Source organism: Achromobacter sp., from assembly GCF_057314935.1.
Genome location: NZ_DBHKZA010000016.1, coordinates 16,985 through 73,367 on the forward strand (window position 1 = coordinate 16,985; position 56,383 = coordinate 73,367).

Here is a 56,383-nt window from a genome sequence, read left to right on the forward strand (position 1 = left end):
CATACGTTCCAGTTACAGATACCGCTGGAACCACTCCACCATCCGCTTCCACCCGTCCTTCGCGGCGTCGGGCTTGTAGCTGGCGCGGTAGTCGGCCATGAAAGCGTGGTCGGCGTCCGGGTACACCACGAATTCCGACTGCTTGGCCGCGGCGTTGCCGTTGGCCAGCTTGGTCTTCATCGTCTCGATGTCAGCCACCGGGATGCTGGCGTCCTTGGCGCCGTACAGCCCCAGCACCGGGCCATGCAGCTCGTTGACCACGTTATAGGCGAAGCGCTTGATCAGCGGGCCGTGGCCGACGCTGAGCTTGCCATACCAGGCGACGGCGGCGCGCACGTTGGGGTTGTGCGCGGCGTACATCCACGTCAGGCGCCCGCCCCAGCAAAAGCCCGTCACCGCCACGCGGCGGGCGTCGCCGCCGTGCTGCGCGGCCCAGGCCACGCTGGCATCCAGGTCCGCGAACACCTGCTCGTCCGGCACCTTGCTGACCAGTTCGGCAATGAGCTTGGGGATGTCGGTATAGACCGACGCATCGCCCTGGCGCTCGTAGAGGTTGGCGGCCACCGCCAGGTAGCCGGCCTTGGCGACCCGGCGGCAGATGTCCTTGATGTGCTCGTGCACGCCGAAGATCTCTTGCACGACCAGCACGATGGGCAGGTCGCGGCGGCCTTCAGGCGCGGCGTAATAGGCGGCGATGGTGCCATCAGCCACGGGCAGTTGGAAATCCCCGTGGACCAGGCCCTGGGTGTCCGTATGGATGACGGTGGGAGCGACGTTGCCGGCGGCGGCGGAAAAACTCATGGAGTACTCCTGTGTAGGGATCAACGACACCGGGCCTCCCGTTACCGTACGCGTCCCTAGTGCGTGTGGGAATGCTCCGCATGGGGCGCGCCGCGAGCGGCGTCGGTTCCATGCTCATGCCCGTGCATCAGCGTCGTCACGCTATAGATCAGCGCCACGCCCACGCCCACCAGCAGCAATTGCGGGACGGCGTCCGAAAGGGACACCCGTTCGTGCATCTGCGGCATCAGGTCGGCAACCGAGATATACAGGAAGCTGCTGGCGGCGATCACCAGCACATAGGGCACCCAGCCCTGCGCCTGCTGAAGCACGAAGTACCCTATTATGCCGCCCACGGCTGAACACAAGCTGGTGAACAGGATCAGCGAAAAGGCACGGCGGCGCGCCAGCCCCGCATTGAGCAGCACGACGAAGTCGCTCAGCTTGTGCGGCACTTCGTGCACGATGATGGATGCGGCCGTCAGGACGCCCAGCACCGGATCGGTCAGGAACGCGGCTGCGACCAGCACGCCGTCGCACAGGTTGTGCAGCGAACTGCCGATCAGGATCAGCACCCCGCCACGCCCCGCTTCGTGGTGGTCATGGCCCTTGTGATGGTGGTGGCCGTCGCCCTCGTGGTGATGGCTGTGGCGCAGCAACGCGATTTTCTCCAGCACGAAGAAGCCGATCAACGACGCCAGCATCAGGCCGAACAGCGCATGGGCGTCGCCCACCGCCCCCTCGAAGGCCTCGGGCAGCAAGTGCAAGAGCGCCACCGACAGCAGCACGCCCACCGACAGGCTGACCATGTGATGCAGGTATTGGGCAAACACCTTGTAGGCCAGCCAACTGGCGACAAGGACGGCGATAAGGCCACCGGTGACGGTGGCAAGCAGGACCCAGAGCAGCAACATTTGGGGGACGCAATATAGGCGGGGGAAGCGCAACATTATATTGTTGCAATCCCAAAATCGGAAATGGGCCGCCCGAAGGCGGCCCACCGGTCTTGCGGGCGGCCAGGCGCGCGCTTAGTGCGCCTGTTCCCAGTTCTTGCCCATCCCCACCTCGGCAACCAGGGGCACGCGCAACTCGGCTACGTTGCACATCAGCCGTGGCAGCGCTTCCTTGACCAGCTCGATCTCGGCGTCCGGCGCTTCCAGCACCAGTTCGTCGTGCACCTGCATGATCATGCGGGTTTGCAGCTTTTCGGCTTCCAGCCAATCCTGCACGGCCACCATGGCCATCTTGATCAGGTCGGCGGCGGTACCCTGCATGGGCGCGTTGATGGCCGCCCGTTCCGCCCCCTGCCGGCGCGGACCCGAGGCCCCACGGATCTCCGGCAGTTGCAGGCGGCGCCCGAACACGGTTTCCACGTAGCCCTGCTCGCGCGCCAGCCGGCGGGTGTTTTCCATGTACATCGCCACGCCGGGATAGCGGGCGAAATAGCGGTCGATATACGCTTGCGCCGCATCGCGCGTGATGCCCAGGTTGGACGCCAGGCCAAACACGCCCATGCCGTAGATCAGGCCGAAGTTGATGGCCTTGGCCGCGCGGCGCTGCTCGCTCGACACGTCCGCCAGCGGCACGCCGAACACTTCCGAGGCCGTGGCGCGGTGGATGTCCTCGCCCGCGGCGAACGCGCGCTGCAGGTTGGCGTCGTCGGAGACGTGCGCCATGATGCGCAGCTCGATCTGCGAATAGTCGGCCGACAGCAGCAAGCCCTGTTCGGCGATGAAGGCTTCGCGCACGCGGCGGCCGGCCTCGGTGCGCACCGGGATGTTCTGCAGGTTGGGATCGGACGACGCCAGGCGGCCCGTGATCACCGCGGCTTGCGCGTAGCGCGTGTGCACGCGCCCGGTGTCCGGGTTGATCATGCGGGGCAGCTTGTCGGTGTAGGTCGACTTCAGCTTGGACAGGCCCCGGTATTCCAGCAGCACCTGCGGCAACGGGTAGTCCTGCGCCAGCTTGGTCAGCACGTCTTCGTCCGTCGACGGCGCGCCGCCCGCGGTCTTGCGCACCACCGGCAGCTGCATGCGGTCGAACAGGATCTCGCCCAACTGCTTGGGGGAATTCAGGTTGAAAGGCTGGCCGGCAAGCTCATAGGCCTTTTGCTCCAGGCGCAGCATTTCCTGGCCCAGCTTGTGGCTTTGGCGGCCAAGCTCGGCCGCATCGACCTTCACGCCATTGCGCTCGATCGTGGTCAGCACCGCCGACACCTGGATCTCCAGCTGGTAGACGCGGTTCAGCCCTTCGTCGGCCGCCACCATCGGGCGCAGGACCTGATGCAGCTGCAACGTGAAATCAGCGTCTTCGGCGGCGTAGTGGCCGGCCTTGTCGACGGCCACTTCATCAAAGCCGATCTGCTTGGCGCCCTTGCCGCACAGGTCCTCGTAGGACACGCCGCTGCGGCCCAGATAACGCTGGGCCAGATCGTTCAGGCCCACGCCGCGATGGGACTCCAGCACGTACGCTTCGAGCATCGTGTCTTCGGCGATGCCTGCCAGCTTGATGCCTTCGTTGGCGAACACATGGGCGTCGTACTTGGCGTGATGCAGCAGCTTGGCGCGCGAGGCGTCCTCAAGCCACGGCTTCAGGCGCGCCAGCACCTCGGCCTTGGGCAATTGCGTCGCGCCATCGGGACCGCGATGCGCCACGGGGATGTAGCAGGCCACGCCCGGCTCCACCGCCAGGGACAAGCCGACAAGCTTGGCCTGCATCTGGTCGAGCGACGTGGTCTCGGTGTCCAGCGCCACCAGGGACGCGTTTTGCAGTTTGTCGAACCAGGCGTCGAATTCGGCCCAGTCGGCGATGATGCGGTAGTCCAATTCGGTGGGCGCCGCGGGCGCCTCGACCGCAATGCGCGCGTCGCCGGCAGGCACACGCTCGGCGTCGCCCGTCAGGTCCCGCAACCAGGTGCGGAAACCGTAACGTTCGTACAGTTCGGTCAGCGTGGCGTCGTCGCGTTCGCGCGGCGTCAGGTCGTCCACGCTTTCGACGTGGCCGGTCAGGTCGCAGTCGTACTTCACCGTCAGCAGCTGGCGCGTCAACGGGAAATTCGGGATGGCTTCGCGCAGGTTGCTGCCGGCCACGCCCTTGATACCGTCGGCGCCTTCGACCAGCTTGTCGATGGAACCGAATTCCGTCAGCCACTTGACCGCGGTCTTGGGGCCGACCTTGGTCACGCCCGGCACGTTGTCCACCGTGTCGCCCACCAGCATCAGGTAGTCGACGATGCGGTCGGGCGGCACGCCGAACTTGTTGACCACGCCGGGCTCGTCCAGTACTTCGCCAGTCATGGTGTTGACGAGCGTGACGTGGCTGTTGACCAGTTGCGCCAGGTCCTTGTCGCCGGTGGAGACGATGGTGTGCACGTCGTGCTCGGCCGCGCGCTTGGCCAGCGTGCCGATCACGTCGTCCGCTTCCACGCCCTCGATGGCCAGCACCGGCCAGCCCAGCGCGCGCACGGCGCGGTGGATGGGTTCGATCTGCGCCGCCAGGTCCTCCGGCATGGGAGGACGGTGCGACTTGTACTCGGGATACAAATCGTCCCGGAAGGTCTTGCCGCGTGCATCGAAAATACATGCGGCATACTCTGCCTTGTGGTCAGATACAAGCTTGCGCAACATGTTCACCACGCCGTAGAGCGCACCCGTAGGTTCGCCTTGCGCATTGCGCAAATCAGGCATAGCGTGGAAAGCGCGGTACAAGTAACTTGAACCGTCGACCAGTAATAAGGTTTTTTTCATGGTTACAAAGGCAGATATGGCAATAACTGCGGAAACACCCGCCAACAAACAAATTCCGCTGATTATGTCAGAGATACGGACGGCGGCAGACAAGCTCGCGAACATCGGGCCCGCAGTCAGCGTCTTCGGCAGTGCACGAGTCAGTCGCAATTCCCCCCATTATGAAACCACCATCGCCATCTCGGCCGCCCTCGCCGGCGCCGGGTTCGCGGTCATCGCCGGGGGCGGCCCCGGCATCATGGAGGCAGCCAACAAAGGCGCTTTCGAGGCGGGCGGCACCAGCATCGGGCTGAACATCAGCCTGCCGCACGAAGCGCACAACAACGAATACCAGACCATCAGCCTGTCGTTCGAATATTTCTTTTCGCGCAAGGCCACGTTCTTCATGCACAGCTTCGCCTACGTGGCGATGCCTGGCGGCTTCGGCACGCTGGATGAGCTCTTCGAAGCGTTGACGCTGATCCAGACGGGCAAGGTCCCGCCCGCGCCCATCGTCCTGGTGGGTAGCGAATACTGGTCGGGCCTGGTCGAATGGCTGGGCGGCCAGGTGCTGGCCAACGGCATGATCGGCGCGCACGACCTGGACCTCTTCATCATCGAAGACGATCCCGTCAAGGTGGTCCGCCGGGTGGTCGAGTTCCACGAAAAGGTCAACTCGGACGCGCAATACGCGCCGTCCCTGCCGGCCTGAACGCACTTCTCCACCCCATGAAAAATGCCCCCGAGGGGGCATTTTTCACTTCCGCATGAACGCCGGCACGACCTCGGCCGGGATGGGACACGCGTAAGGCTGGCCGCGGCGCGCGTCCAGCAGTTCTTCCTTGGCCCGGGCCAGCGCGTCGGGCTGCGTGTACAGATCGGCGGCGGTCGCCGCAATGATCTTGGCCGCGTGCACCATGCCCTTGTGCGCCATGGACAGCTTGCCCTGCGCCACCATCTGCCAGGAATGAAAAGGCGTGCCGTAGGCGTAGCAGGCGCCCCAGCACTGCGCCGTGGGCGTCACCCAGCTGACATCGCCGACGTCCGTGGAACCATAGGTGATCTCGGTCTTGGCCGGATCAAACGGCGCCACGCCGGAGAACAGCGGAGTGGGGTTGCGCAGCACCGCGCCCAGGTTCTTGCCCGCGTTATCGATGTCGTCTTCCGTGATGGAATCCCACATCCGCCGCGCGGTCTGCTCTTCGCCCGGCGTGTAGGCGGGCCCTTGCAGCGCCTGCATGTTGGCGTACATCACCTCGTTCAGCACGCGGTTCGGCATGTAGTTCGAACACGCCTTGTCGAACACGATGTCCAGCTCGCACCCCGTCATCAACGCCGCGCCTCGCGCCACGTTCTTCACGCGCTCGTACAGTTCCGATGCCTGCGAATTGACCGGCGCGCGCACCAGGTACAGGACTTCGGCGCGGGCCTGCACCACGTTCGGCGAAATGCCGCCGCTATTGGTCACGGCGTAATGCACGCGCGCATCCGGCACCATGTGCTCGCGCAGATAGTTCACGCCCACATTCATCAGTTCCACCGCGTCCAGCGCGCTGCGGCCAAGGTGAGGCGAATTCGCCGCGTGCGCGGCAATCCCGCGGAAGCGGAAATAGGCCTGGATATTGGCCAGCGACGACTGGTGAAAGATCCCTGTATGCGAGGCAGGATGCCAGGTCAGAGCCGCATCCAGATCGTCGAACAGGCCCGCGCGCGCCATGAAGGTTTTGCCCGATCCGCCCTCTTCTGCCGGACAGCCGTAGAAGCGGATCGTGCCCGGCAACTGGTTGGCTTCCAGGAATTCCTTGACCGCCACCGCGGCGAAATGCGCGGCCGTGCCCAGCAGGTGGTGGCCGCAACCGTGGCCGTTGCCGTTGGGCGTCTCGGGCGACGGCTGGCAGGCGAACGCACCGCTTTCCTGGCTCAGGCCGGACAGCGCGTCGTACTCGCCCAGAATACCGATGACCGGGCCGCCCTGGCCCGCTTCGGCCACGAACGCGGTAGGGATGCCGGCGGCATCCCGCGTAATGCGAAAGCCCGATTCCTCCAGCATCGCGATGTGCAGTTCGGCCGATTTGTGCTCGGCGTAACGCAGCTCGGCCAGGCTCCAGATGCGGTCGCTCAGGTCGGCGTAACGGTCGGTGCGCGCGTCGATGAACGGCGCAAGTTTGTCGATGGCACCCATTGCTTCTCCAGTGAAAGGGCTGATCCTGTCTCTTTGAAAAAAGCCTGTCATTCGTCGAGCTTGATCCCGGCAGTTTCAATGATTTTGCGGTTCGCGGCCAGCGTCTGCGAGATGCGCTGCGCGAACGCTTGCGGCGTGCCGCCCTCCGGCTGCGCGCCCAGCGTCGCCAGCCGCTGCACCAGCGCGGGGTCGGCCAGCGCACGGCCTACGGCCTGGTTCAACGTCTGCACCACGGCGTCCGGCGTGCCGGTGGGCGCGACCAGCCCGAACCAGGTCTGGCCCAGCGCATTCAACTGCGGGTAGCCCAATTCCGCCAGCGTCGGCAATTCCGGCATGCCCGCCAACCGGCCAGGTGCCGACACCGCGATGGCGCGCAGCTTGCCAGCCTTGATCAGCGATTGCGCCGATGCATACTGGTCCTGCTGCACCTGCACCTCGCCACCGACCGCGGCGGTCAGCGCCGGCCCCATGCCCCGGTAGGGCACGTGCAGCACGTCGACCTTCAGGTCGGCGTTCATCGCGGCCAGATTCAGGTGGCCCAGCGAACCGACGCCGGGCGACCCGAAGGAATACTTGCCCGGGTGCGCACGCAGCTCAGCCAGGAACTGCGGAAAATCCTGCGCCGGAAAGGCCGGGTTGACCATCCATACCACCGGCACCGTCGCAACCGACGCCACGGGCGTCAGTTGCCGGGCGGGGTCTACCCGCTGCGTGCCGTACAGCAAGGGATTGACGGCCATGGTGCTGACCGTCGCCATGCCCAGGGTGTAGCCGTCCGGTTCGGCGCGTGCCACGGCCTCGGTGCCGATCAGCCCGCCCGCCCCGGCGCGGTTCTCCACGACCACGCTCTGGCCCAATTCCTTGCGCAGGCCGTCGGCCACCGCACGCGCCAGCACGTCCGTGGATCCGCCGGGCGCGAACGGCACGATCAGCCGCACCGGCTGCGAGGGATACGCGCCCTGGGCGCTGGCGAAAACAGGCGCGCTGAGGGCGACAGCGCAAACTACGGCATGCAGCAAACGGGACTTCATGAACCAGCCACTCCTAGGGACGCAAGCGAAGAACGGAATCGCTGCATTGTGGCCAGGGCATATCCTTATTTCAAATACATTAATGCGTTGATATATTCATATTTTGAATATCTAAACCGTCATGGACGTCGCGCCCGCCACCCTGCTTTCCCGCCTGCTCGCCAAAGGCCGGCTGCGCCATCTGCAACTGCTGGCCAGCATCGCCGACCTCGGCAGCATCCAGCAGGCCGCCAGCCACATCGGCTTGAGCCAGCCCGCCGCTACCCATGCCCTGGCCGACATCGAAGACCTGCTGGGCGTGCGGCTGTTCGAACGCCATGCCCGCGGCATGCGCACCACCCGCAGCGGCCAGTTGATGGCCGAGTGCGCGCGAGGCATGCTAACGACCCTGCGCGCCTCCACCGACTCCGTGGCCGCCTTGCGCGAGGGGGCCGCCGGCAGCCTGCGCCTGGGGGCGATTCCGGCGGCCAGCGGCGGCCTGCTGGCCGAACGCCTGCCCGCGTTCATGACGGCGCATCCCGACCTGCATGTGGAAGTGGTGGAAGGCAGCCGGGAACACCTGCTGCCGCTGGCGGCCAGCGGCAGCCTCGACATGCTGTTGTGCCGCCGGCCGGATGCCGTGCCGGCCGGGCTGGAGTTCGTGCCCCTGCAACAGGATGCCGCCGTGATCGTCGCGACGGCCGGGCACCCCTTGCTGATGCCCGGATGCGTCCCCACGCTGGAACAGGTCGCCTCGCAGCTATGGATCGAACCTCGCCCCGAACTCGCCATCCATGCCGTGTTCACGGCGTTCTTCGAGCGCGCCGGCGTGGTCCCCCGCCGTTGCCGGCTGGCCAGCGCCGCGCCGCCCATGCCGTTGCTGATCGCCGTCATGCACGCGCAGCAGGCCCTGGCGATGGTGCCGCTGACGTTGGCCAACTGGTATCTCCAGCACGGCCATTTCCAGCGCGTGGCGATCGAATCGCCGGGATCGTTCGCGCCGATCGGCGCCATTGTCCGCGCCCAAGGCCCCGGCCGCGATTTCCTGGATTGGCTCTGCCGCTGACGCGCAAATCAGCGCATCGTCTTGATGATGGCCTCGCGCGCCAGTCCCATGAATTCGCTTTCGCCGGCCCTCGCTGGCAACAAGCGGAATTCCACCGCCGGCAAGGCCGGCAGTCCGGGGGCGTGCAGGCGCGCAATGCCCGGCGCCAGCGCCGATTCGTTCAGGCAGGCCACGCCCAAGCCGGCTGAAATGGCCAGCTGCAAACCCGCCACGCCGGAGGCTACATGCGCCACCGCATAGGGCACGCCCCGGCGCGACAACAACCGCTCGACGTACTGGCGCAACGCGCACGTCTCCGGCAACACCAGCAGCGGCAAGGACTCGCCCGCTTGTGGACCCGCCCCTTCCGCCGCCATCCATAGCAAGGGCTCGCGCCGCAGCAGGGCGCCCTGCGCCCGGGCACGCGGCGCGCCGCGCTCCTGGATCGACATCGATATGCCGACGTCGATCTCGCCCCGCTCATAAGCGGCCTCGATGGCGCCGCTCTTCATGATCGTGACGTGCAGGCGCACCTGCGGATACTGCTCGTTCAGGCGCCGCAGCATCCGCGCCACGTCGCCGGGGCGGAAATAGTCCGTGATGCACAAGCGCAATTCGCCTCGCAACGCCACGCCCCGCAAGTCGCGATAGGCCTCGTCGCTCAGCGCCAGGATGGCGCGCGCGTGCGCCAACAGGCGTTCGCCGGCGGGCGTTGCGGCGACGCCCGCCTTGCCCCGAACCAGCAAAGGCTGCCCCGCGCGGTCTTCCAGTTTGCGCATCTGCTCGCTGACCGACGATTGGGACAAAAACACCTTGGGCGCGGCCGCCGTCAGGCTGCCGGAATCCAGCACGGCAACCAGCGTGCGCAACTGGTCCAGATCAAATCCCGACATGGCTCATCCAACGGATTAAACGATGGTTGAAATCGTAAATTCCCGCTTTTCCGATGTCAACAAGGTTCCTACACTGGCCTCACACCTACCCAATCAGGAGCCTCTCATGCCTCACATCGTCGTCCATCTCTCCGGCCAGTCCGATGCCGCCATCAACCGCCGCGTCGTCGATTCCGTGGCGGGCCTGACCCAGTCTGTACTGGGCAAGAAGCTTCCCGTGATCGCCATTACGCTGCAGCACATCCCGCATGACTTGTGGTTCATCGGCGGCCACCCGCTGTCCGATCTGGGCAAGAACGCCTTCCACCTGGACATCAGCGTCACCGACGAGACCAACACCAAGGCCGAGAAGGCGCGCTTCATCAAGGAGATCTATGCGTCGTTCCAGGAGATCCTGGGCGAACTGCACGAATGCTCCTACGTCCATGTGATCGACGCGCGGGCGGCGGCCTACGGCTACGGCGGTGCAACGCAGGAATACCGGCACCAGCAAAACGGCGTCTAGGCTTCCCGGCAAAAAAAAAGCCGCACACCCGAAGGTGTGCGGCTTTTTCGCGTACTACCGAAACGCGGGGACGACTAGCCCCCGTTTCGCTTAGACGGCTGCGTCGCGCGCAGCGCGCTTGCGTTCGTTTTCCAGCAGGTAGCGCTTGCGCAGGCGGATCGACTTCGGCGTGATTTCCACGAGTTCGTCGTCATCGATGAATTCCACGGCGTATTCCAGCGACATCTGGATCGGCGGAACCAGGCGCACGGCTTCGTCGGTGCCCGAGGCGCGCACGTTGGTCAGCTGCTTGCCCTTGATCGGGTTCACGACCAGGTCGTTGTCACGGCTGTGGATGCCGATGATCATGCCTTCGTACAGCGCATCGCCCGGGCTCACGAACATGCGGCCGCGGTCCTGCAGCTTCCACAGGGCGTAGGCCACGGCGTCGCCGTTGTCCTGGCTGATCAGCACGCCGTTGCGACGCTCGCCGATCGAACCTTCCTTGACCGGGGCGTATTCATGGAAGATGTGGCTCATCAAGCCCGTGCCGCGCGTCAGCGTCAGGAACTCGTTCTGGAAGCCGATCAGGCCACGGGCCGGGATCAGGTATTCCAGGCGGGTACGGCCACGGCCGTCCGGCTGCATGTCCTGCAGGTCGCCCTTGCGGCGGCCCAGTTCTTCCATCACGCCGCCCTGGTGGGCGTCTTCGACGTCGACCGTCAGCGATTCGAACGGCTCGCACTTCACGCCGTCGATGTCCTTGAACACCACGCGCGGGCGCGACACGGCCAGCTCGTAGCCTTCGCGGCGCATCGTTTCCAGCAGAATCGTCAGGTGCAGTTCACCGCGGCCCGACACTTCGAACACCGTGTCGTCGCCCGTGTCGCGCACACGCAGCGCCACGTTGGACTTCAGCTCGCGGTCCAGGCGGTCGCGCACTTGGCGGCTGGTCACGAACTTGCCTTCGCGGCCGGCCAGCGGCGACGTGTTCACCATGAAGTTCATGGTCAGCGTCGGTTCGTCGATGCGCAGCATCGGCAGGGCTTCCTGCGTGGTCGCGTCGGTGACGGTGCAGCCGATGCCCAGTTCTTCGATACCGTTGATCAGCACGATGTCGCCGGCTTCAGCTTCATCCACCACGATGCGCTCCAGGCCATGGAACTTCAGTACCTGGTTGATGCGGCCGCGGCCGCCCTGGCCTTCCGGACCGAACTTGTAAGCCACTTCCATGCCGGGGCGCATACGGCCACGGTTGATGCGGCCCACGCCGATCTTGCCGACGTAGCTGTTGTAGTCCAGCGAGATGATCTGCATCTGCAACGGACCGTTGGGATCGTCGTCGCGTTGCGGCACGTGCTGCAGGATGGCTTCGAACAGCGGACGCATGTTGCCTTCGCGCACGTCCGGCGTCAGGCCGGCGTAGCCCGACAGGCCCGAGGCGTACACCACCGGGAAGTCCAGCTGCTCTTCGGTCGCGCCCAGCTTGTCGAACAGGTCGAACGTGGCGTTGATGACGAAGTCGGTACGGGCGCCCGGACGGTCGACCTTGTTGACCACGACGATCGGCTTCAGGCCCAGGGCCAGCGCCTTGCGGGTCACGAAAATGGTCTGCGGCATCGGGCCTTCGACGGCGTCCACCAGCAGCAGCACGCCGTCAACCATGGACAGCACGCGTTCGACTTCGCCACCGAAGTCCGCGTGTCCCGGGGTGTCGACGATGTTGATGTGCGTGCCTTCGTATTCAACGGCACAGTTCTTGGCCAGAATCGTGATGCCGCGTTCTTTTTCCAGATCGTTCGAGTCCATGACCCGTTCGGTCAGCGCCTGGTTTTCGCGGAAGGTGCCGGATTGGCGCAGCAGCTGGTCGACCAGGGTTGTTTTACCGTGGTCCACGTGGGCGATGATGGCGACGTTGCGCAAGGCGCGAGTCATAGCGAGTCCTTTAAGGTCAGGGTGGAGGGCAGCAAGCCCTCCGGCAATTCGTTCAGTGCAAGCAATGCCTGCTTGGGGTCTGGCATGGCCTGCAAGGCTTCCAGCTCAACGGCGCGTTCCAGAGAAAATGGCCCGACATGCGTGCGCCGCAGCGCCGTCAGGTGGGCGTAACAGCCCAGCACGCGCCCGATGTCCTGGGCCAGTGTCCGGATGTATGTGCCTTTACTGCAAGCCACATCGATCTCTGCCTGCGTCCCCGACAGGGACAGCAGCTCGATGCGGTGAATCGTGATCTGGCGCGGTGCGCGTTCCAACTCGATGCCGGCACGCGCGTACTCGTACAACGGCTTGCCGTCGCGCTTGAGCGCGGAGTACATCGGCGGGATCTGCTCGATCGTGCCCGAGAAACGTGACAGCGCGTCGCGCAGTGCCTGTTCCTCTACCGCAAACCCCGGTTCGGCGGTCGACACGACATTGCCGGTCAGATCGCCAGAATCGGTTTCACTGCCAAATTGCAGCGTAGCGCGATATGCCTTGTCGGCGTTGAGCATCGCGCCGGAAATCTTGGTCGCGCGTCCCATGCAGCACACCAGCAAGCCGGTGGCGAAGGGGTCCAGCGTGCCCGTGTGGCCGGCTTTCGCCGCATCCATGGCACGCTTGGCGCGTTGTAAAGCGTGGTTGCTCGACAAACCTACGGGTTTGTCGAGCAACAGCACACCGTCGAGCGCAAGCCCGCGTCGTTTAGCCATCGTCGGAATCCGTGTTTAGAGCAGTGACGACAGCCCGATCAGGACTGGTCTTCAGGTTCGTCGGGCACGCCCGAGTGGGGGCCGGGCCGGTTTGCGCGGTCGATCAGGATCGACATTTCGATGCCACGGGCAATCTGCTCGTCGTGGAAGAAACGCAAAGTGGGGACAGTGTGAATGTGCAGCAGCTTGTAGAGCTGCGAGTGCAGCCAACCGGCTTTCTCGTTCAGCAAGGCGGTCGCGGCTTCGGGCTCAGCGCCCAAAACCGTGAACCACACCTTGGCATGCGCGTAGTCGGTCGACAGTTCCACACCAGAGAGCGTGATCAGCCCCGCGCGAGTCATATCGATCTCGCGCTGGATGATCCCGGCCAGATCCTTCTGGATCTGGTCGGCCAACCGCAAATTGCGGCCGGGGATGGCTTTGGACTTGTGACGGCTCATTAGCAATAATGCCTCGCGGACGCTTTACAGCGTACGCGCGATTTCCTTGATTTCAAAGACTTCCAGCTGGTCGCCCACCTGGATGTCGTTGTTGCCGCGCAGCGTAAGACCGCAATCGAAGCCCGACTTGACTTCCTTGACGTCGTCCTTGAAGCGGCGCAGCGATTCCAGATGCCCCGTCCAGTGAACCACGTTGTTGCGCAGCAGGCGTACCTGGGAGTCGCGACGCACGATGCCGTCAAGCACCATACAACCCGCGATGTTGCCGAGGCGCGAGATGCTGTAGACCTCGCGGATCTCGACCAGGCCGATGATTTCTTCTTTCTTCTCGGGCGCCAGCATGCCCGACATGGCTGCCTTCACTTCATCCACGGCGTCATAGATGATGTTGTAGTAGCGCACGTCGATGCCGTTGTTCTCGGCCAGCTTCTTGGCGCTTGCTTCCGCACGCACGTTGAAGCCGATCACGACCGCATTCGAGGCGATGGCCAGGTTGATGTCGGTTTCCGAGATGCCGCCGACAGCCGCGTGCACCACTTGCACACGGACTTCGTCGGTCGACAGCTTGACCAGCGACTGCACCAGCGCTTCCTGCGAACCCTGCACGTCGGTCTTGACGATAAGCGTAAGCGTTTGCGTGCCTTCGCCCAGGTTGTCGAACATCGATTCCAGCTTGGCGGCCTGTTGGCGGGCCAGCTTGACGTCGCGGAACTTGCCTTGGCGGAACAGCGCGATTTCGCGCGCCTTGCGCTCGTCGGACAGCGCCATCAGCTCGTCGCCGGCGGCGGGCACTTCGGTCAGACCCTGGATTTCCACCGGGATCGACGGGCCGGCCGATTGGATCGGCTTGCCGTTCTCGTCCAGCATGGCGCGGACGCGGCCGAAGCTTGCGCCGGCCAGCACCACGTCGCCGCGCTTGAGCGTGCCGCTCTGCACCAGGATCGTCGCGACCGGGCCACGGCCCTTGTCCAGACGGGCTTCGATGACCAGGCCCTTGGCGGCCGCTTCAACCGGTGCCTTCAATTCCAGCACTTCGGCTTGCAGCAGCACGTTTTCGAGCAGATCGTCGATGCCTTCGCCGGTCTTGGCGGACACGCCCACGAACGGCACGTCGCCACCGTATTCTTCCGGCACGACCTGTTCGGCAACCAGTTCCTGCTTGACGCGTTCCGGGTTGGCCGACGGCTTGTCGATCTTGGTCACGGCCACGACCATGGGCACGCCCGCAGCCTTGGCATGGTGGATGGCTTCACGCGTTTGCGGCATCACGCCGTCGTCGGAAGCCACCACCAGGATCACGATGTCGGTCGCCTTGGCGCCGCGGGCACGCATGGCGGTGAACGCCTCGTGGCCCGGGGTGTCAAGGAAGGTCACCATGCCGCGCTCGGTCTGAACGTGGTAGGCACCGATGTGCTGCGTAATGCCGCCGGCTTCGCCCGCGGCAACCTTGGCGCGGCGGATGTAATCCAGCAGCGAGGTCTTGCCGTGGTCGACGTGGCCCATGACGGTCACGACCGGAGCGCGCGGCAGCTGCTCGGCTTCGGAAACCGTGGCGGTTTCGTCCAGGAACGCTTCCGGGTCATCCAGCTTGGCGGCGATCGCCACGTGGCCCAGTTCCTCGACCACGATCATGGCCGTTTCCTGGTCCAGCACCTGGTTGATGGTGACCATCTGGCCCAGCTTCATCAATTGCTTGATGACCTCGGCGGCCTTGACGGACATCTTGTGGGCCAGGTCGGCCACGCTGATGGTTTCCGGCACGTGGACTTCGCGTGCAATGAATTCTTGCGGTGCCGGCTCGTTGCGGCGGTCGTTCTGCTGGTTGCGGCCACCACGGCCGCCGCCCTTGCCACCACCCTTGCCGCCTGCGCGCCAGCCATCACGGCTGGCCGGAGCGGCCGGCTTGTCGGCGGGCTTCTTGCGCGATGCGTCATCAGACCAGGTCGAAGCGACTTCGGCGGTCTTGATGGTCTTTTTCGCGCCGGGAGCGGCGGGCTTGGCGTCCTTCTTGGCACCAGGCGTGGCGCCCGGCTTGCCAGCCGGCTTGTGCAGCGTGCCCGAAATCGGCGCAGCCGCGGGGGCGGCGGGCGCCTCCGGTTCGGGCGCGCGCAGCACCTTGCGGGGACGGTTCAGCATTTCACGCAGCGCGGCGGCTTCAGCCTCGGCGGCACGGCGGGCCTCATCGCGGCCTGCCGACGTGGCGGAGGCGGCAAGCGGCGGGCCGGCGCGGCGGTTGTCGGCACGGTTGCCTACCCGGGCAGCAGGGGCTGCGGGCGTAGGCGCGGCCGGTGCGGGCGCGGCGGATTTGACGGGTTCGGACTTCGCAGCAGGCTGAGCCTGGGCGACAGGCGCGTTGGCCTGGGAGGAAGATGTTTCTGACTTATTAGCTAGCACAACGGGTTCCGGCTTGGCTTCTTCAGCCAGGGGCTCGGTGGATTCAGTCTTAACTTCGGGCTTGGCCTCTTCGGCCACGGGCTCGGCAGGAGCAGGCGCCGGCGTCGGTTCGGGTTCAGGCTGGGCCTGGACTTCGGGGGCTTTCGCCTCGACGGGGGCGGGCACTTCGGCCGCGACGGATTCAACAGGCGCGGGCGCTTCAACCGGCGCGGGCGCTTCTACAGCAACGGGCTCTTCCGCCTGGACGGGGGCCGGAGCCTCCGCTTCGACGGGAGTGGTCTCGCGAGGCTCGACCACGGCAGGAGCCTCGGGTGCAGCCGGCGCGGACACCTGCTGCTCGTCTTCGACGGAGGCTTCATCTTCGGCACGCGCGGACGCGGCCTGTTCCAGGGCGATTTCGGAGGGATCACGCTTGACGAACACGCGCTTCTTGCGCACTTCGACCTGAATCGTGCGCGAACGGCCGGTGGCGTCAGCCTGCCGGATTTCGGACGTCTGGCGGCGCGTCAGGGTGATCTTCTTGCCTTCGGTCGCGCCATGGGCGCGACGCAGCGATTCGAGCAATTTCGCCTTGTCGCTGTCGGTGACGGAATCGTCAACCGATTTGAGGTCAACGCCAGCCGAGCGCAGCTGATCCAGCAGCACATTGGCAGGCATTTTCAGCTCGGTAGCGAACTGGGCGACGGTGTTACTCGACATTAGGCTCTCTCTTCCCTATATGCAGCTATTACAAACAACGTGAACTTGCGGTGGATACATCCAGCACTACCCACCGCAGACCCGTGTCCTTTTGGTTATTCTTCGTCGAACCAATGGGCGCGGGCACGCATGATGAGGTCGCTGGCTTCCTGCTCGGTCAAGCCGGCGATTTCCGCCAGTTCGTCCGTTGCCAGTTCGGCCAGATCATCACGCGTATGCACTTGACGCTCGGCCAGCTTGCCAGCCAGTTCTTGCGTCATGCCTTCGAGTTCAAGCAAATCCTGTGCGGTCTCAAGGCGCTCTTCCTGGGCAATTGCCTCAGTCAGCAGCGCGTTGCGGGCACGGGCGCGCAATTCATTGATGGTGTCTTCGTCAAACGCTTCGATTTCCAGCAGTTCCTGCATGGGCACGTAAGCGATTTCCTCGATACCGGTGAAACCTTCGTCGATCAGGATGTCGGCGACTTCTTCATCGACGTCCAGCTTGCTCATGAACGTGGCGCGCAGGCCCGACCGCTCGACTTCCTGACGGTTCAGGCTTTCTTCCGGCGTCATGATGTTGATCTGCCAGCCGGTCAGTTCGGACGCCAGGCGCACGTTCTGACCCTTGGCGCCGATGGCCTTGGGCAGGTTTTCTTCGTCGACAACAACGTCCATCGCATGCTTGTCTTCATCAACGACGATCGATTCGACGTTGGCCGGCGCCAGAGCGCCAATGACAAACTGCGCGGGGTCTTCCGACCACAGCACGATATCGACCTGCTCGCCGCCCAGCTCGTTGCGAACCGCGGTTACACGCGAACCGCGCATGCCCACACACGTGCCGATGGGGTCGATACGCTTATCGTAAGCCACCACGGCGATCTTCGCACGCACGCCGGCATCGCGGGCGGCTGCCTTGATCTCCAGCAGGCCCTGTTCGATTTCCGGAACTTCGTTCTCGAACAACTGGCGAATGAACTCGGGCGAGGTGCGCGACAGGATCACTTGCTGGCCACGCGCGGCGTGGTCAACACGCAACACGAAAGCGCGGACGCGGTCGGCAACCCGGAGGTTTTCCTTCGGGATCATTTCGGAACGCGGCAGGCGCGCTTCGATCTTGCCCGTCTCGACAATGGCGTCGCCCTTGTCCATGCGCTTGATCGTTCCGGACACGATGGTTTCGCCACGGTCCAGGAAGTCGTTCAGCACCTGTTCGCGTTCGGCGTCACGGATCTTTTGCAGAATGGCCTGCTTGGCCGCCTGCGCGCCGATACGGCCGAATTCGATGGGCTCGAGCGGCTCTTCGATGTATTCGCCTTCCTGGATGCCAGGAACGATTTCCACTGCATCCGACAGCATTTCCTGCTTGTCGGGTTCTTGCAGCCCGGCTTCGTCCGGCACGACCAGCCAACGGCGGAAGCCCTCGTGATCGCCGGTTTCCCTATCGATGGCGACACGAATGTCCGCATCATCCTTGAAGCGCTTTTTCATGGCCGAGGCCAGCGCACTTTCCAGTGCACCGAACACGACGTCGCGCGTGACGTTCTTTTCACGCGCCAAGGCATCGACCAACAGAAGAATTTCGCGACTCATCGCTTTTTGCCCTTGAAATCCAGAACGGGATCCAGTTTTGCACGTTCGATGTCATCGACCGTGAAATTCAAAACCTGGACATCGTTCTTTTTTGCCTCAAATTCGAGACCGAACACGGTCTTGTGCATGCCAGCAGCGGCGTCGGAGGCGGCGGCGTCGGCTTCGGGCACAGTCAGCGTGCCGGAGAAGACCTTACGTCCGTCTAATGCCTCGCGCAGCTTGATTTCGATGCGCTCGCCAGCGAAACGGCGGAACTCGTTCTCGTTGCGCAGCGGGCGGTCAATGCCCGGCGAGCCGACTTCCAGCCGCTTGTAGTCGATGTTCTCGACTTCGAACACCCGCGACAATTGGCGAGACACCTGCTCACAGTCTTCGATGCGCACACCGCCGACCCGATCGATCGTCACGCGCAAAAGGCCCAGGGCGGCACGCTCGACGTCTACGAGTTCGAGGTCCATGCCGGCCAAAGCCTCTTCGGTCAATGCGAATAAATCAGCCATATACTCAAAAAAAATGGGCTGCACGCCCAGCCCACCGATATTGCGCAGAGCCCAGCCGCTTCCCTACTACACGTAAGGAGCAATGCTGGGCAGCGCCCTATATTGCGACCTAATTTGTGGATTGCGCCACGGGTTTCCCCCACACAGTCCCGCCCCAACCCGTCAATCCGGGCCCGACGGCACTTGGCGCAACGCCGATGCCAACTGCTCTTGCCTACCGCCTACTGCGCCCAGCCTACAGGCTGACTTGAAGCGCACACTCATGCGGCACAACGCTGGCTGCTGCCTGCCGTCATCGCTTGCTTGATTGCCTGCATTATTTGCCTGCGCCCTTGCTCGCGCCCTGCTTGCAGCCACGCCAAACGCCATTGCCACACAAAAAGCAATGACGCGAAGCCATGAAAACCATTGATTTTACCAGATAAACCGGAAAAACGCCTGATTCGTCACGGGCTTACGTTTATATGGGACACATCGGACCCGGCGACGCGCCCTGCGCGCCGCCTGACGGCGTTCAGCGGCCCTGACGGCCACGTCCGCCCATCACGCCAAGGCGCGACTCGTGGGCCGAAGCGCCACGCGGCTGCCAGTCATCGCCACGAGGCGAGGACGACGCCGAAGCGCTGCGCGGTGCGCGCGGCTTGCCGCCTGCACCCGGCCCCTTGCTGTTGCCGCCGCCACCTGCGCCGCGGGGCGAACCATCGGCCTTGCTGCCACGGCCGGCGCCTGCCGGCTTGCCGCCACGGCTGTTGCCGCCGCCCGCGCCCGCCGGCTTGTTGCCGCCAGGCTTGCGGCCCGAGGGCTTGCGGCCGCCACCACCCACCGGGGCTTCGGCCACATTGCCCACCGCGGCGTCAGCCGACGCCACACCGCCCGACGGACCATTGGCCGCTGCCGAACGCGGACCACGAGGCTTGCCGCCCGGTTTACCGCCTTGGTTACCCCCCGGCCTGCCGCCCTGCTTTCCACCCGGCCGGCCACCACTCGAGGATGCTGCCGAACGGCCGCCGCCAGGCTTGCCGCCCTTGCGATTGCCGCCCGCGCCTTCGGCCGCCAGCGGATGGCCGTTGGCATAGCCGCCCGCGATCATCAGGCCGGTGCCGAACGGATCCGACGGACACGCGGCCGTTTGGCCCGCGCTGCCCAGGCGGCCGCCTTGCAACTTGCCGCGGCGACCGATGCGCGCGCCGTTCATGCCGTTGCGGTCCATGGTGCCGAAGCCCGGAGGCAGCGCGCTGTCATGCGATTGCGGCTGCTTGGAGCGACGACGGTTGCCGCCGGATTCGTCGTCTTCACGCAACAGTCCCAACTGGACCATCAGCGCGGTGACCAGCGAACCATCCAATTCTTCCCAGCGGCCACGACGCAGCGTACGCGGCAGGACCACATCACCGAAACGGGTGCGGATCAGACGGCTGACCGTCACGCCGACCGCTTCGAACATGCGGCGGACTTCACGGTTGCGGCCTTCCTGCAAAGTCACGCGATACCAGCGGTTGCTGCCGTCGCCACCCAGGTAGTCCAGCGCGCCGAAAGCGGCCAGGCCGTCTTCGAGCTCGATGCCATCGACCAGCGACTGGCGCTGCGCCTCGTCCATTTCACCCAGCACACGGACCGCATATTCGCGCTCCGTGCCGTAACGGGGGTGCATGATCCGGTTGGCCATGTCGCCCGAGGTCGTGAAAATCAGCAGGCCTTCGGTATTCAAGTCCAGGCGGCCCACCGACAGCCACTTGCCCGTGCGCAGCTTGGGCAAGCGCGCAAAGACGCTGGCACGGCCGCCCGGGTCGTCGTGGCTGACGATTTCGCCGGCCGGCTTGTGATACAGGATCACGCGCGGCGGCTTTTTCGTATTCACGCGCATGATGGGCTTGCCGTTGACGCGGACTTGGTCGTTCGGCGCCACGCGCTGGCCGATATGGGCCGGCTCGCCGTTGACCGACACGCGGCCCGCGACGATCAATTCTTCCATTTCGCGGCGCGAACCGATACCGGCATCCGCCAGCACCTTGTGCAGCTTGGGCATGACCGAATCGCTATTCAGGTACTTGCCCAGGCGCTGCTCCATGCGGTCCGCGGAATCGAGGTACGCCAGGGCCTGCTCGGCTTCCTGCTCGCCACCGCGGGAGTCAGGCGACTCGACCGGAGCGGCGGCGGCCGCGGACTGCTGGCCCTCTGCCGCCGGCCCTTGCTCGGCCGGGGCGTCACCGCGGCGGCGGCGGAACGGCGTCCGCAGCTTGCGCCCGCGCCCACGGGCGCCAGCCTCACCTTCGGCTGCCGGCTCGCGCGCGGCGGAAGATTCCGGCTGACCGTTGGAAACGGTGTCATCCGAACGGGGATTGTCGTCCTGCATTGCTGTATTCGTTGTCACTGGGACAGCTCCGAATTTCAAACTTGGGTAGGCTTGCCGGGGGCAAGCTCGTCATCATCAGGGGACGCCGACTCACGGTCGGCGCCAGGCCGCTCCGGATCTGCCTCGCCCGGCGCCGCGGAGGCGGCATCGGGGTCGGGCCGAACACGTTCGTCAAGGCCGATGGCGGGCTCGTGCCCGGCGGCGCCAGGCGCTGCGTGATCGGTCTCGTCAATCGGTTCGGTCGGTTCCGCGTGTTTTGCGTTCTCGACACTTTCCTTTGCAGCACCGGCCTCTTTTACGTCGGCGGCCATATCGGAAATGTCGTTGCCGGCCCCTTCGTCGGGAAAACCGGACGGGGTCGGCGTATTGGACAAGCCTTCGGCTTGCTCCCGGACGGTGGGTTCGTCTGCGGGATCCGCGCCTTCTTCTGTGCGCGAAACGCTGGATTCTACGCTATCGCCCGGGGCTATGGGTGCATCGTGTTCCGAAACAGACAATTCCGCAACCGGGATATTGCCATTTTCATCCACTTCGGCCGGTGCGTCGACGGGGATTTCACCTTGCGCGCCTTCGATTTCGCCCCCGGCAGCCACCGTTGCGTCGTCCTGCGGAGCGGCTTCGGCCGGCGCGGCGCCCTCGCCCGTCAGCTGCTGCACTTCGCCCAGGTCCAGTCCGGCCAGCGCCGCGGCGGCTTGCGCCGATTCCAGCGGCGGCAGCTCATCCAGCGCCCGCAGGCCCAGATCGTCCAGGAACTGGCGCGTCGTGCCGAACAGGGCGGGACGCCCCGGCGCATCGCGGTGCCCGATGACCTCGATCCACCCCCGGTCCTCCAGCGCCTTCACGATTTGCGACGACACGGTGACGCCACGGATATCTTCGATGTCGCCACGCGTGACCGGTTGGCGCCAGGCCACGATCGCGAGGGTTTCCATCACGGCGCGCGAATACTTGGGCGGTTTTTCCGGACTCAGCCGCTCCAGGTAGCGCTGCATGTGCGGGCGGCTCTGGAACCGCCATCCACTTGCCAGCTGCACGAGCTCCAGGCCGCCATCGGCCCAATTGCTCTGCAGCGTCTCCAACAGCGCGCGCAGCTTGCTGTTGTCGAATTGTTCATCGTCCCCGAATAGCTTGCGCATATCGGACAGTTGCATCGGCTGCACCGCGCATAGCAGCGCGGTTTCCAGCACGAGTATTGCCTCGCTATCGTTCATCGACATTCAAATTCAAAAAGGGCTAACTTGCGCTAGGTTGAAAATAAGGTTAATATTCTTTTCTCAGACGCGGGGTGGAGCAGTCTGGCAGCTCGTCGGGCTCATAACCCGAAGGTCGTAGGTTCAAATCCTGCCCCCGCAACCAAATTGACGAAGGCCTGGCGAATGCGCCGGGCCTTTTTCATTTGTGTTTGCAAAATAAAAGCTTGCGAATTGCGCGCCGCCACCGCAACACGCGTTGCGTTCTCGTTCTGGGCGCGCGGCAAACCGAAAGCCAAGGCGCCAGCCGAATCAGCGGCCGCCAACCCCATGATGGACATCACGCCCGCACCCGCCGGCAGGGCCACCGTGAAAGTGGACCCGCTACAGACGGCGTTGGTTTGCGTAATGTTCACAAAATTCCTGTGATGATTGCCATGCGTGACGGACTGCGCGGCGGACATGCGCCAAAACAGCCGCACCGATCAAGATAGGGCGATATGCCTGCCCGACTTCCATCGCGGCAGACGCCTTGAGCAATTCTGGAAAAGCTGGCGTCACTCGCCAACAAGCCTGCGGGATCCGCCGGTAACCCAGCGCCATTCTCCCGCAGCGATCAGTATCAAGAACCCGGATCGTCAGGCATCGGATTCGGTATGGCGGCCAGTTGCCGCCCCCTGAATCCCATGCTCCCCCTCGCGCATACGAAGACCGGCTTCGCAATGCGTTGGCCAACCCCAGGCCGGACTTACGATTCTTAGATGTTTTCGACGACTACATGCTAGCGGACAACCGCCCGCCGCAAAATGGTTTGCTGGCAGAAAAGCGGGATCAAAGCGCCCCGCCCGCCAAAGCAATGCCCAAATTATACCGCCATAACTTCGAGCCTCAAGCCTGGGCACCCGCAGCCCGCGGGGTCAAGGCGACACGGCGGGCGGCGCCGCGGTCGCCGCAGCGGGTTTGTCCCAGGGCGCCGAACCCAGCCGTTCCACCAGAAAATCCAGCATCGAGCGCAGGATCAGCGGCATCTGGCGGCGCGACGCATACACGCCGTAAATCCCCAGCTCCTGCGGTTTGCACTGCGGCAGGATGGCCTTCAGGCGTCCTGCCGCCACATATTCGGCCGCATAGTAAGTGGGCAGCATGGCGATGCCCGCCCCCTCCAGCGCGGCACTCAACAGCACCGAGACCTCATTCGCACTGATATTGCCGCTGACCGGCACATCCACAGGCTGGCCGTCGCGCTCGAAGCGCCACAGGCTTTTGCCGAAATAGGAATGCGTCAGGCAGTTGCGCAAGGACAGGTCTTCGATGCGGGCAGGAACGCCTTCGCGCGCCAGGTATTCCGGCGATGCACACACCACCGAACGGCAGACGGCCAATTTTCGGGCGATCAGGTTGGGATCCAGGTCGTTGGTGATCCGCACAGCCAGGTCCACCCGCTCTTCCACCAGATTGACGGCGCGCTCGACCAGCATCAGATCCACCGACGTGCCAGGATGCAGCTTGACGTAATCGGTGACCGCGCTGGCCAGATGCCTCGAACCGAAGGACATGCTGGTCGTGATGCGCAAGAGGCCGCGTGGCGTGTCCTCAGGCGTGGAGACCGCGCTGCGCAGGTCACCCACCATGTCGAGCATCTGCCGGCATCGCGGCAAGGTTTCCGCGCCGGCGGGCGTGAGGCTGAGCCGGCGCGTCGTGCGGTGCAGCAAACGCACCCCCACCCACTGCTCCATCTCGGCCAGATACCGCGACACCATCGCTCGCGACATGTCCAGATGGACCGCCGCCGCCGACAGGCTTCCCCGGTCAGCGACTTCCACGAACACCTGCATGGCTTTCAGACGATCCATGATTGTCTCGGTTCTTGCATCAGACCGTACCGGTTATACCGTATTTCCGTGCAACATCCGTGCCCAAATAGCGACAAAGCGTCAGGCAGCCCAGCAACGGGAATGGGGTGGCAGCGTTCAGGCAGGCAGTTGCCCCAGGGCCTCGGAGACCTCGGCGCGCACCTTGTCCGCGTCCAGGCCGCGCAGGATATAGACCAGATGCGACGCGCGCTCATCGCCGGGCCATTGCGACAACATGCGCAGGGGATAAAGTTCGCCATGGACGCCATGCACCTCGCACGGCAGCGCCTCGCCCTCGAAGCAGACCAGCCCCTTCATCCGCAGCAGCCCTTGCCCGAAGCGCTCCTGGATACGCGACACGCCTGCCAGGAACGCCGCGCGCCCCAACGGCGACGATAGCGTCAGCGAGAAACTGGCGACCTGCGCATGACGGTCGGCCACCGGCCGCGCAAACGCTTGAAGCCAGCTCGCCAGCGCAACCCCGTCGCGTCGCAGCAACGCATCAGGGCCATCCCGCAAGACACCTGCCAACGGGGCGTCCTGACGCTGGACGCAACGCTGCGCTCCAGGATTGATGGCCATGACCGCCTGCTCCACTCGCCGCAATTGCGCCGCGTCCGCCAAGTCTGATTTGCTGAGCACAATGGTATCGGCCAGCGCCAATTGCCGCGACGCCTCGGCCTGTGTCGCCAATTGCGCTTCTCCGTGGCGCACATCCACCACCACAATCGCGCCGCGGTATGCGTACCGCTCGGACAGGAATCGGTCATGCTTGAGCATAAATAGGGTCGACGCGGGGTCCGCCAGGCCGCTGGTCTCAATCAGCACGCGCCGGAACGGCTTGATCCGCCGGCTTAGCGCCAGCATGAAAAGATCGCGCAACGCATCGACCACCGCGCCGCTGACCACACAGCACAGGCAGCCGCCCTCGATCAGCACGACATTGGCCGGCGCCAGGCGCACCAGATGATGGTCGACGCCGACGTCGCCGTACTCATTGACGATGACCAACGCGTCGGCGTAGGCCGGCTCGTGCAGCAAACGGTTAAGCAGCGTGGTCTTGCCGCTGCCCAGAAATCCCGAAATCACCGTCACGCCGATGCGCTTGTCCTCGTCCATGTCCTCTCACCCAACGGGCGCTACCCCGGATTCTGCGGCCGCTCCCACACCGGAAACGGATCCCTTATCGCCGCCAGCTCGCTGGCGGGCCGCGTCATTTCTTCCTGCGTCATCAAGCAGGCCTGCAGGCGCGCCCGCAATGCCGCCTCGTCCATGCCGATGCCGATCAGCACCAATTCCTGGCACCGGTCGCCATAAACCGGATCCCATTCCGACACGATCGCCGCGCGGGCCTGCGCATCCTCGGGCCACTGCTCGCGCGGCAGGGCGGCCCACCAGTATCCCACCGCGCCATGGCGCATGATCGGCCCTGCCTGTGACCACGACGCCGCATACCCCGGACGCGTCACCAGCCAGAAATAGCCTTTCGACCGCACCACGCCGGGCCATTCCTGATGAATGCAATCCCAGAAACGCTGCGGATGGAAGGGACGCCTGGCCCGGAACACGAAACTGCCTATGCCGTATTCCTGGCTTTCCGGAACGTGTTCGCCCCGCAGCTCCTTCAGCCAGCCCGGCGCCTGCGCCGCGGCTTCGAAATCGAACCGGCCCGTATCCAGCACGCTCGCCATCGGCACGCGACCGAACTCACTCTTCACGATTTCCGCGCGCGGATTCAAGCTGTGCAACATCGCTTCCAGGCGCGCAAGCTCCGCAGCCTCCACCAAGTCGGTCTTGTTCAAGACGATGACATCACAGAACTCCACCTGCTCGATCAGCAGATCGACCACGGTGCGCGCATCCTCGTCACCCAACGCTTCGCCACGCTCGGCCAGGCGATCCCTGCTGGAATAGTCCCGCAGGAAGTTGAAAGCATCCACCACCGTGACCATCGTGTCCAGCCGGGCGATATCGTCCAGACTGGCCCCGTCCTCGTCTCGGAAGGTGAAGGTCTCGGCAACCGGCAAAGGCTCGGAGATCCCTGTGGACTCAATCAGCAAGTAATCGAAACGCCCCTCGGCGGCCAGGCGGCGGATCTCGACGAGCAGATCTTCGCGGAGCGTGCAGCAGATGCACCCATTGCTCATCTCGACCAGCTTTTCGTCGGCGCGCGACAGCGCCGCGCCGCCTTCGCGCACCAGGCGCGCATCGATGTTGACCTCCGACATGTCATTGACGATGACCGCCACCCGGCGTCCCTCGCGGTTATTCAACACATGGTTGAGCAATGTCGTCTTTCCCGCCCCCAGAAACCCCGACAACACCGTCACCGGCAGGCGCCCCTCGCGCAAAGGTCTTGCCTCATCAATCCGCATCATCGCTTCGCTCCAAAATTAGAATGTTATTACATAACACTTCCAGCAGGAACAGCAACGGTGCATGCAAAGCGCCACCCAGGACAGGGCGTCGGCAATCAAGGCTTGGGACAATCCAGCGCGCGGGAATGGCGGCGCAGCGCTCTATTCAGAGGCGGCGGGTGGCGAAAAGCGCAGGGGTAACGCGAAAAACAAAAAGGGCCACCCACTTTCGTGAATGACCCTTGATGTTGTTCTGCGCTGATGCGCAAAACGGCGTCGGTATTGAATTCTTTTGGCTCCCCGAGCTGGGCTCGAACCAGCGACCTGCGGATTAACAGTCCGTCGCTCTACCGACTGAGCTATCGGGGATCTGCCAAGAACGTAATTATGACCTAAATTTTTAGCGCATGCAAATCGCGGTTTTTTTTATTAATTTTGGGCCGTTTGTTTCCCATCTCGAAAAAACTCTGATATGATTTCGGTCTTTCCAGATCAGGCCCCATAAACAGGGCAGCGAACTGGGAAGAACAGAGATGTTTTGCTTGCAGTTTCAGCATCGCCGAATTCAACACCGGCACGCAAGAATCGAAGCAAATGGTCTTGCCGGCATAGCTCAGTTGGTAGAGCAGCGCATTCGTAATGCGAAGGTCGTAGGTTCGACTCCTATTGCCGGCACCAAATTCTAAAAGCAGCCCTCTCGGGCTGCTTTTTTCATTTCCGCCCCCTCCCTTCTCTTGCAGGCGCCCGGTCACGGGAACTCCATCGGCCTGCCGCGCGTCCAACTTGCTGGATTTCCGTCAACACCAAGCGAAGACCGCCATGCGCATCCTACTCGTCGAAGACGACATCATGATCGGTGAAAGCGTATTGGACTGCCTGCGCGCGGAGCATTACGCCGTCGATTGGGTCAAGGACGGCAACGCCGCGGAACTGGCCCTGCGCACCGACACCTACGACCTGATCCTGTTGGACCTGGGCCTGCCCAAACGCGATGGCCTGACCTTGCTGCGCGACCTGCGCACGCGCAAGGACCGTACGCCGGTGCTCATCGCCACCGCGCGGGACGCCGTCAGCGACCGCATCGCCGGATTGGACGCGGGCGCAGACGATTACATCGTCAAACCCTACGACGTGGACGAACTGCTGGCCCGCATGCGCGCCCTGATCCGCCGCAGCGCCGGACGCGCCGAGCCGGTGTTTGAACACGATGGCATCACCATCGACCCGCAATCGCACGCGGCCATGGTGGACGGCACACCCGTTGCGCTGACCGCCCGCGAATGGGCGGTGCTGGAGCCCCTGATCGCCCGCCCCGGCATGATCTTTTCGCGCGCGCAACTGGAAGAAAAGCTCTATAGCTGGAAAGACAGCGTCAGCAGCAATGCCGTTGAGGTTTATATTCATGGCCTGCGCAAGAAACTGGGTCCGAACCTGATCCAGAACGTCAGAGGCGTCGGCTATGTCATTCCCAAAACATGAGCATCCGGCTTAGCTACTCGCTGAGAGCCCGTCTGCTTTTCTTCCTGCTGGCCGCCATCGCGGTCGGCGCATTGGTGCAAGGCGCAATTGCGTACCGCAGCACGCTGGCGCAAGCCGACGACATCTTCGATTCGCTGCTGCAACGCACGGCCCTGTCGCTGGGAACCGGCGACGGGTTGCTCAGCACCGGACCGACCCACTCCCGCGGCGCGGGCTCGCCCGTCGCTGACGACCTGATCATCCAGATCTGGACGCCGGACGGCCTGCGGGTTTTCAATTCGAGATCGCGCCGCCCCCTGCCCGACCAGATCGTGCTGGGGTTTTCCGACGCCCGGATGGAAGGCACGACGTACCGCGTGTATTCGCTGGCCACGCCGTTCCAGGTGATCCAGGTGGCGCAGGACATGGACGTGCGCAAGCACATGGCGCGCGCGCTTGCCCTGCGCACCATCGCCCCCATTGCGGCAGCCGCCCCCTTGCTGATGCTGATCATCTGGTGCGTGGTCAGCTGGTCGCTGCGCCCCGTCAAGCGCGCCCGCGCCCAGGTGGCGGCGCGGCAGCCTGAAGACCTGTCGCCCGTCAACGTGCAAGGCTTGCCCGACGAAATCCAACCGCTGATCCAGGAGCTGAACCTGCTGCTGGAACGCATGCGGGGCGCATTCGCCCAGCAGAAGCAGTTCGTGGGCGACGCGGCACATGAACTGCGCTCGCCGTTGGCCGCGCTGCGCCTGCAACTGCAGGCCTTGCAACGCGCCGGCTCCCCTGAAGGCCGCCAACTGGCCGAACAACGCCTGGCGGCGGGCATCGACCGCGCCACCCGCCTGGTCGAACAATTGCTGTCCATGGCCCGCCACGAAAGCGCCGCCGAACCCTCGCCTGCCGCCCCCGTGGACCTGGCCGACGTGCTGCGCCAGGCGCTGTCGGAAACCTTGCCCCAAGCCAACGCCAAATCGGTCAGCATCGACATGGACGGGGCGGCGGAAGCCTGGATTACCGGCCATCGCGACGCCTTGGTGCTGCTGGCGCGCAACCTGCTGGACAACGCCGTCAAGCACACGCCCGAGGGCAAGCACATCCGCCTGCATCTGGAGCAGGCGGCGAACAAGGCGTCGTTCATGATCGATGACGAAGGCGCTGGCATACCGCCCACCGAACGCGAGCGCGTGTTCGACCGTTTCTATCGCGCCGAAGGCAACACGCAGCACGGCAGCGGCCTGGGGCTGTCGATCGCCCGCGCCATCGCCGACCGCCACGGCGCCGAGATATCCCTGGAAGACGCGCCGGGCGGACAGGGGCTGCGCGCCCGGGTGACGTTCACCCGCCCGCAGAGTCCGGCAATTTAAGATTCACCTAAGTGTCAGGCCCGAAGATAGCGCCATGTCCTCAAACATGAACGCAGGAGCCGACATGAAGACCTCGCAACTGACCCCCTCGCGCCTGGTGCTGGCGCTGCTGGCCGCTGGCGCCATTGGCGGCGCCGGCGCAACCGCCGTGACCGGCGGCGTGTCGATGGCGGCCAACGCGCCGTCCGTCGCCACCGCCCCCCAGACGATCAATACCTCGAGCCCGCCCAATTTCGCGCAGATCACCCGCGACTTCGGACCCGCCGTCGTCAACATCAGCGTCAGCGGCACCCGCAAGGTGTCTGCGGACGACGATGATCCCTTTGCCCAGTTCTTCGGCCAGATCCCTGGATCCCGCGGCCGCATGCCCTCGCGCGAAGTGCCGATGCGCGGTGAAGGCTCGGGCTTCATCATCAGCAATGACGGCATCATCCTCACCAATGCGCACGTCGTGCAAGACGCCCGCGAAGTCACCGTCAAGCTGACCGACCGCCGCGAGTACAAGGCCAAGGTGCTGGGCGCGGATCCGCAGACCGACGTGGCCGTGCTCAAGATCGACGCCAAGAACCTGCCCGTGGTGAAGGTGGGCGACGTGAACCAGCTGCAAGTGGGCGAATGGGTGCTGGCCATCGGCTCGCCGTACGGCCTGGAAAACACTGCCACCGCAGGCATCGTCAGCGCCAAGGGGCGTTCGCTGCCCGACGACACGTCGGTCCCCTTCATCCAGACGGACGTGGCCGTCAACCCCGGCAATTCGGGCGGCCCGCTGTTCAACGACCGCGGCGAAGTCGTGGGCATCAACTCCCAGATCTACAGCCGCACCGGCGGATTCCAGGGCCTGTCGTTCTCGATCCCCATCGACGTGGCCTACAAGATCAAGGACCAGATCCTCGAGCACGGCAAAGTGCAGCATGCGCGGCTGGGCGTGACGGTGCAGGAAGTCAACCAGGACCTGGCCAACTCCTTCAAGCTGGACTCGCCGTCGGGCGCGCTGGTGTCGAGCGTCGAGAAAGGCAGCGCCGCCGACAAGGCCGGCCTGCAGCCGGGCGACGTGGTCCGCAAGATCGACGACAAGACCATCGTGTCCTCGGGCGATCTGGCGTCCCTGATCACGCTGGCCTCGCCGGGTGAAAAGATCAAGATGGATGTCTGGCGCGCCGGCGCCCCGAAGGAACTGGTGGCCACGCTGGGCGGCATCCCCAAGGACAAGACGCAGGCGTCGGCAGGCGACCAGGACGTGCAGCGCGGCCAATTGGGCCTGGCGCTGCGCCCGCTGAGCCCTCAGGAACAGCAGGCTTCGGGCACCGAGGGCTTGCTGATCGAGCGCGCGGCCGGCCCGGCCGCCAAGGCGGGCATCGAGCCCGGCGACGTGCTGCTGTCCTTGAATGGCGTGCCCGTGCACAACATCGGGCAAGTGAAGGACGCGCTGTCCAAGGCGGGCAAGACCGTTGCCCTGCTGGTTCAGCGCGGCGAAGACAAGATCTTCGTGCCGGTGCAGATCGGCTAAGCGATCCGCCGGGATTACTCCGCGTCGGGCTGCTTGCCCGGCGCGGCGTCCGCGAAAGCCGGCAGTTCGCGGCAGGCCGCGTCAATGCGCACCACGTTGGGCATCGCTGAGAGGTCGCACTCGAAGCGCTGCGCATTGGCCACCTGCGGCACCAGGCACAGGTCGGCGATGGTCGGCGTGTCGCCATGGCAGAAACGGCCCGTAGCGCTGGACCGCGCCAGTTGCGCCTCCAGCGCTTCCAACCCCTGATGCACCCAGTGCTTGTACCAGGCGTTCTTGGCGGCTTCGTCCACGCCCAGCGTGTGCTTCAGGTACTTCAACACGCGCAGGTTGTTCAGCGGGTGCGTGTCGCAAGCAATACCCAACGCCAGGTCGCGCACCCGCGCGCGGCCGAGGGCATCGGCCGGCAGCAGCGGCGCCTGGGGATGGGTTTCTTCCAGGTATTCGATGATGGCGAGCGATTGCCCGATGACGGCGTCGCCATCGATCAGCGTGGGCACCAGCGCCGTCGGGTTCAACTTGCGGTACCCCTCCGACAACTGCTGCCCGCCGTCCTTCAGCAGGTGCACCGGCAGGTATTCGTACGACAGGCCCTTCAGGTTCAGGGCGATGCGCACCCGGTACGCGGCCGAGCTGCGGAAATAGCTGTACAACTGCATGAAGTCTCCTCGATGTGCTGATGGCGCCGCGCGTGCGGCGCCTGTTTTTTTTCAGCGCCGCATGACGCCCGGCGCTATTCCAGCGATTCCGTCTGCGCGGCCTTGCGCGACAAGCCCTTGGGAAGCGGAAACGCCACATTCTCTTCCAGGCCGGGCATCGTGCGCACCGACACCGCGCCCAGTTCCTTGACGCGGTCGATCACCTGCTGCACCAGGATTTCGGGCGCCGACGCGCCCGCCGTCACGCCGATGCGCTTGCGGTCCACCAGCCAGGCCGGATCGATGGAATCGGCGCCGTCGATCAGGTAGGAGGCCACGCCCTTGCGCTCGGCCACTTCGCGCAGCCGGTTGGAATTCGAGCTGTTGGGGCTGCCCACGACCAGCACCAGGTCGCAATCGGGCGCCATCACCTTGACCGCGTCCTGGCGGTTCTGGGTGGCATAGCAGATATCGCTTTTCTTCGGCTCGACGATGCTGGGAAAGCGCGCCTTCAGCGCCTTCGAGACGGCCGCCGCGTCATCGACGGACAGGGTCGTCTGCGTGACGTAAGCCAGGTTTTCCGGGTCGTTGACTTCCAGCCCCGCGACGTCTTCCACGGTCTCGACCAGATACATGCCGCCTTGCGCCTGGCCCAGCGTTCCCTCGACTTCGGGGTGGCCCTTGTGGCCGATCATGATGATCTCGCGGCCAGCCGCGCGCATGCGGGCCACTTCGATATGGACCTTGGTGACCAGCGGGCAGGTCGCGTCGAATACCTGCAAGCCGCGCGACTCGGCTTCGGCACGCACCGCCTTGGACACGCCATGCGCCGAGAACACGACGATGGAACCCGAGGGCGCATCGTCCAGCTCGTCGATGAAGATCGCGCCCTTGGCGCGCAGGTCTTCCACCACATAGCGGTTATGGACGATCTCGTGGCGCACGTAGATCGGCGCGCCATGCAGTTCGATCGCGCGCTCGACGATGTCGATGGCGCGGTCCACGCCGGCACAGAAGCCGCGCGGCTGCGCCAGCAGGACTTCGGCGTCGGAGGCGGTAACGGCCTTGCTCATCAGAGGACTCCCAGCAGCGCCACGTCCACGCGCAAGCTGATGCCCGCGAGCGGGTGGTTGAAGTCGAACAGCGCCGACTCGTCGTTGATCTCTTTCAGGACGCCCGAATAACGGCCGCCGTTGGGCGCGGTGAATTCCACCAGGTCGCCCGGCTCGAAACCGGCGTCGGGGCCGGCGTGCTCGGCAAGCATTGCACGCGTGACGCGCTGGATCAGTTCGGGATTGCGTTCCCCGTAGGCGTCGGCCGGCTCCAGCGTGACGCTGAACCGCTCGCCTTCGGCATGCCCGATCAACGCGGCTTCCAGACCCGGCGCCCACTGGCCGCCGCCCATCTGCAGCGTGCCGGGCCGGCCGTCGAAGGTGTCGGCGAACACCGAATCCTTGCCGGGCCCCGAAGCCAGGGTGATCCGGTAATGCAGCGTTAGGTAGGAATCCTGACGGACAAAAACGTTCACTTCATTAGAGGCGATGCTCAAGATCTGCCACCGTATAGATATTGGATAAACCTTGATTTTAGAGCCTCTTATGAAATTGTCTGTGCGGCTGTCAAAACACGAGCGCCCCCGGGAGCGGCTGCTGCGTCATGGGGCCGGCGCGCTCCAGGATGCCGAGCTGCTTGCCGTCGCCCTGCGCACGGGCATTCCCGGGATGAACGTGGTGGACTTGTCCAACCGCCTGCTGGAGCGTTTTTCCGGCCTGCGAGGCCTTCTGGGCGCCACCCCCGAGGAATTGATGACCGTTTCCGGCCTGGGCGTGGCCAAATCCTGCACGCTTGCCGCCTTGCTGGAGCTGGCTCGCCGGGCCATCGAGGAAGACCTGACCCGCAGCAGCACCCTGCGCCATCCCGCTCAGGTGAAACAATATTGCATGACCGCCCTGGGGCATCGCCGGGTCGAGCACTGCATCGCCCTGTATCTGGACAACCAGTTGCGCGTGATCGCCACGGGCGAACTGGCGCGCGGGACGCTCTCGCAAGCGTCGGTCTACCCCCGCGAAGTGGTCCGCGAGGCCCTGCGCCACCATGCGGCGGCCCTGATCGTGGCCCATAACCACCCGTCCGGCCTGGCCGAAGCCAGCGCGGCCGACCGCGGCTTCACCCAGCAACTGAAGCAGGCCCTGGCGCTGGTGGACATCAAACTGCTGGACCACCTGATCGTCGCCGGCGCGGCGGTCGTCTCCATGGCGGAACTGGGCGGCTTGTAGCGCCGGCGGGGCAAGCCGGAATTCGTTAGACTACCGCCCTGAATTGCTTTAGGCTTTAACCTGTTCCGGCATCATCCGACCGCTCCCCGCCACCATGAAACGCCTGTGGGATATTTCCCCGCCCGTCTCCACGGCTTCGCCTGTCTTTCCCGGCGACACGCCGTACCGCCAGCAATGGAAGTGGTCGCTCACGCCCGGCTGTCCGGTCAATGTCAGTGAAATCACGCTGTCGCCGCACATCGGCGCGCATGCGGATGCGCCGCTGCATTACCAGAACGATGCCGCCGCCATCGGCGCGGTGTCGCTGGAACCGTTCCTGGGCCCCTGCCGCGTCATCCACGCGATTGATTGCGGCCCGCTGATCACCACCGACCACCTGGCCCATGCGGCCCTGAATCTGCCTCCCCGCGTGCTGGTGCGCACCGCCAAGCATGCGGCGCAACACTGGTGGACGGACGACTTCTCTGCCTACGCCCCCCAGACCATCGAATGGCTGGCTGAACGCGGCGTCATGCTGATCGGTCTGGATACCGCCAGCATCGACCCCGCGTCCAGCAAGACCCTGGACAGCCACCACACGATATTGCGGCACGACATGCGGGTACTGGAAAACCTGGTGCTCGATGATGTGCCCGAAGGCGATTACGAATTGATCGCCCTGCCGTTGGCGCTGGTCCAGGCCGATGCCAGCCCGGTGCGCGCCGTCTTGCGCGAACTGTAGGCTGGTCCGCTGGCCATTGGGCGGCCGGCCTGCCCTGGCCGCCCGTTTTCGACTAGGTTCGACCATGAGAATCGTTCCCCCTTACGCGCCCGGTTGGCGCGCGTTGCCCGCATCCGCCCGCCGTGCCGCCCCGCCCTGCCACGGAGGCCGAGCATGAGCTGCCCGCACCGCCCTGAAGACATCGTCCACGAGGAAAAAGCGCAGCTGGATTTCACGCGCGACATGACCTATGGCGACTATCTGCATCTGGACGAATTGCTGGGCGCGCAGCATCCGCTGTCGCCCGAGCACAACGAGATGCTGTTCATCATCCAGCACCAGACCAGCGAACTCTGGATGAAGCTGATGCTGCACGAGCTGCGCGCCGCCATCGCCAATGTGGCCGCCGACCGGCTGCAGCCCGCCTTCAAGATGCTGGCGCGCGTCAGCAAGATCATGGAGCAGCTGGTGCACGCCTGGGACGTGCTGGCGACCATGACGCCGCCCGAGTATTCCGCGCTGCGTCCGTATCTGGCGCGCTCCAGCGGCTTCCAGAGCTATCAGTACCGCCAGGTTGAATTCCTGCTGGGCAACAAGAACGCGGCCATGCTCAAGCCGCATGCGCACCGCGAAGACCTGCTGGCGCAGGTGCGCACCGCCTACGAGGCCCCCTCGCTGTATGACGAGGCGCTGCGCCTGCTGGCCCGCCACGGCGTGGCCGTGCCGGCAGACCGACTGGAGCGCGACTGGACGCAGCCGTACGAGTCCTCGGATGGCGTCGAGGCCGCCTGGCTGACCGTCTACCGCGACACTGACCGCTATTGGGACCTGTATCAGCTGGGCGAAAAGCTGACCGACCTGGAAGACGCGTTCCGCCTGTGGCGATTCCGCCACGTCACGACGGTCGAACGGGTCATCGGCTTCAAGCGCGGCACCGGCGGCACGTCCGGCGTCGATTACCTGCGGCGCATGCTGGACGTCGTGCTGTTCCCGGAGATCTGGAAGCTGCGTACCGAGCTCTAATTAATCTGTCCCCATATTGGATCCCGAAGGCGGGCCGAGCATGGCCGCCTTCGGCCGCTGGCGCATCGGGAATTTCCCATGCTAGAATTTGGGGTTACTTTTTGGATACGTGGCTAGAGTCTTCGCGTGGACGTTCTGTGTGAACGGTTTTTCGCGGTCTGGCTGGCGACCCTACAACTTTGAGAAAGACTCCTCGCGAGTCCTAGGAAAGCACCATGAAAGAAGGCATTCACCCCGAATACCGCGATGTCGTTTTCGCCGACCTGCAAACGGGCAACAAGTTCATCACCCGTTCGACCGTGCACACGCGCGAAACCGTCGAAATCGACGGCAAGACGTACCCGCTCTTCAAGTGCGACGTGACCTCCGAATCGCACCCGTTCTACACGGGCGCCCAAACGCGTATCGTCGAAACCGGCCGTGTGGAAAAGTTCCGCGCCCGCTTCGCCCGTACGGCTGGCACGGTCAAGTCCGCTTCCTGATCCTGTCGCTCCCGCGGGAGTCACAGCAAAAAGGCAGCCTCCGGGCTGCTTTTTTTTCCCCCCTAGCCGGCTTGTTGCGCGCTGGGGGCTGGCGCAACCAGACCACTCGGTTACATTAACGCCCGTGTCCCCACTTTCTCTTTCCACTCCGGCCCGGCTCACGTCCGTGGCCACCGCAAAGCTCCCCAGATTGATTCTGCTGGGCTTGTCGCTGGCCTATATCGTGGCCGGCCTGTTCATGCGCGACCCGTGGAAAACGGACGATGCGGTCGGATTGGCGACCATGATCACGGCGATCCGCGAAGGCGGCATCACCTGGCTACTGCCGCAAGTGGGTCTGCTGGCGCATGCCGAGGAAGGGCCGCTGATCACGTGGGTGGGCGCGGCCAGCATCTGGCTGTTCGGCCCCTTCGTCGGCGACATCACCGCCGGACGCCTGCCCAACCTGCTGTGGTTCGGCATCACCGCGATGAGCGTCTGGTACGGCACCTATCTGCTGGGCCGCCGCGCTGAAGCCCAACCGCTTGCCCTGCCCTTCGGCGGCGAACCCGCCCCCCGCGACTACGGCCGCATGCTGGCGGACGCGGCCCTGCTGCTGCTGCTGGCCACCGTAGGCATCCTGCAGCGCACCCACGAGACCACCGTCGTGCCCGCCATCATGGCGTGCCAGGCGCTGGCTTTCTATTCGCTGGCGCGCAGCGTCGACCGCCCCGTGTCCGGCACCACCACGCTGGGCATCGCCCTGGCGGCCAGTTTCCTGACCCGCGGCTGGGTGGGCGCGGCGCCCATCATGATCGGCGCCCTGCTGGCTTTCTACCCCCGCAGCCAACTGTGGAAGCGCAAGCGCTGGCTGCCGTGGGCCACGCTGGTGACCGTCGCGCTGATCCTGGCTTGGTGGATTCCGGCCAGCGAAAGCAGCCAGTACTGGATCCGCAACTGGAAGACCTGGAACCTGGCGTCCTTCGCCTGGCCGTCGTGGCACGATATGGGCCGCACGCTGCGCGACCTGCCCTGGTACCTGTGGCCGACCTGGCCGCTGGCGCTGCTGGCCGTCTGGCGCTGGCGCGCATGGATCTATGCGCCCCATATCTGGCTGCCGCTGATGCTGCTGGCATGCTCGGCCCTGGTGCTGTTCGGCCTGGAAGAGGCCACCGATTCCGAATATGTGCTGATGGCGGTGCCGTGCGCCGTGCTGGGCGCGTTCTCGCTGCCGACCCTGCGCCGTGGCGTCGTCAACACGCTGGACTGGTTCGCCGTCATGTGCTTTTCACTGACGGCCGCCACCGCCTGGCTGGGCTGGGTGGCGCTGCACTTCAGCTGGCCGGCCCAGATCTCCCGCAACATCGCCCGCCAGACGACGGGCTATGAACCCGTGATTTCGTGGACCGCCTTCACGCTGGCAGTCATCTTCACGGTGGCCTGGATCGCGCTGGTCGTCTGGCGCCTGCGCGTACGTCCGCAAGCCCTGTGGCGCGGCACCGTGCTGTCGGCCGGCGGCCTGACCGTGACGTGGATCCTGCTGGTGCTGCTGTGGCAGCCCGCCGTGGACTATGCCCGCAGCTACCGCACCGTCTCGGGTCAACTGGCCCAGGCGCTGGCGCAGCACACGCGCCCCGGCGAATGTGTCCGCGGCTTGAGCCTGGGCAGCGGCCAGCGCGCCTCGTTCCTGATCTTCAATAACCTGAGCTTCACGTTCGATGCGAAGTGCACGCTGATCCTGCAGCAGACCAGCAACCAGAGCCTGCGCGACAACACCGCCGCGTATAGCGATGGCGCCGACGTGCTGTGGCAGGGCGGCCGCCGCGCCGACCGGCAGGAAGTATTCCGCCTGCTTCGGGTCGGCGCTAACCGATGAGTTCCGTGAACGCGGCGCCGATGTCCTTCGGCGCCACCCTGCGCGGCATCGCCAAGCAGGCCTGGCCCGTGCTGATCAGCCAATGGGCCGGCATCTCGTTCGGCGTGCTGGACACCGCCATGACCGGCCACTCCAGCGCCAGCGATCTGGCCGCGATGGCCTTGTCCGCCTCGATCTACATCACCGTTTTCGTGGGCCTGATGGGCGTGGTCCACGCCTTGATTCCCATCCTGGCCCAGCACTACGGCGCCGGCAACAACCTGGAAGTCGGCCGCAGCTGGGGCCAGGGCGTCTGGCTGGCGCTGGGCCTGTCGGGGGTGGGCGCGATCCTGATGCTGTTCCCGGACGTCTGGCTGTCGATGTCCGGCGAGGTCGCGCCCGCCGTGCGCGAGCGCATCGGCTCTTACCTCCAGGCGCTGGCGCTTGCCCTGCCTGCCGCGCTGGTGTTCCGTACCATCTATGCGCTGGGCACCTCGGTGTCACGCCCGAAGCTGGTCATGGCGATCAACCTGTCGGCCATCGGCTTCAAGGCCTTCTTCAACTGGTTGTTCATCTACGGCAAGCTTGGCTTGCCCGCCATGGGCGCCACCGGTGCCGGCCTGGCGACCGCGCTGGTGTCGTGGATGAGCCTGGGGCTGGGCCTGTGGGTGATCACCCATGACCGCTTCTACCGCCGCTTCCAGCTGCGGATCGGCAAGCCCGACTGGAAGACGCTGAAGGAGCTGCTGCGCCTGGGCATCCCCATGGGCGGCTCGTACCTCGTGGAAGTGTCGGCCTTCACGTTCATGGCCTTGCTCGTCGCCCGCGAAGGCACGTTCGTGACCGGTGGGCACCAGATCATGTCGAACCTGGCCGCGCTGTGCTACATGATGCCGATGGCGCTGGGCGTGGCCACCGCCGCCCTGACCGCGCAGGCGATCGGCGCCGGCAACCTGGCCCATGCGCACCGCACCGGCATGGCCGGGCTGGCGCTGGGCTTGATCGGCGCGCTGTTGACGGCGGCCGTGCTGCTGGCGGGCCGCCCGCTCATCCTGGCCGCCTACACCGACGACGCCGGCGTGGCGGCCGTCGCCACAACCCTGCTGGCGGTGCTGCCGCTGTTCCACCTGTTCGATTCCATGCAGTGCATCAACTCCTACCTGCTGCGCGCCTACAAGGTCGCGGTGGTGCCGTTGCTGCTGCAGGTGGTGGCGCTGGCCGGCGTCGGCCTGGTGGGCGGCTGGTGGTTCGGCTTCGGCCCCGGCAAAGGCGGTCTGGACGGCGTCCGCAATATCCTCGTGCCGGGCTCGCCGGTCGGGGCGGGCAGCATGTGGCTGATGGCGATGGTCGGCCTGGCCCTGTCCGCCGCCCTGCTGCACTTCTGGTATCGGCGGATCGTGCGAACCATGGCACAGCCGTAACGCCCCGAAAGCAAAGAAAAAAAGGCAGCCTGAGGGCTGCCTTTCTTGTTTCCGACCGTGGGGTCAGACTACTTTCGGCCGCTTGTCGATCACGCGGCGCGCCTTGCCGGTAAGCGTGCGTTCCACATGCCCGGAATCCGACACCTGGATGCGCGCGCTGACGCCGATATGCGTCTTCACGGCATGCTGCAACTGGCGGCCCAGATCATTGCGCTCGGCGTCCGACAGGCCCGAGAACTCGGCGCGCACTTCGGTCAGGATCTCCAGCTCGTCCATATTGCCCGTGCGCGACAGCACCAGCTGATAGTGCGGCGCCAACTGGGCAATCTTCAGTACCAGTTCTTCGACCTGCGTCGGGAACATGTTCACGCCACGCACGATCAGCATGTCGTCGCTGCGGCCGGTGATCTTGCCGATGCGGCGCATGCTGCGCGCGGTCGGCGGCAACAGGCGGGTCAGGTCGCGCGTACGGTAGCGGATGATGGGCATCGCTTCCTTGGTCAGCGACGTGAACACCAGTTCCCCCGGTTCGCCGTCGGCCACGGGCTCGCCCGTATCCGGGTTGATGATTTCGGCGTAGAAATGGTCTTCCCAGACCACCGGGCCATCCTTGGTCTCGACGCATTCGCTGGCCACGCCCGGCCCCATCACTTCGGACAGGCCGTAGATGTCCACGGCGTCGATGCCGGCTTCGGTCTCGATGTCGGCACGCATCTGCCCCGTCCAGGGCTCGGCGCCGAAGATGCCGATGCGCAGCGAACTTTGACGCGGATCAATGCCCTGGCGGCGCTGTTCTTCCAGAATATTGCAGAAATAGGAGGGCGTGACCATGATGATGTCCGGACGGAAATCGCTGATCAGCTGCACCTGCTTTTCGGTCTGCCCGCCCGACATCGGGATGACGGTGCAGCCCAGGCGCTCGGCACCGTAATGCGCGCCCAGGCCGCCCGTGAACAAGCCGTAGCCATAGGCCACGTGCACCGTATCGCCGGGCTTGCCACCGGCCGCGCGAATCGAACGCGCAACCAGATTGGCCCAGTTGTCCAGATCGCCCTTGGTGTAGCCCACCACCGTCGGCTTGCCCGTCGTGCCGCTGGACGCATGAATACGCGAGATCCGTTCACGCGGAACCGCGAACATGCCGAAAGGATAGTTCTCGCGCAGTTCCTTCTTCGTCGTGAACGGGAACTTCGAAATATCGGACAGCTGCTTCAGATCGTCCGGATGCACGCCCGCTTCGTCAAACGCCTTCTTGTAGTGCGCGACGTTCTCGTAGGCATGTTTGAGCGTCCACTTCAAACGCTGCAGCTGCAACGCGCGAAGCTCATCCTCGCTGGCATGCTCGATGGGGTCCAGCCCCGGCTTGCTCATGGTGTTGGACATGGTTATCTCTCTCCTGAAATTCTCTTTACGCCGGCCGGGGCGACGACGGGGGCCTGGACCCCGGGCGCGCGCCGCCCTGGCGGCGGCCTTGTCTTTGGTAGGTTGCCTTACGCGTCGGCGGGAACGCCGACGATCTGACCTTTGATGCGATAAGAGCGCCCGCGAAACAGCGCGACATTACGGCCATCCTGGTTGGTCACCGTCACGTCGTACACGCCCGTGCGGCCAGCCAGGGAACGCTCCTGGGCCACCGCCGTCAACAGATCGCCTTCGAAGCCCGGCGCCAGGTAATCGATGGTGCAGCCGGACGCCACCGTGCTGACATTGCGCGAATTGCACGAAAACGCGAAGGCGCTGTCGGCCAGGGCGAAAATGAAGCCGCCGTGGCAGGTCTTGTGCCCGTTCAACATGTCGGCGCGCACGCGCATCGTCAGGCGCGCGTAGCCGGGCGCCATTTCCTCGACTTTCATGTCCAGGCCTTGCGAGGCCGCGTCACCTGCGTACATCACGGTGCCGACGGCCTGAGCCAGTTCCTGGGGATCAGCCGGCACTTCAACAGCGGGAACGTGCGCGTTCATCATTGCCCCTTGAATTGCGGTTCGCGCTTGCCGAGGAAGGCGGCCACGCCTTCGGCGTAATCCGCGCTGCGGCCCAGTTCGCGCATCATGTCGCGTTCCAGGTCCAGCTGCGTGGACAGGTCGTTGCCCAGGCTGGCCTGCATGGCCCGCTTGGTGAACGCCAGGCCCTTGGTGGGCGCGGTGGAGAAGTGCTTGGCCAGTCGGTCCAGCGTGGCGTCGAATTCCTCGTCCGCCACGCATTGCCAGATCAAGCCCCATTCTTCGGCCTGCTTGGCGCTGAGCTTGTCGCCCAGCATCGCCAGGCCCATGGCGCGCGCGCGGCCGACCAGGCGCGGCAGCACGAAGGTGCCCCCGGTGTCCGGAATCAGCCCCAAGCGGCAGAACGACTGGATGAAGTTGGCCGAAGCGCGGGCGATGACGATATCGCCGGCGAACGCCAGGTTGGCGCCCGCGCCGGCCGCCACACCGTTCACGCCCACCACGACAGGCATCGGCAAGGCATTCAGGCGGCGCACCAGCGGACCGTAGAACTTGTCGACGGTTTCGCCCAGGTCAGGCGGCGTGCCGTCTTCGGCGGGCTTGCGCTCGCTCAGATCCTGCCCCGCGCAAAAGCCGCGGCCCGCGCCGGTCAGGACCAGGACGCGCGCGCCTTCGGTTTCAACGCGCGTCAACGCGTCGGCCACTTCGCCATGCATATTGGCGGTGAAGCTGTTCAGCTTGTCCGGTCGGTTCAGCGTCAGGCGCGCGATACCGTCGGACAGGTCGAATTGGATGTCTTGGTAGCTCATGTCAGTTATCCATTGCGGGCACGTCACTCGCATCAGAGATTTTGCGTAACGCCCAACCGAGGCCGCGCGGAGCCGGCTCTGCCGGTCCGCTGCGGCGCCCCCAGGAGGGGGAAGCGCGCAGCGCTTCGGGGGTGGGATCAAACATGACGGCGGGTTTGCACCACGCGGAAGCGGTTCGACACGAAAGCCGCGTCGGACAGCGCTGCATTGGCGGCCGGGTTGGCGCCGGTGCCATGGAAGTCGCTGAAGGCCGCGGTCTGATTGACGAACACCGCGCCCGTCAAGTTGAGCGACAGCGACACGCCGGACACTTCGGCCGCGTCCTGCACTTGTTCGGCCACCTGCGCATCCGTCGTGTAGGCGGACAGGGACAGGGCGCCGTGCTGGATGACGCTGTCGCGCGCCAGCTGGATGCTGTGGGCGGTGGAATCCGTGGCCACCACGAACGCGATGGGTCCGAACCATTCCTGGGCGATGGCGGCGTTGCCGGCTTCCGTGCGCAGCAGCAGCGGCGTGCGGACGCGGGCGTTTTCGAACTGCGGGTGCACGAGCGTCTTGCTGTCGGCCACCACCGGCAGGCCGAGCGCGCGGGCGCGATCGATGCGCTCGACGATGCCTTCGTTCTGGATCGCGCCGGTCAGTTCGACAGCCTTCGCGGCGTCGGCGCTGACCTTCTCAAGCGCCACGCCCAGAGCGGCGGCGACGTCTTCGAAGCTGACGCGGCCTTCCGGCGTGTTGATGCCGTCGCGCGGCACGTAGATGTTCTGCGGCGCCGTGCACATCTGGCCGGAGTACAGGGCCAGCGAGAACGCCAGGTTGCGCGCCACGCCCTTCAGGTCGGCGGTGGAATCGATGATGACCTGGTTGACGCCGGCCTTCTCGGTGTAGACCAGCGCCTGGCGGGCGTTATTTTCCAGCCAGTCGCCGTTGGCGGTGCTGCCGGTGAAGTCGACGATCTTGACGGCCGGGTCCAGCGCCAGCTTCTGCGCGGTGTCGTCGCCGGCTTCGTGCGCGGCCAGCAGCACGACATCGGGGTCGAAGCCCGCTTCCTGCAGCACTTCGCGCGCCACCTTGACGGTAATGGCCAACGGCAGGATCGCGCCAGGGTGCGGCTTCACGATGACCGTGTTGCCGGTGGCCAGGCTGGCGAACATGCCGGGGTAGCCATTCCAGGTCGGGAAGGTCGAGCAGCCGATCACCAGTGCGACGCCGCGCGGCACCACGGTGAACTGCTTTTCCATGCGGATCGGGTCGTTCTTGCCCTGCGGCTTTTCCCAGATGGCCACGCCGGGAATGCGCGACATTTCCTGCCAGGCGTAGGTCACGGCCTCGAAGCCGCGGTCCTGCGCGTGCGGGCCGCCGGCCTGGAAGGCCATCATGAAGCCCTGGCCGGTAGTGTGCTGGACCGCGTAGGCGATCTCGAAGCTGAGCTTGTTCAGGCGCGCCAGGATCTCCAGCGACACGCCCACCCACGCCTGCGGACCCGCGCGGCGCCAGTCGTCCAGGGCGCGCTTGGAGGCGGCGATCAGCTTGTCGACGGGCACGTGCGGATACGTGATGCCCAGGTCGAAACCGTAGGGCGATTTTTCGCCGCCCACGGTGCCGTCGGCGTCATGCAGGTTCAGCGGGAACGGCTTGCCCTTGAGCGCTTCGAAGGCCGCACGGCCGTCGTCGTTGGCGGTTTCACCATAGTTGCGGGGGCTGGGCGATTCGGCAAAGGGGCTCCAGTAGCCGCGCAGCGCGGCGGCCGCCAGGGATTGTTCCAGCAGGGGCTGATGGCGTTCGAAGAATTTCTGGGACACTGTGTCTCTCCAATGAATTAGGTATGTCTGCCTGGCGCGCGCCGGGTCAGGTTTCCTGGTCGAAGTCGATGACCAGGCGGTCGCTGACCGGGAAGCTCTGGCAACTCAGGACGAAACCGCGCGCCACTTCGTAGTCTTCCAGGGCGAAGTTGGCGTCCATGTCCACTTCGCCCTCGACCACTTTGCAACGGCAGGTGGAGCACACCCCGCCCTTGCACGAATACGGCAACTCGATCCCTTGCGCCAGCGCCGAGTCCAGCACGCTGTCTTTATTCTTTTCAATGACGAACTTGCGGCTGTGGCCGTCCTGCACCACGGTGACTTCGCACTGGCCCTTGCCGGGCGCCTGGCGGGCCTCGTGGCCGGTGCGCAGCGCGCGCGGCCCCTTGGGCGCGCCGAACAGCTCGAACTTGATGTTCGACTTCGGAATACCGCGGGCCTGCAGGCGCTCGACCACGCTTTCCGTCATGGTCTGCGGCCCACAGACAAAAGCGTAATCGATATCCTCGGGGCTCATCCAGGCGGACATCAGCTGGTCGACCTTGTCGCCGTCCAGGCGGCCGTTGAACAGTTCGATGTCTTGCGACTCGCGGCTCATCACGTAGACCAGCGAGAAGCGGTCCATGTACAGGTTCTTCAGGTCTTCGATCTCTTCACGAAAGAGCACCGCCGACGACGCGCGGTTGCCGAAGAACAGCGTGAACTTGCTGCCCGGTTCGGTGGACAGCGCGGTCTTGACCAGCGAGAACACCGGCGTGATGCCGCTGCCCACGGCAAAGGCCACGTAGTGGCGCTTGTTCTCGGGCGAGAAATCGACCGTGAAGTTGCCCGCCGGCGCCATGACTTCCAGCGTCTGGCCGGGCTGCAACTCCTGGTTGGCCCAGCTGGAGAACGTGCCCTCGTCCACTTTCTTGATCGCCACGCGCAACAGCTTGTCGTGCGGCGCCGAACAGATCGAATACGAGCGGCGCAGTTCTTCGCCGTTCAGCTGGGTGCGCAGGGTCAGGTACTGGCCAGGCAGGAAAGCGAATTCCTCGGTCAGCGTGTCCGGCAGATCGAAGGTCACGACGACGGCATCGCGCGTATTGCGCGCCACCGAGGCCACCTTCAAGGAATGAAATTGGTTCTGGCTCATCTCGAAACCGCTCTCAGTGAGTCTTGAAATAATCGAAGGGTTCGCGGCAAGCGACGCAGCGGTACAGCGCCTTGCATGACGTGGACCCGAAGTTGCTGACCATCCGCGTGTCGCGCGAGCCGCAGCGCGGGCAGGCGATGGCGGGTGCGGCGGCGCGGCGGCTGATGCCCGAGATGTCGATGGCGCGTTCGGCGGGCGCGGCGATGCCGTAGCCCTTGAGCGCTTCACGCCCCTTCTCGCTCATCCAGTCGGTCGTCCAGGCGGGCGCCAGACGGGTTTCGACACGGACCTCGTCGATGCCGTGGCGCGCCAGCGTCTGCTGGATGTCCTGCGTGATCTCGCGCATGGCCGGGCAGCCCGAGTACGTGGGTGTGATGACCACGACACAGGCATCGCCGTCCCAGGACACGTCGCGCACCACGCCCAGGTCCACCACGGACAGCACGGGGATCTCCGGATCGGGAACCTCTTGCAGCCAGGCGTAGACCTGGTCGGCGGAAATGGGCGCCAGCGCGTTCACCACGTGGCTCCTGGATAGGCGCGCGGCAGGTACTGCATTTCCGCCAGCACGTAGCCCAGTGCTTCGGTGTGCTTGCCCTGCCGCCCGCCACGATAGGCCAGATGGTTGGCGGCGGTTTCGTCCGGCACGGTCAGCGTGGCTTCTTCCAGCACCTCGCGCACGTGGGCAAGCCACGGCTGGCGCAAGGCGCCCAGCTCGCAGCCGATGCCGCGGGCGGCCACGTCTTGATCCACGGCGTCGTCGGCGAACAGTTCGCCGGTGAAGCGCCAGGCGTCGTCGATGGCGGCCTGCATCTTCGCGTGGCTTTCTGCCGTGCCGTCGCCCAGGCGGACCACCATGTCCGACGAGCGGCGCACGTGATAGGTCACTTCCTTGATCGACTTGGCGGCGATGGCGGCCACGCGTTCGTCCGAGGACTGCTCCAGGCGCTGCAAGAGGAAGTAGTGCCACACGTCGAACAGGAACTGGCGCGCCATGGTGTCGGCGTAGTTGCCGTTGTCGCGTTCGACCAGCAGCACGTTGTGGAACTGGTGCGCGTCGCGGTGGTAGGCCAGCGCGTCTTCGTCGCGGCCGGCGCCTTCGACTTCGCCCGCCAGCGTCAGCCACATGCGGGCCTGGCCCAGCAGGTCCAGCGCCGTGTTGGTCAGCGCAAGGTCTTCTTCCAGGATCGGGCCATGGCCCGTCCAGGCGCCCAGGCGCTGCGACAGGATCAGCGACGAATCGCCGAGGCGCAGCAGGTATTCAAACAAAGTCTTGTCCATGTCTCCCCGCCGCCTTACATGTGCTTGATTTCTTCGGGCATCGGGAAAAACGTGGGATGCCGGTAGACCTTGCTGTTGGCCGGTTCGAACAGCGGCTCCTTGTCGCCAGGGCTGCTGGCCGAGATATCGGAGGCGCGCACGACCCAGATGCTCAGGCCCTCGTTGCGGCGCGTATAAACGTCGCGGGCGTGGTTGATCGCCATTTCGGCGTCCGACGCGTGCAGGCTGCCGACGTGCTTGTGCGCCAGGCCGTGCTGGCTGCGGATGAATACTTCCCACAAAGGCCAGTCTTTGCTCATGATGGATGTCCTTGGAATGCGGGGCGCGCACCGCGCGCCCTGGTCTGCAATGGTTGGAAGAATGAACCCGGAAACTCGGCTATCGACGCCCCGGCGCAATCGCGCCCCGTCGAAGGGGCGGCGCGCGGCGCTTCGGGGTCGAGTTCATCAGGCGGCCTTGCGCTGCGCCTGCTTGTCCGCGTAGGCGACGAGCGCGTCGCGCACCCAGGCGCCGTCTTCGTGCGCCTTGACGCGCGCGGCCAGGCGTTCCCGGTTGCAAGGGCCATTGCCCTTGAGCACCGCATAGAACTCGCTCCAGTCGATCTCGCCGAAGTCATAGTGGCCGCGCTCGGCGTTCCACTTCAGTTCGGGATCCGGCACCGTCAGTCCCAGGTATTCGGCCTGCGGCACGGTCTGGTCGACCATCTTCTGGCGCAGCTCGTCATTCGAGAAGAGCTTGATCTTCCACGCCATGGACTGGGCGCTGTTGGGCGAGTCGGCGTCCGACGGGCCGAACATCATCAGCGCGGGCCACCACCAGCGGTTCAGCGAGTCCTGAACCATCGCCTTCTGTTCGGGCGTGCCGTGCAGGCACATCTGCATCAGCAGGTCGTAGCCCTGGCGCTGATGGAAGGACTCCTCCTTACAGACGCGCACCATGGCCCGCGCATACGGGCCGTAGGAACAGCGGCACAGGGGGATCTGGTTGATGATGGCCGAGCCGTCGACCAGCCAGCCGATCATGCCGATGTCGGCCCAGCTGAGCGTGGGGTAATTGAAGATGCTGGAGTACTTGGCGCGGCCGGCATGCAGGTCGTCGATCAGGTCGTCGCGCGACACGCCCAGCGTCTCCGCGGCGCTGTACAGGTACAGCCCATGGCCGGCTTCGTCCTGCACCTTGGCCAGGAGGATGGCCTTGCGCTTGAGCGATGGCGCGCGGGTGATCCAGTTGCCTTCGGGCAGCATCCCGACGATTTCCGAGTGCGCGTGCTGCGAGATCTGGCGGACCAGCGTCTTGCGGTAGGCGTCCGGCATCCAGTCCTTGGCCTCGATGCGCACGCCGTCGTCAATGCGGCGCTGGAACGTCTGGTCGCGGCCTTCAAGCTGGTCCGCGGTCTTGACCTGCTTGACGCCGGTTTCGACGAGTTGAGCGTACATGTTTGTCTCCTAGAGACGGTTTGCGAAAACGCAAAGCAAACGTTCCGCAGTGCCGTCATGTCATAGGCGGATTATTTAATACAAAAAAACCATTGTCAAACTCAAATCTGTATCACATTGGATTTATGTATCATATTGCGGATCCCGATATCGGCCGCTTGCGGCCCCCCTTATGGCAAACCCTCAGTCGCCCCTGGACCGCTTCCTGTCCCGCTTATTGAAAAGCGATCCGCCCCGCGCCAAATCCCTGTGCGTCAGCTTGCTGGGGGACGCGCTCGCCCCCCATGGCGGCGCCATCTGGCTGGGCGACCTGATCGCGCTGCTGGCGCCGCTGGGCATCAACGAGCGGCTGCTGCGCACCAGCGTCTTCCGCCTGGTCGCCCAGAACTGGCTGCAGTCCGAACGCCATGGGCGCCGCAGCCTCTACCTGATTTCCGAACAAGGGCTGCGCCATACCGCGCACGCCTCGCAGCGCATCTACGAGGGCGCGGCGCAAGACTGGAACGGGGAATGGACGCTGGTGGCGCTGCCCCGCACCGGCAACGGCCTGGCCGAGCGGGCGGAATTGCGCCGCGAACTGGTCTGGGAAGGCTTCGGCATGATCGCGCCCGGGCTGTTCGCCCATCCGCATACCGAGGCGCGGGCGGCGCACGACATCCTTGAAAAGCTGGGCATTCCGGACCGGGCGCTGGTGCTGTCGGCGCGCGACCTGGCCGGCGCGGGCGGCCTGCCCATCGCCAGCCTGGCCTCGCAATGCTGGAACCTGGACGACGTGGCCGAGCAATACCGCCAGTTCTCGCGCAACTTCGGCCCGCTGGAAAAGCTGCTGGAAGAACCGCCCTCGCCGTCCGAGGCGTTCGTCGTGCGCGTCATGCTGCTGCACAATTGGCGCCGGATCGTCCTGCACGATCCCCAACTGCCCGGCCCGATGCTGCCCGACAACTGGCCCGGCCACGCCGCGCGCGAACTATGCGGGCGGATCTACTGGAAGGTGTTCGACGCGTCGGAAACGCACCTGGACGCGCTGGCCGGGCAGGACAACGAACGGTATGCGCCGCTGGCGGGAGACATCGCGGCGCGCTTCGGCGGCCGGCCGGGCTGAACGGCCGGCGTCAGGCGTCCGGCGACAGGGTCACGCCCAGCGTATCGACATGGCGTTCACCGGCCGCGATCTGGCCGGGTCCCGGGCGGCTCAGCCCGGCCGTGGCGGCAATGAAGGACAGCGTCCAGTTCGCCTGGATCGGCCGCCCCAGCGCCGCACCGGTGTCGGCGTCGATCCCGCTGGGCACATCCAGGGCCAGCACCGGCACATTCCAGCTATTGACGGTATCGACCAGCGCCTGCCAGTCCGCGTCCAGCGTCCGGTTCAATCCGATGCCGAACAAGCCGTCAATGACGATATCGGGGATGTCACCGGGAGTGAGCGCCGACTGCGCCTGCCCGCCGGCGGCGAGCCAGCCGGACCAGGCACGGGCGGCGTCGGGGGGCAGCCGGACCGGGTCCGATGGCAGCAACACCCGCACCGCGAACCCCAAGGCAAGCAGGCGTGTGGCCGCCTCCAGCGCGTCGCCCCCGTTATTGCCAGGGCCGGCCAGCGCCAGAACGGTATGGTCGGGAGGAAAACGGGCAGCGATGAACTCGGCTGCAGCCCGGCCCGCCAGGGGCATCAGCGCCCGGCCGGAAGCCAGGGCAAGCTGTTCGGCGCGGCGAATCTGAGCGACGGGATAAGACGGCATGGCGAAGGCGCGGCGAATGGGTCATACCCAGTTTACGCCGCGGCCCGGACCGCCGCTTACACCTTCAGGAAGTGCTCGCGGTAGTACTTGAGCTCGTCGATGGATTCGTAGATGTCCGCCAGCGCTTCGTGGCGGCTTTTCTTTTCGAAACCCTTGTACACGGCCGGGGCCCAGCGGCGCGCCAGTTCCTTCAGCGTGCTGACATCCAGGTTGCGGTAGTGGAAGAACTGTTCCAGGCGCGGCATGTAAGCAAACATGAAGCGGCGGTCCTGGCTGATGGTGTTGCCGCACAGCGGCGATTTACCGGCCGGGACATGCTGCACAAGGAACGCCAACAGCGTATCCTCTGCCTGCGCCTCGGACACCGTCGATGCCTTGACCTTGTCGATCAGGCCGCTCTTGCCGTGGGTGGACTTGTTCCAGTTATCCATGGCGTCAAGCAGGCTGTCGGGCTGGTGGATCACCAGCACAGGGCCTTCGGCCACGACCGTCAGATCCGGCTCCGTCACCACGACGGCTACCTCGATGATGCGTTCTTTCTCAGGTTCCAGGCCCGTCATTTCCATGTCGAGCCAAACCAGGCGATTTTCGTTCACAGCCATATAATTTGCCTATAAAACGCGCGATTTTCGCACATCCCTTCTTGAGCCGACCGCTTCGCCCATGTTCACATTGCTGTTCGTTGCTTTCCTGCTGACCGATATTGCCGTGCGCCTGTGGCTGGCGACACGCCAGATCCGCCACGTCGTACGCAACCGCGACCAGGTGCCTGCGGAATTCTCCCACCGGATCGGGCTGTCCAGCCACCAGCGTGCGGCCGATTACACGGTGGCGCGCGTCAAGCTGGGGATGCTGGAACGCACCTACGACGCGATCCTGCTGGTGTGCCTGACGCTGATGGGCGGACTGCAGTTCATCGACCTGCTGGTAGGCCAGCTTACCAGCAACGACTTCCTGCGCCAGATGCTGCTGCTGGTCGCCGTCGCATTGCTGCTGGGCGTGCTGGGGTTGCCGTTCACGTTATGGCGCCAGTTCAAGCTGGAAGCGCGCTTCGGATTCAACCGCATGACGCCCGAGCTCTTCATCGCCGATACCGCCAAGGGCCTGCTGGTGGCCGCCGTGCTGGGCTTGCCGCTGGCCGCCGCGGTGCTGTGGCTGATGGGCAGCGCAGGCGCCTACTGGTGGATCTGGGCCTGGGCGCTTTGGACCGTGTTCAACCTGGCGCTTCTGATCGTCTACCCGATGTTCATCGCGCCGCTGTTCAACAAGTTCACCCCGCTGTCCGACCCGGACCTAGCGGGACGCATCCAGCGCCTGGCGCAACGCTGCGGTTTTTCGCTCAATGGCCTGTTCGTGATGGACGGCTCGCGCCGCTCCGCCCACGGCAACGCCTATTTCACGGGCTTCGGCCGGTCGCGCCGCATCGTGTTTTTCGACACCCTGCTGGCCCGCTTGAACGGCGACGAGATCGAGGCCGTGCTGGCCCATGAACTAGGCCATTTCGCCAAGCGCCACATCATCAAGCGCATCATTTTCAGTTTCGGGATGGCATTGGCCTTTTTTGCCATCCTGGGCTGGGTCGCCCAACAGCCCTGGTTCTATGTGGACCTGGGCGTCATGCCGCAATTGGGCGGACGCAACGATGCCATGGCCTTGCTGCTGTTCTTCCTGGTCATTCCTGTTTTCACTTTCATGTTCACGCCGCTGGCCAGCTGGTACTCGCGCCGCGACGAATTCGAAGCCGACCGCTACGCGGCCGAGCAGAGTTCGCCGGAACGCCTGGTCTCCGCGCTGGTCAAACTCTACGACGACAACGCCGCTACGCTGACCCCCGACCCCGTGCACTCCGCCTTCTACGACAGCCATCCCCCCGCCGCCGAGCGCATCCGCCACCTGATGGCGGGCGCCGCATGAACGCCCGCAACAACAGCAGCAAGAAGCCGCCCAACCAGGCGCCGGCGGGCGCCCCGGCCGCAGCGGTCGGGCTCGAAGGCCGCATCATCGCGGCGCACGGACGCCACTACACCGTGGAACTGGCCGATGGCTCGACCCGCAAGTGCTTCCCTCGCGGCAAGAAAGCCGGCGCCGCCGTGGGCGACCGCGTGCAGATCACGCCGCAGGGCAACGACGAAGGCGCCATCGACACCATCCTGCCCCGCAGCAACCTGCTGTACCGCTCGGACGACATGCGCTCCAAGCAGTTCGCCTCCAACGTGGACCAGTTGCTGATCGTGATCGCCGTGCGCCCGACCTTCTCGGACGACCTCACCGGCCGGGCGCTTGCCGGAGCCTGGAGCGCAGGCATTTCGCCGCTCATCATCCTGAACAAGACCGATCTGGTCGATGAGTTGCCGGCTGCGCGTGCGCGCCTGGCGCCCATTGCGGCCCTGGGCGTGCCCGTCATTGAACTCAGCGCGCTGGAGCCCGACAAGGTCCATTCCCTGCTGGCGCCGCACCTGGCCGGCCGTACCAACCTGCTGCTGGGCCAAAGCGGCATGGGCAAATCCACGCTGCTCAATGCGCTGATCCCCAGCGCCGGCGCGGCCACGCGCGAACACTCCACCGCGCTGGACATGGGCAAGCACACCACGACCAGCACGCGGCTTTATCATCTGCCCGCGCCGGGCGGCGACCTGATCGACTCGCCGGGATTCCAGGCATTCGGCTTGCAGCACCTGACCCGCGAAGACATCATCCGCGGCTTCCCGGAGTTCACGCAGCCCATCGAAGCATGCCGCTTCTACAACTGCACGCACCGGCAAGAGCCGGGCTGCGGCGTGCTGGCAGCATTACAGGCAGGCCAGATCAATCCGCTGCGCTATGCGCTGTACGAGCGCATCCTGGAAGAGAACCTGGCCGGGCAACAGCGTTACTGAACGACGGCGCAAGATCCGCCCGCATGAAAAACGGCCCCGATCAGGGGCCGTTTTTCATGCGGGCGTGCAGGAATTGGCGCAGTCAGCGCGGCTGCAATCCGTTGCGCACCAGGTGATAGAGATTGCGCAGCATGCCGGCGGTGGCGCCCCAGATGAAATGGTCGCCGTAAGGCATGCCGTAATAGTTGCGTACCCGCCCGTCGTCCAACCGCGCTTCGTACAGGCGATGGTTGGCGGGGTCCATCAGGAAGGACAGCGGCACTTCGAACACTTCCGCCACCTCGAACGCGTCGGGTGCCAAGTCGAAACCCGGGCGCACCAGCGACACCACGGGAATGATCGAAAAACCCGTCGCCGTCAGGTACGGCGGCATGCTGCCCAGCACTTCCACATGATTGGCGGGCAAGCCCGTTTCCTCCTGCGCCTCGCGCAGGGCCGCGGCCACAGGTGTCGAATCGCTGGTTTCGATGCGCCCGCCGGGAAAACTGATCTGGCCGGCATGGTCATGCAGATGCGCGGCGCGCTGAGTCAGCATGATGTGCACGCCGCTCTCGCGGGTGACCAGCGGAATCAACACGGCGGCGGGCACGGGCGTGCCTTCGCGGCCTGGATAGCGCAGATCGTTGTCACGCGAAAGCTCCAGCGTCCAGGTGGACGGCTGGCTGAGCGTGCCCCGTAGAGAATCCGGGGTCAGCAGGCTGGCGGGCACGGCCGGCAAGGACTCGTTGGCCACCACCCACGGTTGCGTCGCGGGGTCGAAACCGGGACGAGCGAGCGGCCTTCTGGGCCGCGCGGAATACGAGGAATCAGACATTCGGCTTTGCAAAAAGAAAAAGGCACCCTCGCAGGTGCCTTTTTAACCCGGAAACCTGTGCCGGACGGAAACGCTGAATGGCGCGGACGTCCGACACTGGTAGGGCCGTGTGCCGATAAGCGATCAAGCCGCCGAGGCTTGCTTGCTGACCAGCTTTTCCTTGATACGCGCCGACTTGCCCGAGCGGTTGCGCAGGTAGTACAGCTTGGCGCGGCGCACGTCGCCGCGGCGCTTGACTTCGATGCCGGCGATTTGCGGCGAGTACAGCTGGAACGTACGTTCCACGGCTTCACCCGACGAAATCTTGCGCACGGTGAACGCGGAGTTCAGGCCGCGGTTGCGCTTGGCGATGACAACGCCTTCGAAAGCCTGCACGCGCTTGCGGGTGCCTTCAACGACGTTCACGCTCACGATGACGGTGTCACCAGGAGCAAATTCAGGCTTGGCTTGGCCGCCGGTCAGACGGGCAATTTCTTCCTGTTCCAGGATAGCGATAAGGTTCATTAGAACTCCTAGATCATCATGTCTTTGCGGACTAAAACTTTTGCCGTTCGATGTTGTTCACGTGAAGCTGGCCATCGGGGCGGGCCACTGGGGCAAACCGCGGGGCTGGCTACGCGTGTGTATTGCCGGCAACCCGAAGGGTCTACGCGCAATACTCGTACCGCAAGCAGAGGATGAGATTTGGCAAACCAATGATTCTACACCAAAAATTCGCCTGAGCGTCTAGTAGAATGGCGACCTTCCTGTGGCTTTGCTGTACCCTTGCCACTTCTGTAACAAACACGTCATCTGACGCTGTTCCCTCATGTCGTATACGTCCCTGTTATTGGTCGTCCTGGCGGCGATGGCCCACGCAACGTGGAATCTGCTTGCCAAGCGCGCGGCCATGGTGGGCGCCCCGTTCGTCTTCGCGTACGGACTGTGCGCCTCGGTGCTGTATGCGCCCTGGGTGATCTGGGTGCTGATGCACGACGGCATGACCTGGACCTGGCCCGTCGTGGCCGCCATCCTGACGTCCAGCTTGTTGCATCTGGGCTACAGCCTGTGCCTGCAGCGCGGCTATCAGGTGGCCGACCTGTCTGTGGTGTACCCCATCGCCCGCGGCACGGGACCCTTGCTTTCCACCACTGGCGCCTTCCTGCTGTTGGGCGAACCCGCCACCAGCACGGGCATCATCGGCATGCTGTGCGTAGTGATCGGCGTGCTGCTGATCGCGACCCAGGGTCGGCTGGCCATCTTCAAGCAGGCGCAGGCCTGGGTAGGGGTGCGCTGGGGCGTGGTGATCGGCCTGTTCATCGCCGCCTATACCGTGGTTGACGCCTACGGCGTCAAGGTGTTGCTGATCAGCCCGGTGCTGTTCGACTGGTTCACCTGCGTGACCCGCACGGTCATGATGACCCCCCACATGGTGGGCCGGCGCGCTCAGGCGTGGGAATCCATGCGCGGGCACTGGCATCTGGCGCTGGCCGTAGGCCTGCTGTCGCCGTTGGGATACATCCTGGTGCTTTACGCCTTGCGCAACGGCGCGCCGCTAAGCCTGGTGGCCCCTGCACGCGAAATGTCCATGATGCTGGGCACCTTGGCCGGCATGTTCCTGCTGCGCGAAAAGGTGGGTCCCGGCCGTCTTGCCGGTTGCCTGTCCATCCTGGCGGGCGTCATCCTGCTGGGTTCCAGCTAGGCCGTCCCGGCCGTTCGGTACGCATTCCGGCCGTTCAGAACCCGGCGGCCGCGCCCAGCCACATCAAGCCGGGGATGATTGCCCCCCAGGCCAACACCATCACCACGTCAATCACCATGGCCTTCATGGTGACCTGGGACGTCACGGGTTCGACCGTGGCGTTACCCAGGCTGCGCTCGCGCACGGCGGGCGCGGCGGGCACGCTGGTCACTACCGGCGCCATCGGCGCGGCGGGGCGAACCGTCGGCGCCGACACCGGCAGCGCCGCCGCCTGGCCTGCGACGCCTTCGTCCACCGGTGCCGGCGGGAACGGCCACCGGGCCGGCATGGAGCCCGGGCGCACACGATGGCGCGGCTCGGCGTCGGCCGAGGACGTGGTCCAGGGCATGGCCAGGCCCGCCAGCTTGGCGCAAACCGCGCGGGCGCGATGCGCGCCACGGCGCAGCGGGTTCAGCGAAACGGCAAGCTCGTCCGACAAGACGGAAATATCAGCGGTGTTCATAGGAACTCCTTGGAGAAACGATTCCATGCCGCGGCGAGCACCGCGGTATCGACCGGCAATCAATCGAACAATGACAACTGGCCCGCGGCCATTGCGCGCAGTTGACGCGCACCGCGGCCCACTGCGCCGCTGACTGCCGGCAACCCATCAGAAAAGGGGACCCCTGAAGACGCTTGCGCGCCAACCGGGGATTGGAAATCGGAAGTGGACGCGGCGGACGCACCCGACGCGGCCGCGGCGAACAGCGACGGCGTCGCATTCGGGGCCAGCGGCGGCTGGAAACGGTCGCAGTCCAGGGCAAGGCGATGGCGGTTCAGCCCAAGCTTTCGGGTGGCCACGGCGAACCGTTGGCGCAGCAGATCGGCCCAGATCCCGGTGCCGCGCATGCGGGAGCCAAAATTCGGGTCGTTGCGGCGGCCATTGCGCAGGTCTTCAATGCGGTGCAGCACGCGCTGGGCGCGGTCGGGGAAATGGGCGTTCAGCCAGTCCTCGAACAGGGTCTTGACCTCCCACGGCAGGCGCAAGACGGTGTAGCTGGCGTAATGCGCGCCGGCCGCCTTGGACTCCTGGAGGATGTGTTCCATGGATTCGTCGTTGATGAACGGGATGACCGGCGCCACCAGCACGCCCACCGGCACGCCGGCTTCGGTCAGGGTGCGCACGGTCTCCAGCCGGCGCCAGGGCGCGGCGGCACGGGGTTCCAGCGTGCGCGCCATGCCGGCGTCCAGCGACGTGATGCTCATGTAGACGACCACGAGCTTCTGTTCGGCCAGCGCGGCCAGCAAGTCCACGTCGCGGGCGACCAGCGCGTTCTTCGTGACGATGGTGAGGGGATGCCGGGTTTCCAGCATCAGTTCGAGCAAGCCGCGGGTCAGCCGCCATTCGCGTTCGATGGGCTGGTAGGCGTCCGTAGCGGAACCGATGTTGATGGGCGACGGCTTATAGCCGGGGCGGCTGAGCTCGGCTCGGAGCGCCTGTACGGCATTGGCCTTGGCCACCAGCCGGGTTTCGAAGTCCAGCCCGGGAGACATCCCCAGGTAGGAATGCGTGGGCCGGGCGTAGCAGTACACGCAGCCATGTTCGCAACCCCGATACGGATTGACGGCCACATCGAAGGGAATGTCGGGCGAATCGTTGCGCGACAGCATCTTGCGCGCTTCTTCGGCCGTGACCGTGGTTTTGGGAGCGGCGGGCGCCAGGCGCGAATCCGGCAGGATCGGAATGACCCGCGCGGGGGACGAGGCATCGGAAGAAAATTCGGGGACGGACTCGACGAAATCCGCGGGCAGACCGGAAGCGGACCAGCCGTCGTCGACCTGGACACGGTCATCGCGCTGAAAGCGATGCCGAACATTAGTAACCGCACCCCGACCGCGCAAGGCGGCGGGGGCGGCAGCCGGGGACCCAGAACCGGCGGGAAAAGAATGATCGGTGCGTGCCATAAAAACTACTGTACAAAAACACAGTGGTTTTGACAAGCACCAAAAGCCTTTTCGTAAGACAGC

Annotated in this window: 52 protein-coding genes and 3 tRNA genes; 19 read left to right on the top strand and 36 right to left on the bottom strand. The window is 65.1% G+C overall.

What is annotated here, in order from left to right:
- Positions 1–12: 12 nt before the first annotated feature.
- The 3 genes from ACO6D5_RS08170 to polA form a co-directional block, all read right to left on the bottom strand.
- Positions 13–801 carry a dienelactone hydrolase family protein gene (locus tag ACO6D5_RS08170; RefSeq protein WP_485825089.1) on the bottom strand — a complete coding sequence of 263 codons (789 nt, stop codon included), beginning with the start codon at positions 799–801 and terminating at the stop codon, positions 13–15.
- 56 nt (positions 802–857) lie between these two features.
- Complete coding sequence (locus tag ACO6D5_RS08175; protein WP_315529233.1) at positions 858–1,694, bottom strand: ZIP family metal transporter; 837 nt, start codon at positions 1,692–1,694, stop codon at positions 858–860.
- Between the two features lie 114 nt (positions 1,695–1,808).
- The gene (gene polA / locus ACO6D5_RS08180) at positions 1,809–4,526 is read right to left on the bottom strand and encodes a DNA polymerase I (RefSeq protein WP_485825090.1); all 2,718 of its coding nucleotides are present in this window, start codon (positions 4,524–4,526) and stop codon (positions 1,809–1,811) included.
- Between polA and ACO6D5_RS08185 the strand changes: the two genes are divergently transcribed.
- Complete coding sequence (locus tag ACO6D5_RS08185) at positions 4,525–5,217, top strand: LOG family protein (protein WP_485825091.1); 693 nt, start codon at positions 4,525–4,527, stop codon at positions 5,215–5,217. The two genes, polA and ACO6D5_RS08185, sit on opposite strands and share 2 nt — an antisense overlap.
- Before the next feature lie 45 nt (positions 5,218–5,262).
- Here ACO6D5_RS08185 and ACO6D5_RS08190 read toward each other — a convergent pair whose 3' ends face one another.
- Both ACO6D5_RS08190 and ACO6D5_RS08195 read right to left on the bottom strand, forming a co-directional pair.
- Positions 5,263–6,687, bottom strand: a complete 1,425-nt coding sequence (locus ACO6D5_RS08190) for a M20 family metallopeptidase (protein ID WP_485825092.1) — start codon at positions 6,685–6,687, stop codon at positions 5,263–5,265.
- 47 nt (positions 6,688–6,734) lie between these two features.
- Entirely contained in the window at positions 6,735–7,718 is a 984-nt protein-coding gene (locus ACO6D5_RS08195) for a Bug family tripartite tricarboxylate transporter substrate binding protein (RefSeq protein WP_485825093.1), read from the bottom strand.
- Positions 7,719–7,839: 121 nt separating this feature from the next.
- On the opposite strand from ACO6D5_RS08195, the gene ACO6D5_RS08200 reads away from it, so the two are divergent.
- Positions 7,840–8,763 (top strand): LysR family transcriptional regulator, encoded by a 924-nt coding sequence (locus tag ACO6D5_RS08200; RefSeq protein WP_485825094.1) that lies wholly within the window; start codon positions 7,840–7,842, stop codon positions 8,761–8,763.
- Positions 8,764–8,771: 8 nt separating this feature from the next.
- Here the strand turns inward: ACO6D5_RS08200 and ACO6D5_RS08205 are convergent, their stop codons facing one another.
- Positions 8,772–9,635 (bottom strand): LysR substrate-binding domain-containing protein, encoded by an 864-nt coding sequence (locus ACO6D5_RS08205; RefSeq protein WP_485825095.1) that lies wholly within the window; start codon positions 9,633–9,635, stop codon positions 8,772–8,774.
- Positions 9,636–9,741: 106 nt separating this feature from the next.
- Between ACO6D5_RS08205 and ACO6D5_RS08210 the strand changes: the two genes are divergently transcribed.
- A complete protein-coding gene (locus ACO6D5_RS08210) occupies positions 9,742–10,140 on the top strand; it encodes a tautomerase family protein (RefSeq protein ID WP_485825096.1) in 399 nt (132 codons plus the stop codon).
- A gap of 90 nt (positions 10,141–10,230) precedes the next feature.
- Here the strand turns inward: ACO6D5_RS08210 and typA are convergent, their stop codons facing one another.
- The 8 genes from typA to scpB form a co-directional block, all read right to left on the bottom strand.
- Positions 10,231–12,054, bottom strand: a complete 1,824-nt coding sequence (gene typA, locus ACO6D5_RS08215) for a translational GTPase TypA (RefSeq protein WP_315529224.1) — start codon at positions 12,052–12,054, stop codon at positions 10,231–10,233.
- A complete protein-coding gene (gene truB, locus ACO6D5_RS08220) occupies positions 12,051–12,803 on the bottom strand; it encodes a tRNA pseudouridine(55) synthase TruB (protein WP_169270098.1) in 753 nt (250 codons plus the stop codon). The genes typA and truB overlap by 4 nt, the downstream gene beginning before the upstream one ends.
- Before the next feature lie 38 nt (positions 12,804–12,841).
- Complete coding sequence (rbfA, locus tag ACO6D5_RS08225; protein ID WP_006225083.1) at positions 12,842–13,243, bottom strand: 30S ribosome-binding factor RbfA; 402 nt, start codon at positions 13,241–13,243, stop codon at positions 12,842–12,844.
- Between the two features lie 24 nt (positions 13,244–13,267).
- Positions 13,268–16,336 (bottom strand): translation initiation factor IF-2, encoded by a 3,069-nt coding sequence (infB, locus tag ACO6D5_RS08230; RefSeq protein ID WP_315529221.1) that lies wholly within the window; start codon positions 16,334–16,336, stop codon positions 13,268–13,270.
- A 95-nt stretch (positions 16,337–16,431) separates the two neighbouring features.
- A complete protein-coding gene (gene nusA / locus ACO6D5_RS08235) occupies positions 16,432–17,910 on the bottom strand; it encodes a transcription termination factor NusA (RefSeq protein WP_006225085.1) in 1,479 nt (492 codons plus the stop codon).
- Complete coding sequence (gene rimP, locus ACO6D5_RS08240; RefSeq protein ID WP_315529219.1) at positions 17,907–18,410, bottom strand: ribosome maturation factor RimP; 504 nt, start codon at positions 18,408–18,410, stop codon at positions 17,907–17,909. The genes nusA and rimP overlap by 4 nt, the downstream gene beginning before the upstream one ends.
- Before the next feature lie 514 nt (positions 18,411–18,924).
- Positions 18,925–20,763, bottom strand: coding sequence for a pseudouridine synthase (locus tag ACO6D5_RS08245; RefSeq protein ID WP_485825097.1), 1,839 nt, complete (start codon positions 20,761–20,763; stop codon positions 18,925–18,927).
- A 35-nt stretch (positions 20,764–20,798) separates the two neighbouring features.
- Complete coding sequence (gene scpB / locus ACO6D5_RS08250; protein WP_485825119.1) at positions 20,799–21,974, bottom strand: SMC-Scp complex subunit ScpB; 1,176 nt, start codon at positions 21,972–21,974, stop codon at positions 20,799–20,801.
- A 68-nt stretch (positions 21,975–22,042) separates the two neighbouring features.
- On the opposite strand from scpB, the gene ACO6D5_RS08255 reads away from it, so the two are divergent.
- Positions 22,043–22,119, top strand: a tRNA-Met gene (locus ACO6D5_RS08255).
- A 2-nt stretch (positions 22,120–22,121) separates the two neighbouring features.
- Positions 22,122–22,382: a hypothetical protein gene (locus ACO6D5_RS08260; protein ID WP_485825098.1), complete on the top strand. Its 261-nt coding sequence runs from the start codon at positions 22,122–22,124 to the stop codon at positions 22,380–22,382.
- A 488-nt stretch (positions 22,383–22,870) separates the two neighbouring features.
- On the opposite strand, the gene ACO6D5_RS08265 is transcribed toward ACO6D5_RS08260, so the two are convergent.
- The 4 genes from ACO6D5_RS08265 to ACO6D5_RS08280 form a co-directional block, all read right to left on the bottom strand.
- Positions 22,871–23,806, bottom strand: coding sequence for a LysR family transcriptional regulator (locus ACO6D5_RS08265; RefSeq protein ID WP_485825099.1), 936 nt, complete (start codon positions 23,804–23,806; stop codon positions 22,871–22,873).
- Between the two features lie 117 nt (positions 23,807–23,923).
- Positions 23,924–24,925, bottom strand: coding sequence for a CobW family GTP-binding protein (locus tag ACO6D5_RS08270; RefSeq protein ID WP_485825100.1), 1,002 nt, complete (start codon positions 24,923–24,925; stop codon positions 23,924–23,926).
- A 20-nt stretch (positions 24,926–24,945) separates the two neighbouring features.
- The gene (gene zigA, locus ACO6D5_RS08275; protein ID WP_485825101.1) at positions 24,946–26,184 is read right to left on the bottom strand and encodes a zinc metallochaperone GTPase ZigA; all 1,239 of its coding nucleotides are present in this window, start codon (positions 26,182–26,184) and stop codon (positions 24,946–24,948) included.
- 272 nt (positions 26,185–26,456) lie between these two features.
- A tRNA-Asn gene (locus ACO6D5_RS08280) sits at positions 26,457–26,532 on the bottom strand.
- 233 nt (positions 26,533–26,765) lie between these two features.
- Between ACO6D5_RS08280 and ACO6D5_RS08285 the strand changes: the two genes are divergently transcribed.
- The 4 genes from ACO6D5_RS08285 to ACO6D5_RS08300 all read left to right on the top strand — a co-directional run bounded on the left by ACO6D5_RS08285 (position 26,766) and on the right by ACO6D5_RS08300 (position 30,492).
- A tRNA-Thr gene (locus tag ACO6D5_RS08285) sits at positions 26,766–26,841 on the top strand.
- Positions 26,842–26,982: 141 nt separating this feature from the next.
- Positions 26,983–27,642 (top strand): response regulator, encoded by a 660-nt coding sequence (locus ACO6D5_RS08290; RefSeq protein ID WP_315529211.1) that lies wholly within the window; start codon positions 26,983–26,985, stop codon positions 27,640–27,642.
- Positions 27,639–28,985: an ATP-binding protein gene (locus ACO6D5_RS08295; RefSeq protein ID WP_315529210.1), complete on the top strand. Its 1,347-nt coding sequence runs from the start codon at positions 27,639–27,641 to the stop codon at positions 28,983–28,985. Before ACO6D5_RS08290 ends, ACO6D5_RS08295 begins: the two co-directional genes overlap by 4 nt.
- A 64-nt stretch (positions 28,986–29,049) precedes the next feature.
- On the top strand, positions 29,050–30,492 hold the full coding sequence (locus ACO6D5_RS08300; protein ID WP_485825102.1) for a DegQ family serine endoprotease: 1,443 nt from the start codon (positions 29,050–29,052) through the stop codon (positions 30,490–30,492).
- Positions 30,493–30,506: 14 nt separating this feature from the next.
- Here ACO6D5_RS08300 and maiA read toward each other — a convergent pair whose 3' ends face one another.
- From maiA to ACO6D5_RS08315, 3 genes are all read right to left on the bottom strand, one after another.
- Entirely contained in the window at positions 30,507–31,151 is a 645-nt protein-coding gene (maiA, locus tag ACO6D5_RS08305) for a maleylacetoacetate isomerase (protein WP_315529207.1), read from the bottom strand.
- 74 nt (positions 31,152–31,225) lie between these two features.
- Positions 31,226–32,203 (bottom strand): 4-hydroxy-3-methylbut-2-enyl diphosphate reductase, encoded by a 978-nt coding sequence (gene ispH / locus ACO6D5_RS08310; RefSeq protein ID WP_006225096.1) that lies wholly within the window; start codon positions 32,201–32,203, stop codon positions 31,226–31,228.
- Entirely contained in the window at positions 32,203–32,679 is a 477-nt protein-coding gene (locus ACO6D5_RS08315; protein WP_088590201.1) for an FKBP-type peptidyl-prolyl cis-trans isomerase, read from the bottom strand. The genes ispH and ACO6D5_RS08315 overlap by 1 nt, the downstream gene beginning before the upstream one ends.
- Before the next feature lie 49 nt (positions 32,680–32,728).
- On the opposite strand from ACO6D5_RS08315, the gene radC reads away from it, so the two are divergent.
- The 6 genes from radC (at position 32,729) to ACO6D5_RS08345 (ending at position 38,866) form a co-directional block, all read left to right on the top strand.
- Positions 32,729–33,406 (top strand): RadC family protein, encoded by a 678-nt coding sequence (radC, locus tag ACO6D5_RS08320; RefSeq protein ID WP_485825103.1) that lies wholly within the window; start codon positions 32,729–32,731, stop codon positions 33,404–33,406.
- A gap of 94 nt (positions 33,407–33,500) precedes the next feature.
- Complete coding sequence (gene kynB / locus ACO6D5_RS08325) at positions 33,501–34,127, top strand: arylformamidase (protein WP_315529205.1); 627 nt, start codon at positions 33,501–33,503, stop codon at positions 34,125–34,127.
- A 153-nt stretch (positions 34,128–34,280) separates the two neighbouring features.
- Positions 34,281–35,129, top strand: coding sequence for a tryptophan 2,3-dioxygenase (gene kynA, locus ACO6D5_RS08330; protein ID WP_315529204.1), 849 nt, complete (start codon positions 34,281–34,283; stop codon positions 35,127–35,129).
- Between the two features lie 215 nt (positions 35,130–35,344).
- On the top strand, positions 35,345–35,611 hold the full coding sequence (locus ACO6D5_RS08335; RefSeq protein ID WP_006225101.1) for a type B 50S ribosomal protein L31: 267 nt from the start codon (positions 35,345–35,347) through the stop codon (positions 35,609–35,611).
- A gap of 124 nt (positions 35,612–35,735) precedes the next feature.
- Entirely contained in the window at positions 35,736–37,466 is a 1,731-nt protein-coding gene (locus ACO6D5_RS08340; protein WP_315529203.1) for a glycosyltransferase, read from the top strand.
- A complete protein-coding gene (locus ACO6D5_RS08345; protein ID WP_315529202.1) occupies positions 37,463–38,866 on the top strand; it encodes an MATE family efflux transporter in 1,404 nt (467 codons plus the stop codon). Before ACO6D5_RS08340 ends, ACO6D5_RS08345 begins: the two co-directional genes overlap by 4 nt.
- 63 nt (positions 38,867–38,929) lie before the next feature.
- On the opposite strand, the gene paaK is transcribed toward ACO6D5_RS08345, so the two are convergent.
- The 9 genes from paaK to paaA all read right to left on the bottom strand — a co-directional run bounded on the left by paaK (position 38,930) and on the right by paaA (position 47,269).
- The gene (paaK, locus tag ACO6D5_RS08350; RefSeq protein WP_315529200.1) at positions 38,930–40,249 is read right to left on the bottom strand and encodes a phenylacetate--CoA ligase PaaK; all 1,320 of its coding nucleotides are present in this window, start codon (positions 40,247–40,249) and stop codon (positions 38,930–38,932) included.
- A 107-nt stretch (positions 40,250–40,356) separates the two neighbouring features.
- Entirely contained in the window at positions 40,357–40,827 is a 471-nt protein-coding gene (gene paaI / locus ACO6D5_RS08355; protein ID WP_006225105.1) for a hydroxyphenylacetyl-CoA thioesterase PaaI, read from the bottom strand.
- Positions 40,827–41,615: a 2-(1,2-epoxy-1,2-dihydrophenyl)acetyl-CoA isomerase PaaG gene (paaG, locus tag ACO6D5_RS08360; RefSeq protein ID WP_315529197.1), complete on the bottom strand. Its 789-nt coding sequence runs from the start codon at positions 41,613–41,615 to the stop codon at positions 40,827–40,829. Before paaG ends, paaI begins: the two co-directional genes overlap by 1 nt.
- 137 nt (positions 41,616–41,752) lie before the next feature.
- Positions 41,753–43,417: a phenylacetic acid degradation protein PaaN gene (gene paaN / locus ACO6D5_RS08365; protein WP_485825104.1), complete on the bottom strand. Its 1,665-nt coding sequence runs from the start codon at positions 43,415–43,417 to the stop codon at positions 41,753–41,755.
- Between the two features lie 46 nt (positions 43,418–43,463).
- The gene (gene paaE / locus ACO6D5_RS08370) at positions 43,464–44,552 is read right to left on the bottom strand and encodes a 1,2-phenylacetyl-CoA epoxidase subunit PaaE (protein WP_485825105.1); all 1,089 of its coding nucleotides are present in this window, start codon (positions 44,550–44,552) and stop codon (positions 43,464–43,466) included.
- Positions 44,553–44,565: 13 nt separating this feature from the next.
- Positions 44,566–45,072: a 1,2-phenylacetyl-CoA epoxidase subunit PaaD gene (paaD, locus tag ACO6D5_RS08375; protein WP_105555543.1), complete on the bottom strand. Its 507-nt coding sequence runs from the start codon at positions 45,070–45,072 to the stop codon at positions 44,566–44,568.
- A complete protein-coding gene (paaC, locus tag ACO6D5_RS08380) occupies positions 45,069–45,833 on the bottom strand; it encodes a 1,2-phenylacetyl-CoA epoxidase subunit PaaC (RefSeq protein WP_485825106.1) in 765 nt (254 codons plus the stop codon). The genes paaD and paaC overlap by 4 nt, the downstream gene beginning before the upstream one ends.
- 14 nt (positions 45,834–45,847) lie before the next feature.
- On the bottom strand, positions 45,848–46,132 hold the full coding sequence (gene paaB, locus ACO6D5_RS08385) for a 1,2-phenylacetyl-CoA epoxidase subunit PaaB (RefSeq protein WP_006225111.1): 285 nt from the start codon (positions 46,130–46,132) through the stop codon (positions 45,848–45,850).
- A gap of 147 nt (positions 46,133–46,279) precedes the next feature.
- Positions 46,280–47,269 carry a 1,2-phenylacetyl-CoA epoxidase subunit PaaA gene (paaA, locus tag ACO6D5_RS08390; RefSeq protein ID WP_315529190.1) on the bottom strand — a complete coding sequence of 330 codons (990 nt, stop codon included), beginning with the start codon at positions 47,267–47,269 and terminating at the stop codon, positions 46,280–46,282.
- Positions 47,270–47,441: 172 nt separating this feature from the next.
- On the opposite strand from paaA, the gene paaX reads away from it, so the two are divergent.
- The gene (gene paaX / locus ACO6D5_RS08395) at positions 47,442–48,371 is read left to right on the top strand and encodes a phenylacetic acid degradation operon negative regulatory protein PaaX (RefSeq protein WP_485825107.1); all 930 of its coding nucleotides are present in this window, start codon (positions 47,442–47,444) and stop codon (positions 48,369–48,371) included.
- 10 nt (positions 48,372–48,381) lie between these two features.
- On the opposite strand, the gene ACO6D5_RS08400 is transcribed toward paaX, so the two are convergent.
- Both ACO6D5_RS08400 and orn read right to left on the bottom strand, forming a co-directional pair.
- Complete coding sequence (locus tag ACO6D5_RS08400) at positions 48,382–49,005, bottom strand: NAD(P)H-hydrate epimerase (protein ID WP_485825108.1); 624 nt, start codon at positions 49,003–49,005, stop codon at positions 48,382–48,384.
- A gap of 56 nt (positions 49,006–49,061) precedes the next feature.
- Positions 49,062–49,607: an oligoribonuclease gene (orn, locus tag ACO6D5_RS08405; protein WP_315529185.1), complete on the bottom strand. Its 546-nt coding sequence runs from the start codon at positions 49,605–49,607 to the stop codon at positions 49,062–49,064.
- Between the two features lie 61 nt (positions 49,608–49,668).
- Here orn and ACO6D5_RS08410 point away from each other — a divergent pair, with 61 nt between their 5' ends.
- The gene (locus ACO6D5_RS08410) at positions 49,669–50,919 is read left to right on the top strand and encodes a M48 family metallopeptidase (RefSeq protein WP_315529183.1); all 1,251 of its coding nucleotides are present in this window, start codon (positions 49,669–49,671) and stop codon (positions 50,917–50,919) included.
- Positions 50,916–51,881 (top strand): ribosome small subunit-dependent GTPase A, encoded by a 966-nt coding sequence (rsgA, locus tag ACO6D5_RS08415; RefSeq protein WP_315529182.1) that lies wholly within the window; start codon positions 50,916–50,918, stop codon positions 51,879–51,881. The genes ACO6D5_RS08410 and rsgA overlap by 4 nt, the downstream gene beginning before the upstream one ends.
- Positions 51,882–51,963: 82 nt before the next feature.
- On the opposite strand, the gene ACO6D5_RS08420 is transcribed toward rsgA, so the two are convergent.
- Positions 51,964–52,695 (bottom strand): CoA pyrophosphatase, encoded by a 732-nt coding sequence (locus tag ACO6D5_RS08420; protein ID WP_315529180.1) that lies wholly within the window; start codon positions 52,693–52,695, stop codon positions 51,964–51,966.
- 123 nt (positions 52,696–52,818) lie between these two features.
- Positions 52,819–53,199: a 50S ribosomal protein L19 gene (rplS, locus tag ACO6D5_RS08425; protein WP_006218237.1), complete on the bottom strand. Its 381-nt coding sequence runs from the start codon at positions 53,197–53,199 to the stop codon at positions 52,819–52,821.
- Positions 53,200–53,503: 304 nt separating this feature from the next.
- Here rplS and ACO6D5_RS08430 point away from each other — a divergent pair, with 304 nt between their 5' ends.
- On the top strand, positions 53,504–54,376 hold the full coding sequence (locus ACO6D5_RS08430; RefSeq protein ID WP_315529179.1) for an EamA family transporter: 873 nt from the start codon (positions 53,504–53,506) through the stop codon (positions 54,374–54,376).
- A 34-nt stretch (positions 54,377–54,410) separates the two neighbouring features.
- Here the strand turns inward: ACO6D5_RS08430 and ACO6D5_RS08435 are convergent, their stop codons facing one another.
- Together ACO6D5_RS08435 and ACO6D5_RS08440 are read right to left on the bottom strand one after the other, a co-directional pair.
- Entirely contained in the window at positions 54,411–54,878 is a 468-nt protein-coding gene (locus ACO6D5_RS08435; RefSeq protein ID WP_315529178.1) for a hypothetical protein, read from the bottom strand.
- 59 nt (positions 54,879–54,937) lie between these two features.
- Entirely contained in the window at positions 54,938–56,320 is a 1,383-nt protein-coding gene (locus ACO6D5_RS08440) for a PA0069 family radical SAM protein (protein WP_485825109.1), read from the bottom strand.
- Positions 56,321–56,383: the final 63 nt, after the last annotated feature.

Bases quoted from the DNA above. Each gene is read 5' to 3' on its own strand.
- ACO6D5_RS08170 (WP_485825089.1), bottom strand. From the start codon at position 801: ATGAGTTTTTCCGCCGCCGCCGGCAACGTCGCTCCCACCGTCATCCAT.
- ACO6D5_RS08175 (WP_315529233.1), bottom strand. From the start codon at position 1,694: ATGTTGCTGCTCTGGGTCCTGCTTGCCACCGTCACCGGTGGCCTTATC.
- ACO6D5_RS08185 (WP_485825091.1), top strand. From the start codon at position 4,525: ATGGTTACAAAGGCAGATATGGCAATAACTGCGGAAACACCCGCCAAC.
- polA (WP_485825090.1), bottom strand. From the start codon at position 4,526: ATGAAAAAAACCTTATTACTGGTCGACGGTTCAAGTTACTTGTACCGC.
- ACO6D5_RS08190 (WP_485825092.1), bottom strand. From the start codon at position 6,687: ATGGGTGCCATCGACAAACTTGCGCCGTTCATCGACGCGCGCACCGAC.
- ACO6D5_RS08195 (WP_485825093.1), bottom strand. From the start codon at position 7,718: ATGAAGTCCCGTTTGCTGCATGCCGTAGTTTGCGCTGTCGCCCTCAGC.
- ACO6D5_RS08200 (WP_485825094.1), top strand. From the start codon at position 7,840: ATGGACGTCGCGCCCGCCACCCTGCTTTCCCGCCTGCTCGCCAAAGGC.
- ACO6D5_RS08205 (WP_485825095.1), bottom strand. From the start codon at position 9,635: ATGTCGGGATTTGATCTGGACCAGTTGCGCACGCTGGTTGCCGTGCTG.
- ACO6D5_RS08210 (WP_485825096.1), top strand. From the start codon at position 9,742: ATGCCTCACATCGTCGTCCATCTCTCCGGCCAGTCCGATGCCGCCATC.
- typA (WP_315529224.1), bottom strand. From the start codon at position 12,054: ATGACTCGCGCCTTGCGCAACGTCGCCATCATCGCCCACGTGGACCAC.
- truB (WP_169270098.1), bottom strand. From the start codon at position 12,803: ATGGCTAAACGACGCGGGCTTGCGCTCGACGGTGTGCTGTTGCTCGAC.
- rbfA (WP_006225083.1), bottom strand. From the start codon at position 13,243: ATGAGCCGTCACAAGTCCAAAGCCATCCCCGGCCGCAATTTGCGGTTG.
- infB (WP_315529221.1), bottom strand. From the start codon at position 16,336: ATGTCGAGTAACACCGTCGCCCAGTTCGCTACCGAGCTGAAAATGCCT.
- nusA (WP_006225085.1), bottom strand. From the start codon at position 17,910: ATGAGTCGCGAAATTCTTCTGTTGGTCGATGCCTTGGCGCGTGAAAAG.
- rimP (WP_315529219.1), bottom strand. From the start codon at position 18,410: ATGGCTGATTTATTCGCATTGACCGAAGAGGCTTTGGCCGGCATGGAC.
- ACO6D5_RS08245 (WP_485825097.1), bottom strand. From the start codon at position 20,763: ATGCAGGACGACAATCCCCGTTCGGATGACACCGTTTCCAACGGTCAG.
- scpB (WP_485825119.1), bottom strand. From the start codon at position 21,974: ATGAACGATAGCGAGGCAATACTCGTGCTGGAAACCGCGCTGCTATGC.
- ACO6D5_RS08265 (WP_485825099.1), bottom strand. From the start codon at position 23,806: ATGGATCGTCTGAAAGCCATGCAGGTGTTCGTGGAAGTCGCTGACCGG.
- ACO6D5_RS08270 (WP_485825100.1), bottom strand. From the start codon at position 24,925: ATGGACGAGGACAAGCGCATCGGCGTGACGGTGATTTCGGGATTTCTG.
- zigA (WP_485825101.1), bottom strand. From the start codon at position 26,184: ATGATGCGGATTGATGAGGCAAGACCTTTGCGCGAGGGGCGCCTGCCG.
- ACO6D5_RS08290 (WP_315529211.1), top strand. From the start codon at position 26,983: ATGCGCATCCTACTCGTCGAAGACGACATCATGATCGGTGAAAGCGTA.
- ACO6D5_RS08295 (WP_315529210.1), top strand. From the start codon at position 27,639: ATGAGCATCCGGCTTAGCTACTCGCTGAGAGCCCGTCTGCTTTTCTTC.
- ACO6D5_RS08300 (WP_485825102.1), top strand. From the start codon at position 29,050: ATGAAGACCTCGCAACTGACCCCCTCGCGCCTGGTGCTGGCGCTGCTG.
- maiA (WP_315529207.1), bottom strand. From the start codon at position 31,151: ATGCAGTTGTACAGCTATTTCCGCAGCTCGGCCGCGTACCGGGTGCGC.
- ispH (WP_006225096.1), bottom strand. From the start codon at position 32,203: ATGAGCAAGGCCGTTACCGCCTCCGACGCCGAAGTCCTGCTGGCGCAG.
- radC (WP_485825103.1), top strand. From the start codon at position 32,729: ATGAAATTGTCTGTGCGGCTGTCAAAACACGAGCGCCCCCGGGAGCGG.
- kynB (WP_315529205.1), top strand. From the start codon at position 33,501: ATGAAACGCCTGTGGGATATTTCCCCGCCCGTCTCCACGGCTTCGCCT.
- kynA (WP_315529204.1), top strand. From the start codon at position 34,281: ATGAGCTGCCCGCACCGCCCTGAAGACATCGTCCACGAGGAAAAAGCG.
- ACO6D5_RS08335 (WP_006225101.1), top strand. From the start codon at position 35,345: ATGAAAGAAGGCATTCACCCCGAATACCGCGATGTCGTTTTCGCCGAC.
- ACO6D5_RS08345 (WP_315529202.1), top strand. From the start codon at position 37,463: ATGAGTTCCGTGAACGCGGCGCCGATGTCCTTCGGCGCCACCCTGCGC.
- paaK (WP_315529200.1), bottom strand. From the start codon at position 40,249: ATGTCCAACACCATGAGCAAGCCGGGGCTGGACCCCATCGAGCATGCC.
- paaI (WP_006225105.1), bottom strand. From the start codon at position 40,827: ATGAACGCGCACGTTCCCGCTGTTGAAGTGCCGGCTGATCCCCAGGAA.
- paaG (WP_315529197.1), bottom strand. From the start codon at position 41,615: ATGAGCTACCAAGACATCCAATTCGACCTGTCCGACGGTATCGCGCGC.
- paaE (WP_485825105.1), bottom strand. From the start codon at position 44,552: ATGAGCCAGAACCAATTTCATTCCTTGAAGGTGGCCTCGGTGGCGCGC.
- paaC (WP_485825106.1), bottom strand. From the start codon at position 45,833: ATGGACAAGACTTTGTTTGAATACCTGCTGCGCCTCGGCGATTCGTCG.
- paaB (WP_006225111.1), bottom strand. From the start codon at position 46,132: ATGAGCAAAGACTGGCCTTTGTGGGAAGTATTCATCCGCAGCCAGCAC.
- paaA (WP_315529190.1), bottom strand. From the start codon at position 47,269: ATGTACGCTCAACTCGTCGAAACCGGCGTCAAGCAGGTCAAGACCGCG.
- paaX (WP_485825107.1), top strand. From the start codon at position 47,442: ATGGCAAACCCTCAGTCGCCCCTGGACCGCTTCCTGTCCCGCTTATTG.
- ACO6D5_RS08400 (WP_485825108.1), bottom strand. From the start codon at position 49,005: ATGCCGTCTTATCCCGTCGCTCAGATTCGCCGCGCCGAACAGCTTGCC.
- orn (WP_315529185.1), bottom strand. From the start codon at position 49,607: ATGGCTGTGAACGAAAATCGCCTGGTTTGGCTCGACATGGAAATGACG.
- ACO6D5_RS08410 (WP_315529183.1), top strand. From the start codon at position 49,669: ATGTTCACATTGCTGTTCGTTGCTTTCCTGCTGACCGATATTGCCGTG.
- rsgA (WP_315529182.1), top strand. From the start codon at position 50,916: ATGAACGCCCGCAACAACAGCAGCAAGAAGCCGCCCAACCAGGCGCCG.
- ACO6D5_RS08420 (WP_315529180.1), bottom strand. From the start codon at position 52,695: ATGTCTGATTCCTCGTATTCCGCGCGGCCCAGAAGGCCGCTCGCTCGT.
- rplS (WP_006218237.1), bottom strand. From the start codon at position 53,199: ATGAACCTTATCGCTATCCTGGAACAGGAAGAAATTGCCCGTCTGACC.
- ACO6D5_RS08430 (WP_315529179.1), top strand. From the start codon at position 53,504: ATGTCGTATACGTCCCTGTTATTGGTCGTCCTGGCGGCGATGGCCCAC.
- ACO6D5_RS08435 (WP_315529178.1), bottom strand. From the start codon at position 54,878: ATGAACACCGCTGATATTTCCGTCTTGTCGGACGAGCTTGCCGTTTCG.
- ACO6D5_RS08440 (WP_485825109.1), bottom strand. From the start codon at position 56,320: ATGGCACGCACCGATCATTCTTTTCCCGCCGGTTCTGGGTCCCCGGCT.